Source organism: Paenibacillus xinjiangensis (assembly GCF_059686975.1).
On record NZ_JCAALS010000003.1, the window covers coordinates 171,714 to 229,384 of the forward strand.

At 49.7% G+C, this 57,671-nt stretch carries 48 protein-coding genes, 1 tRNA gene, 1 pseudogene and 1 riboswitch (2 of these 51 cut by a window edge); of the genes and pseudogenes, 46 read left to right on the forward strand and 4 right to left on the reverse strand.

Translation table 11 applies throughout. The features are described from left to right. Positions 1 to 707, reverse strand: the 5' portion of a protein-coding gene (locus tag AC6ESP_RS04795) for an MFS transporter (protein WP_497095541.1). The gene continues 496 nt to the left of window position 1, outside the view; 707 of the gene's 1,203 nt are visible here — the first part of the coding sequence; its start codon is at positions 705 to 707; the stop codon falls past the left edge of the window. Between the two features lie 150 nt (positions 708 to 857). Here AC6ESP_RS04795 and lepB point away from each other — a divergent pair, with 150 nt between their 5' ends. The 38 genes from lepB (at position 858) to AC6ESP_RS04985 (ending at position 44,310) form a co-directional block, all read left to right on the forward strand. After that, positions 858 to 1,397, forward strand: a complete 540-nt coding sequence (gene lepB / locus AC6ESP_RS04800) for a signal peptidase I (protein WP_497095542.1) — start codon at positions 858 to 860, stop codon at positions 1,395 to 1,397. A 300-nt stretch (positions 1,398 to 1,697) separates the two neighbouring features. Next, complete coding sequence (locus AC6ESP_RS04805) at positions 1,698 to 3,188, forward strand: sensor histidine kinase (RefSeq protein ID WP_497095543.1); 1,491 nt, start codon at positions 1,698 to 1,700, stop codon at positions 3,186 to 3,188. Next, positions 3,166 to 3,855: a response regulator transcription factor gene (locus tag AC6ESP_RS04810; RefSeq protein WP_497095544.1), complete on the forward strand. Its 690-nt coding sequence runs from the start codon at positions 3,166 to 3,168 to the stop codon at positions 3,853 to 3,855. The genes AC6ESP_RS04805 and AC6ESP_RS04810 overlap by 23 nt, the downstream gene beginning before the upstream one ends. Positions 3,856 to 3,948: 93 nt before the next feature. Beyond that, complete coding sequence (locus tag AC6ESP_RS04815) at positions 3,949 to 7,086, forward strand: efflux RND transporter permease subunit (protein WP_497095545.1); 3,138 nt, start codon at positions 3,949 to 3,951, stop codon at positions 7,084 to 7,086. A gap of 142 nt (positions 7,087 to 7,228) precedes the next feature. Then, on the forward strand, positions 7,229 to 8,053 hold the full coding sequence (locus AC6ESP_RS04820) for a VanW family protein (protein WP_497095546.1): 825 nt from the start codon (positions 7,229 to 7,231) through the stop codon (positions 8,051 to 8,053). Positions 8,054 to 8,120: 67 nt separating this feature from the next. Beyond that, positions 8,121 to 8,459, forward strand: coding sequence for a DUF3889 domain-containing protein (locus tag AC6ESP_RS04825; protein WP_497095547.1), 339 nt, complete (start codon positions 8,121 to 8,123; stop codon positions 8,457 to 8,459). Positions 8,460 to 8,557: 98 nt separating this feature from the next. Beyond that, the gene (locus AC6ESP_RS04830) at positions 8,558 to 8,869 is read left to right on the forward strand and encodes a YbjQ family protein (protein WP_497095548.1); all 312 of its coding nucleotides are present in this window, start codon (positions 8,558 to 8,560) and stop codon (positions 8,867 to 8,869) included. A 153-nt stretch (positions 8,870 to 9,022) separates the two neighbouring features. After that, the gene (locus AC6ESP_RS04835) at positions 9,023 to 11,392 is read left to right on the forward strand and encodes a DUF8725 domain-containing protein (RefSeq protein ID WP_497095628.1); all 2,370 of its coding nucleotides are present in this window, start codon (positions 9,023 to 9,025) and stop codon (positions 11,390 to 11,392) included. Positions 11,393 to 11,436: 44 nt separating this feature from the next. After that, a complete protein-coding gene (locus AC6ESP_RS04840) occupies positions 11,437 to 12,369 on the forward strand; it encodes an ABC transporter ATP-binding protein (protein WP_497095629.1) in 933 nt (310 codons plus the stop codon). Next, positions 12,366 to 13,280, forward strand: a complete 915-nt coding sequence (locus tag AC6ESP_RS04845; protein WP_497095549.1) for an ABC transporter permease — start codon at positions 12,366 to 12,368, stop codon at positions 13,278 to 13,280. The genes AC6ESP_RS04840 and AC6ESP_RS04845 overlap by 4 nt, the downstream gene beginning before the upstream one ends. Before the next feature lie 366 nt (positions 13,281 to 13,646). Next, positions 13,647 to 14,954, forward strand: a complete 1,308-nt coding sequence (locus AC6ESP_RS04850) for an acetylornithine deacetylase (RefSeq protein ID WP_497095550.1) — start codon at positions 13,647 to 13,649, stop codon at positions 14,952 to 14,954. A 2-nt stretch (positions 14,955 to 14,956) separates the two neighbouring features. After that, a complete protein-coding gene (gene tenA, locus AC6ESP_RS04855; protein WP_497095630.1) occupies positions 14,957 to 15,637 on the forward strand; it encodes a thiaminase II in 681 nt (226 codons plus the stop codon). Next, entirely contained in the window at positions 15,634 to 16,458 is an 825-nt protein-coding gene (locus AC6ESP_RS04860) for an ABC transporter ATP-binding protein (protein WP_497095551.1), read from the forward strand. The genes tenA and AC6ESP_RS04860 overlap by 4 nt, the downstream gene beginning before the upstream one ends. Next, positions 16,455 to 17,207 carry an ABC transporter permease gene (locus AC6ESP_RS04865; RefSeq protein ID WP_497095552.1) on the forward strand — a complete coding sequence of 251 codons (753 nt, stop codon included), beginning with the start codon at positions 16,455 to 16,457 and terminating at the stop codon, positions 17,205 to 17,207. Before AC6ESP_RS04860 ends, AC6ESP_RS04865 begins: the two co-directional genes overlap by 4 nt. A 28-nt stretch (positions 17,208 to 17,235) precedes the next feature. Continuing rightward, a complete protein-coding gene (locus AC6ESP_RS04870; protein ID WP_497095553.1) occupies positions 17,236 to 18,246 on the forward strand; it encodes an ABC transporter substrate-binding protein in 1,011 nt (336 codons plus the stop codon). 78 nt (positions 18,247 to 18,324) lie between these two features. Next, positions 18,325 to 19,314, forward strand: a complete 990-nt coding sequence (locus tag AC6ESP_RS04875; RefSeq protein WP_497095554.1) for a ThiF family adenylyltransferase — start codon at positions 18,325 to 18,327, stop codon at positions 19,312 to 19,314. A gap of 20 nt (positions 19,315 to 19,334) precedes the next feature. After that, complete coding sequence (thiE, locus tag AC6ESP_RS04880) at positions 19,335 to 19,958, forward strand: thiamine phosphate synthase (RefSeq protein WP_497095555.1); 624 nt, start codon at positions 19,335 to 19,337, stop codon at positions 19,956 to 19,958. Between the two features lie 4 nt (positions 19,959 to 19,962). Further along, positions 19,963 to 20,163 carry a sulfur carrier protein ThiS gene (gene thiS, locus AC6ESP_RS04885; protein ID WP_497095556.1) on the forward strand — a complete coding sequence of 67 codons (201 nt, stop codon included), beginning with the start codon at positions 19,963 to 19,965 and terminating at the stop codon, positions 20,161 to 20,163. A gap of 3 nt (positions 20,164 to 20,166) precedes the next feature. Continuing rightward, positions 20,167 to 20,946 (forward strand): thiazole synthase, encoded by a 780-nt coding sequence (locus AC6ESP_RS04890; protein ID WP_497095557.1) that lies wholly within the window; start codon positions 20,167 to 20,169, stop codon positions 20,944 to 20,946. A 26-nt stretch (positions 20,947 to 20,972) separates the two neighbouring features. Next, positions 20,973 to 22,082 carry a glycine oxidase ThiO gene (gene thiO / locus AC6ESP_RS04895; RefSeq protein WP_497095558.1) on the forward strand — a complete coding sequence of 370 codons (1,110 nt, stop codon included), beginning with the start codon at positions 20,973 to 20,975 and terminating at the stop codon, positions 22,080 to 22,082. A 231-nt stretch (positions 22,083 to 22,313) separates the two neighbouring features. Then, positions 22,314 to 24,038 (forward strand): DUF8809 domain-containing protein, encoded by a 1,725-nt coding sequence (locus AC6ESP_RS04900; RefSeq protein WP_497095559.1) that lies wholly within the window; start codon positions 22,314 to 22,316, stop codon positions 24,036 to 24,038. 14 nt (positions 24,039 to 24,052) lie between these two features. Beyond that, entirely contained in the window at positions 24,053 to 25,042 is a 990-nt protein-coding gene (locus tag AC6ESP_RS04905; RefSeq protein WP_497095560.1) for an AAA family ATPase, read from the forward strand. Continuing rightward, positions 25,039 to 26,040 carry a DUF58 domain-containing protein gene (locus AC6ESP_RS04910; RefSeq protein WP_497095561.1) on the forward strand — a complete coding sequence of 334 codons (1,002 nt, stop codon included), beginning with the start codon at positions 25,039 to 25,041 and terminating at the stop codon, positions 26,038 to 26,040. The genes AC6ESP_RS04905 and AC6ESP_RS04910 overlap by 4 nt, the downstream gene beginning before the upstream one ends. 22 nt (positions 26,041 to 26,062) lie before the next feature. Beyond that, positions 26,063 to 28,015: a vWA domain-containing protein gene (locus AC6ESP_RS04915; protein WP_497095562.1), complete on the forward strand. Its 1,953-nt coding sequence runs from the start codon at positions 26,063 to 26,065 to the stop codon at positions 28,013 to 28,015. Further along, the gene (locus tag AC6ESP_RS04920) at positions 28,005 to 30,923 is read left to right on the forward strand and encodes a VWA domain-containing protein (protein ID WP_497095631.1); all 2,919 of its coding nucleotides are present in this window, start codon (positions 28,005 to 28,007) and stop codon (positions 30,921 to 30,923) included. Before AC6ESP_RS04915 ends, AC6ESP_RS04920 begins: the two co-directional genes overlap by 11 nt. A gap of 117 nt (positions 30,924 to 31,040) precedes the next feature. Continuing rightward, a complete protein-coding gene (locus AC6ESP_RS04925; protein ID WP_497095632.1) occupies positions 31,041 to 31,436 on the forward strand; it encodes a DnaJ family domain-containing protein in 396 nt (131 codons plus the stop codon). Then, positions 31,414 to 31,722 (forward strand): rhodanese-like domain-containing protein, encoded by a 309-nt coding sequence (locus tag AC6ESP_RS04930; protein ID WP_497095563.1) that lies wholly within the window; start codon positions 31,414 to 31,416, stop codon positions 31,720 to 31,722. The genes AC6ESP_RS04925 and AC6ESP_RS04930 overlap by 23 nt, the downstream gene beginning before the upstream one ends. Before the next feature lie 212 nt (positions 31,723 to 31,934). Next, positions 31,935 to 34,169: a heavy metal translocating P-type ATPase gene (locus AC6ESP_RS04935; protein WP_497095564.1), complete on the forward strand. Its 2,235-nt coding sequence runs from the start codon at positions 31,935 to 31,937 to the stop codon at positions 34,167 to 34,169. 61 nt (positions 34,170 to 34,230) lie between these two features. Further along, positions 34,231 to 34,463: riboswitch (cobalamin riboswitch) on the forward strand. 129 nt (positions 34,464 to 34,592) lie between these two features. Then, positions 34,593 to 35,582 carry an ABC transporter substrate-binding protein gene (locus AC6ESP_RS04940; RefSeq protein ID WP_497095565.1) on the forward strand — a complete coding sequence of 330 codons (990 nt, stop codon included), beginning with the start codon at positions 34,593 to 34,595 and terminating at the stop codon, positions 35,580 to 35,582. Positions 35,583 to 35,584: 2 nt separating this feature from the next. Continuing rightward, entirely contained in the window at positions 35,585 to 36,622 is a 1,038-nt protein-coding gene (locus tag AC6ESP_RS04945; protein WP_497095566.1) for a FecCD family ABC transporter permease, read from the forward strand. Next, the gene (locus tag AC6ESP_RS04950; protein ID WP_497095567.1) at positions 36,619 to 37,398 is read left to right on the forward strand and encodes a heme ABC transporter ATP-binding protein; all 780 of its coding nucleotides are present in this window, start codon (positions 36,619 to 36,621) and stop codon (positions 37,396 to 37,398) included. The genes AC6ESP_RS04945 and AC6ESP_RS04950 overlap by 4 nt, the downstream gene beginning before the upstream one ends. A 47-nt stretch (positions 37,399 to 37,445) precedes the next feature. Further along, entirely contained in the window at positions 37,446 to 38,510 is a 1,065-nt protein-coding gene (cobT, locus tag AC6ESP_RS04955) for a nicotinate-nucleotide--dimethylbenzimidazole phosphoribosyltransferase (RefSeq protein ID WP_497095568.1), read from the forward strand. 8 nt (positions 38,511 to 38,518) lie between these two features. Beyond that, positions 38,519 to 39,127 (forward strand): bifunctional adenosylcobinamide kinase/adenosylcobinamide-phosphate guanylyltransferase, encoded by a 609-nt coding sequence (cobU, locus tag AC6ESP_RS04960; protein ID WP_497095569.1) that lies wholly within the window; start codon positions 38,519 to 38,521, stop codon positions 39,125 to 39,127. Continuing rightward, a complete protein-coding gene (gene cbiB, locus AC6ESP_RS04965) occupies positions 39,127 to 40,107 on the forward strand; it encodes an adenosylcobinamide-phosphate synthase CbiB (protein WP_497095633.1) in 981 nt (326 codons plus the stop codon). Before cobU ends, cbiB begins: the two co-directional genes overlap by 1 nt. After that, entirely contained in the window at positions 40,089 to 40,898 is an 810-nt protein-coding gene (gene cobS, locus AC6ESP_RS04970) for an adenosylcobinamide-GDP ribazoletransferase (RefSeq protein WP_497095570.1), read from the forward strand. The genes cbiB and cobS overlap by 19 nt, the downstream gene beginning before the upstream one ends. 14 nt (positions 40,899 to 40,912) lie before the next feature. Further along, complete coding sequence (gene cobD / locus AC6ESP_RS04975) at positions 40,913 to 42,013, forward strand: threonine-phosphate decarboxylase CobD (protein ID WP_497095571.1); 1,101 nt, start codon at positions 40,913 to 40,915, stop codon at positions 42,011 to 42,013. Between the two features lie 3 nt (positions 42,014 to 42,016). Further along, on the forward strand, positions 42,017 to 43,603 hold the full coding sequence (locus tag AC6ESP_RS04980; RefSeq protein WP_497095572.1) for a cobyric acid synthase: 1,587 nt from the start codon (positions 42,017 to 42,019) through the stop codon (positions 43,601 to 43,603). Then, the gene (locus tag AC6ESP_RS04985) at positions 43,600 to 44,310 is read left to right on the forward strand and encodes an adenosylcobinamide amidohydrolase (protein ID WP_497095573.1); all 711 of its coding nucleotides are present in this window, start codon (positions 43,600 to 43,602) and stop codon (positions 44,308 to 44,310) included. The genes AC6ESP_RS04980 and AC6ESP_RS04985 overlap by 4 nt, the downstream gene beginning before the upstream one ends. Before the next feature lie 90 nt (positions 44,311 to 44,400). Here AC6ESP_RS04985 and AC6ESP_RS04990 read toward each other — a convergent pair whose 3' ends face one another. Then, positions 44,401 to 45,633, reverse strand: a complete 1,233-nt coding sequence (locus tag AC6ESP_RS04990) for a nitrate/nitrite transporter (protein WP_497095634.1) — start codon at positions 45,631 to 45,633, stop codon at positions 44,401 to 44,403. A gap of 464 nt (positions 45,634 to 46,097) precedes the next feature. Between AC6ESP_RS04990 and AC6ESP_RS04995 the strand changes: the two genes are divergently transcribed. Genes AC6ESP_RS04995 through mobB form a run of 5 tightly spaced genes read left to right on the forward strand, consistent with a single transcriptional unit; the run spans position 46,098 to position 52,855 of the window. Then, a complete protein-coding gene (locus AC6ESP_RS04995; RefSeq protein ID WP_497095574.1) occupies positions 46,098 to 47,381 on the forward strand; it encodes a molybdopterin molybdotransferase MoeA in 1,284 nt (427 codons plus the stop codon). 31 nt (positions 47,382 to 47,412) lie between these two features. Further along, the gene (gene nirB, locus AC6ESP_RS05000; protein WP_497095575.1) at positions 47,413 to 49,548 is read left to right on the forward strand and encodes a nitrite reductase large subunit NirB; all 2,136 of its coding nucleotides are present in this window, start codon (positions 47,413 to 47,415) and stop codon (positions 49,546 to 49,548) included. Continuing rightward, entirely contained in the window at positions 49,524 to 51,662 is a 2,139-nt protein-coding gene (gene nasC / locus AC6ESP_RS05005; RefSeq protein WP_497095576.1) for an assimilatory nitrate reductase catalytic subunit NasC, read from the forward strand. The genes nirB and nasC overlap by 25 nt, the downstream gene beginning before the upstream one ends. Continuing rightward, positions 51,619 to 52,302 (forward strand): molybdenum cofactor guanylyltransferase, encoded by a 684-nt coding sequence (gene mobA, locus AC6ESP_RS05010; RefSeq protein ID WP_497095577.1) that lies wholly within the window; start codon positions 51,619 to 51,621, stop codon positions 52,300 to 52,302. The genes nasC and mobA overlap by 44 nt, the downstream gene beginning before the upstream one ends. 22 nt (positions 52,303 to 52,324) lie before the next feature. Further along, a complete protein-coding gene (gene mobB / locus AC6ESP_RS05015; RefSeq protein ID WP_497095635.1) occupies positions 52,325 to 52,855 on the forward strand; it encodes a molybdopterin-guanine dinucleotide biosynthesis protein B in 531 nt (176 codons plus the stop codon). Here the strand turns inward: mobB and AC6ESP_RS05020 are convergent. Beyond that, a pseudogene (locus AC6ESP_RS05020) lies at positions 52,821 to 53,419 on the reverse strand (glutamate--tRNA ligase family protein); the annotation flags it as partial. The gene mobB and the pseudogene AC6ESP_RS05020 sit on opposite strands and share 35 nt — an antisense overlap. A 57-nt stretch (positions 53,420 to 53,476) precedes the next feature. Then, positions 53,477 to 53,553, reverse strand: a tRNA-Asp gene (locus AC6ESP_RS05025). Between the two features lie 352 nt (positions 53,554 to 53,905). Here AC6ESP_RS05025 and corA point away from each other — a divergent pair. The 3 genes from corA to hrpB all read left to right on the forward strand — a co-directional run. Beyond that, a complete protein-coding gene (gene corA / locus AC6ESP_RS05030; RefSeq protein ID WP_497095578.1) occupies positions 53,906 to 54,856 on the forward strand; it encodes a magnesium/cobalt transporter CorA in 951 nt (316 codons plus the stop codon). Positions 54,857 to 54,886: 30 nt separating this feature from the next. Then, on the forward strand, positions 54,887 to 55,714 hold the full coding sequence (locus tag AC6ESP_RS05035; RefSeq protein ID WP_497095579.1) for a hypothetical protein: 828 nt from the start codon (positions 54,887 to 54,889) through the stop codon (positions 55,712 to 55,714). 67 nt (positions 55,715 to 55,781) lie between these two features. Beyond that, positions 55,782 to 57,671, forward strand: the 5' portion of a protein-coding gene (gene hrpB / locus AC6ESP_RS05040) for an ATP-dependent helicase HrpB (RefSeq protein ID WP_497095580.1). It continues 612 nt past the right edge of the window; the window shows 1,890 of its 2,502 coding nt (coding positions 1-1,890); it begins with the start codon at positions 55,782 to 55,784; the stop codon falls past the right edge of the window.

Consider the following 57,671-nt stretch of genomic DNA (forward strand, 5'->3'; position numbering starts at 1 on the left):
GCTTCTGCCTTAAGAGGTGTGAAGCCGAACATCGTAATGAATAGAATGCCATGCGCCAGCACAGATAGCAGTGATACTCGAAGCAGCAGCCGCGTCCGGAGAACATCCCTAATTCGGGCAAAAGAAATGCCGCTGCGTTCCTGTCCTGCTCCAGTCGATTCCTTTAGCAGCAATGAGAGCAGGAAGCCCGAGGCAGCAATAACAGCGCCCAGCACGAATGGTGCGGATGCTCCTAACGTTTCAACAGCCCAGCCGCTGATCAGCATGCCGAGCATTTGCCCAGTAACGATCATTACGCTTATATTGCCCATCGCCTTCGGTGCATCCTCAGCTTCAAAAAATTGCGCATACATCACCGTAAAAGCAACCCATGTCGATGCGCATATGCCTGCCATCGCCCTTCCTCCGAGCGGCCAGAACCAATGTCCTGGCATGAGGAAGAGAAGGCAGCTGATACAAGCGCTTACCATACCTATCATAATAAAAAGCTTCCGTTTGCCGAGGCGATCGGACAGCATGCCGATGGGGAAGCGAATTAGCATTTGTACGAAGCCGTAGCTGCCGAGCACGATTCCTATAAGCTGCAAAGACAGTCCGCTCGCGCTCAAGTGCTGCGGCAGAATCGGCACATATACATACATGGAAACCCAGAACATAATTGTGATCCATACAAATAACATTCGCTGAAGATGAGATCTTGCCGTCATGTATAAGCCCCCTTTCCAATATACTTTATACAACGTATTCCACCGTGTCACTCCTTAATTGATAAGCGGAAGAAACCTTTTACAGGCTCGACACGTATATAGGGATGGAATTGTTAAAGATTTCTATTTCAGTGCTAGGGGTGCTGCTTGTTGAGCGGACAAAATTCCAGGCCAAGAACATGGAAGAAGGAACTGCGCGAATGGGTATTATCCCTGCTAACTGCCATCATCATTGCGATGCTGTTCCAGAATTACGTGTACGCACAATCTGAAGTTCAGAACATCTCGATGCAAAATACGCTTGTTGCTGGACAAAGGCTGATCGAGGACAAATGGTCGTATCGCTTCACTCAGCCAGAGCATGGAGATGTTGTCATTATTAATGGACCGGAAAGTGCAGTCAGGCTGGTGAAACGAGTCATCGGCGTGCCGGGTGATGTCATTGATGTGCGAGAGGGAGATGTTTATCTGAACGATCAGCTCCTGATTGAGCCTTATGCCAAAGGTGATACCTACTCGTCAGGGACAGCATTCCCGCTTACTGTGCAAGAAGGACAGCTGTTCGTGATGGGAGACAATCGCGAGCATAGTCAGGATAGCCGGGCTTTAGGGCCGATTTCCATGAAAAGCATCGAAGGCAAGGTTGTATTCCGCATCTGGCCACTTACGAAGATTGGAACCATACATTAATCTTACTTACATACAAGAGTACGGAAATGCCGTGTACAATAATGAAATGTGCTATGGGAATAAATCATTTGCTTGCCGCTTCGCCAAGCTTATCAGGCTGGAGCTGCAAATCGTTCAACGGCCGGCCGCCCTATGGCCGGCTTTTTTTATAAGGAATAGAGGTTCCGCGAACACAATAGTAAATTTAAGACTTTTTGCATCTGTTAATATATTTGTAAGAATTGGTTTAATCTCCGTTTATATTTACCGTTTATGATAAAACCTAGAGTAAATGAATTATAGGATTAAGGCGTGATGCTGTTGTCCATTAGAAGAAAGCTGTATTTATCTTTTCTTACGATGGTAGTCGTCCCTTTCATTGCGATAAGTGCACTTATGCTCCTCATTATTCATTCAGTGGGTACAGAGGATGTAAGAAAGTATTTCGATGAGGAAGGCAACATCGGGTATCGTCAGGCTTTTGTCGCTGGGGGATTAGATTATGTGCTTCACAACGATCCAGCACAAATCGAGCAGCCTGAGTATCTGGAGAAGATTGAAACGGAAATGTCCAAGGCGAATGCAGGCTTTGTTTTGATCAAGAATGGTCAGATTCAGGTAGTTTCCTCCTATCTGGAGCACATTTCGAATGATGAGGATTGGCTTGAGATGTTGGGAACAGCGCCTACAAAGGTAACTTATAACCAGTATAGGTTCCAGACGAATGTGATGGTGTTCAAGTATGCTGACGGGACCGAGGGCCAAGCGCTGCTGCTTCTCCGTATAGATGTTATACCAGTGTATTGGAAGCCCATATTCCTGCTAGGTGTGCTGGTTATCATTGGCTTAACGAGTCTACTGCTGTCCTACTTCGTTTCTAGAAGTATTATTTCTCCTATACAATCGTTGAAGAAAGCGGCTTTGTATATGAAGGAAGGCGATTTGACACATCCCGTCAAGGTCAAGGCGACAGGGGAGCTGAGCCAATTAAGTGTCGCTTTTGAAGAGATGAGGGTCAGGCTGAAGCAGTCCATTGATCAGAGCTTGCAGTATGAAGACAATCGCAAAATGCTGCTGTCCCACATCTCTCATGACTTGAAAACACCGATCTCCGCGATCAAAGGCTATGTAGAAGGCATTATTGACGGTATTGCCAATACAGAAGAAAAGCGGGAGAGGTATATGAGTACGATTTATCGCAAGGCAACGGATATGGACAGATTAATCGATGAACTGTTCTTATTCTCCAAGCTGGATTTGCATAAAGTGGCATTTGACTTCAAGGTCATTGACTTGCGAAGATACGTGCATCATTTCATGGAGGAACAGATATTTGAGATGGAAAAAGAGGGGATCACCTTGGTGATTCCGGAGTGGGAGGCTTCTCAGACACCTTTGCTTGTTGCTGCGGATTCCGAGAAGATAAGCAGGGTGTTGACGAATATTTTGAACAATAGTGTCAAGTATATGGGCCAACATCGCAGTAGCGAAGGCAACAAGATCACCATCACGATAGCCGAGCAGAAGCAACAAGCCATTGTCATCTTAGAGGATACTGGACCCGGTATTGAAGAGGTTGACCTGCCGTATATATTCGATGGATTCTACAGAGCAGAGCAGTCTCGGAATTCCGAAACAGGAGGCAGCGGCTTAGGCCTAGCTATTGTGAAGCAAATAATAGAAGGGCACGGCGGCCGAGTGTGGGCAGAGAACCGGGGAACGATTGGACTGAGATTCTTCCTTACATTACCGGTATCGGTTCCAGTGCCGTCAAAGATGGTGAGTGAGCATGAAGAAGATATTCATAATTGAAGATGAACGAGCTATTGCAGAGCTAGAACGTGATTATCTCGAGAGTCACGGCTTCTCAGTTCAGATTGAAGGGAGGGGAGACATCGGTCTTCAGAAAGCGCTGGAAGAACCATTTGACCTTATTATTCTAGATTTGATGCTGCCACGAATGGATGGATTCGAGATATGCCGGCAAATCAGACAAGTGAAGGACATTCCTATTCTCATGGTAACAGCCAAGAAGGAAGATATTGATAAGATTAGGGGACTGGGACTTGGAGCAGATGATTATATGACCAAGCCCTTTAGTCCAAGTGAGCTAGTCGCGAGAGTCAAGGCTCACTTGTCCCGTTATGATAGATTGACCGGTGATAAAGACAAACACCAGGATCAAGTTCATATTCGTGGTCTGATCATAGACAAGCCTTCCCGGCGGGTCACCATTAATGAGCAGGAGGCGATGCTAACAGCGAAGGAATTCGATGTGCTGCTGCTGCTCGCATCTCATCCCAATCGAGTGTTTGAGAAGGAAGAGCTGTTCGAGCGTGTCTGGGGCTACGACTCCGTTGGCGATATCGCTACCGTTACCGTCCATATTCGAAGGCTTCGGGAGAAGATTGAGCATGACCCTTCCAACCCTCAGTACATTGAGACAATATGGGGCGTAGGCTACAGATTTAAAGTGTAAAAAAAGGCTTAAAAAGTGGTTTTGCTGAGCAAAACCTTATAGAGAATGCTTACGATGCTGGTTTTGCTACGCAAAACCTTAAGGAGTGGAACAATGAAAAGTATTATAAAGTTTTCTTTGAATAACAAATTTGCTCTATGGATACTTACGCTTCTCGTTTTATTTGCGGGTCTTTATTCCGGCTTGAACATGAAAATGGAAACATTGCCTGACATTACGGTACCAATTGTAAGTGTAACGACGGTTTATCCAGGTGCTGCGCCTGAAGAGGTGATGGAGAAGGTGTCGAAGCCTATCGAGCAGCGGACACGTAACCTCAATGGCGTGAATTCCGTTACTTCAACCTCTTACGAGAATGCTTCATCCATCGTTATTGAATATAGCTATGAGACAGATATGGAGGCTGCAGCTGCAGAAGTGAAGGAGATTCTGTCCGATCTGTCCCTGCCAGAAGGCGTGCAGGACCCTTCCGTATCACGAATCAGCTTGAACGCTTTCCCAGTCATGTCGCTTAGTGTATCCAACGACAATCTGGACCTCGAGCAGTTAACGAAAGAAGTTGAAATGAATATTCTTCCTATGTTCGAAGGAGTAGAGGGTGTAGCCAGCGTTCAGATTTCGGGGCAGAATGTGAAGGAAGCACAGCTTACTTTCAATCCGGAAGAAATGGCTAAATACGGGCTTACTGAAGATACGGTCAAAGGTATTATTCAGGGTTCAGCTCTAAACGTTCCACTTGGAGTATTTGAATTCGGCGATTCCGAGAAGACACTTCTCGTTGACGGAAACATAACAACCGAAGAAGATTTGAACAACATTGAAATCCCTTATACTCCCGTAGGTGTAGGTGCAGGTGCAGGTGCAGGTGCAGGTGCAGCGGGTCAGCAAGCTGCAGGCGGAGCAGCAGCACCTAGTGCTGGTGTAGGCGCCAATATTGGGCTTCCTACGGTTAAGCTTAGTGAAGTAGCAAGTCTTGAAGTCATCGGCAAAGCCGATTCCGTATCCCGTACGAATGGTAAAGATTCCATTGGTATTTCGATCGTAAAAGCAGCTGATGCGAATACGGTTGACGTGGTTAATTCCGTGAAGGATGAGATGAAGCAGCTGGAGGAGGACAACGATGGACTTAGCATCGTAACGACTCTGGACCAAGGTAAACCCATTGAAGAATCGGTAGAAACGATGATTAGCAAAGCGGTTATCGGTGCTATCTTCGCCGTATTCATTATCTTAATCTTCCTGCGCAATATTCGTTCCACAATTATTGCTGTCGTATCGATTCCGCTCTCAATCTTGATGGCACTGCTTGCCTTAAGTCAATTCGATGTAACGCTGAACGTTATGACACTAGGGGCCATGACAGTTGCGATCGGTCGGGTAATTGATGACTCGATTGTCGTTATCGAGAATATATACAGACGTATGGCGCTTCCGGGCGAGAAGCTCAAAGGCAAAGAGCTGATGCTGGATGCAACACGCGAGATGTTCGTTCCGATTCTGGCATCTACCATCGTTACGATTGCTGTATTCTTGCCGCTTGGTCTTGTATCAGGTATGATCGGGGAAATCTTCCTGCCGTTCGCATTGACGATTGTCTTCGCACTGCTTGCATCACTTCTTGTTGCGATTACAGTCGTACCAATGCTTGCGCACATGATGTTCCGTAACGGGATCAAAGCTGGCAAACAGCATGAAGAGAAGCCAAGCAGATTGGCGAAATGGTACCAAGGCGTGCTTAATTGGTCATTGGGCCATAAAGCAGTTGCCCTAGGCATCTCTGTTGTTCTGCTCGTAGGAAGCTTATTCCTAGTACCGGTTATTGGTGTCAGCTTCATCGACAGCGGTGAAGAGAAGTCTATGATTGTTACTTATAACCCTACTCCAGGCGAGACTTTGGAGCAGGTAGAAGCAATGGCACTGGAAGCAGAGAAAGCAGTTATGTCTCGTGAAGGTATAAGCATTGTTCAATATTCAGTTGGCGGTTCCAATCCAATGAGCCCCGGAGCTTCTAAGCAAGCGTTGTTCAATATCGTCTATGAAGAGGATTACAAAGGCTTCACAGAAGAGAAGGATAAGGTTGTTGAAACCCTGCAAGGACTTGGTGGTACTGGTGAATGGAAGCAGCAGGACTTCACAGGCGGAGGCTTGGGCGGATCAGGAGTATCTCTGCTCGTCTACGGCCCTGATATGCAAGCTCTTCAGCCAGTAGTAGAGGATCTTAAAAACAGATTGGTAGAGAACAAAAACCTATCTAACGTAGATACAAGCTTATCTACTACGTATGAGCAATACAAAATCGTTGCTGATCAAGAGAAGCTCAGCAAGCTGGGACTTACAGCCGGACAGGTTGCGATGGCACTGAGCCCCGTTCGCGAGAATCCTGTGTTAACGACGATTGAGAAAGATGGCGAAGAGCTTAATGTGTACGTGAAGGTAGAACAGACCACATACACAACCAAAGCGGATCTGGAGAATGTGAAGCTCATGTCTCCACTTGGCGCTGAAGTATCACTGAAGGATGTAGTTACGATTGAAGAAGGAGAATCCCCGAATACGATCACGAGAAATAATGACCGTATCTATGCGGAGGTTTCCGCTGATGTAACATCCTCCGATGTAGGAACCGTATCTGCGGACCTGCAGACGATGATCGATGGAATGGATCTTCCCGCAGGTATCTCGATTGATATGGGCGGCGTAACAGAGCAAATTAATGAGTCCTTCACACAGCTTGGATTAGCGATACTTGCAGCTATTGCAGTTGTATATCTAGTACTTGTTATTACATTCGGTGGAGCATGGACACCATTCGCAATTCTGTTCTCACTTCCGTTCACCATTATCGGAGCGCTAGTAGGCCTATGGATCGCAGGCGAGACGATAAGTGTGACTGCATTGATCGGAGCATTGATGCTGATAGGTATCGTGGTTACGAATGCGATCGTATTGGTCGACAGGGTTATTCACAAAGAGAGAGAAGGTCTCTCTGTACGTGAGGCGCTTCTTGAAGCAGCCGGAACAAGGCTTCGTCCAATTCTGATGACGGCAATTGCAACTGTCGGCGCACTTCTGCCGCTTGCACTTGGCTTCGAGTCAGGTGGACTAATCTCCAAAGGTATGGCGATTACCGTAATTGGCGGTCTGATCAGCTCGACGCTGCTGACGCTTATTATTGTTCCAGTCGTCTATGAGTTCTTGAATCGCAAGAAAAAGCCTCGTGTTGCTGAATAACACAAGGATATAGAAGAATGGGTGGAGCAAGTGGTGCAAACCATTAGTTCCACCCTTTTTTTGTCGTTAGGAAGGCTAGCAACATTGCGCGGATCGGAATCGTTATTGTATTCAGAAGGATGATAAAAGGGAGGTTATGTGTATGGGAATGCTGCAGCAACGTCCGATTAAACGATCAAGAGCTAGATTGACGGTGGGCAGATGGTGGTTTAAGACTAAAAGGTATGTCCAATGGATATCAGCAAATAAACGTATGGCGAAGGCAAAATCTGAAGAATTGCTTCCGCATACAGCCTTCCAGCACAGTACGCCTTTACTGAGACAGCTGCGCAATGTAGACATGTGGCTGCAGACGAATAAAATAGTTAATTTGCGTATTGCTGCAAGTCAATTAGATGGCCTGCTGCTTCAGCCTGGAGAGACGTTCTCTTATTGGCAAACAATCGGTAAGCCGACACGGGGAAAGGGCTATGTAGATGGCATGGTGCTGTTCTATGGCGCTTACAAGACTGGAGTCGGAGGAGGGTTATGTCAGATGTCTAATCTGATTTATTGGATGACGCTGCACACGCCGCTAGTTGTGACTGAGCGTCATCGCCACAGCTACGATGTTTTTCCCGATTCAGGCCGCACTCAGCCATTCGGGAGCGGGGCTACCTGTGCGTATAATTATCTGGATCTGCAAATTCACAATTCAACCACAGCAACCTATCAACTGTCGATCCAATTGACAGATGAGCACCTGGTAGGCCAGTGGCGCTGTTCCCATCCTCCTCTACATCAATATGAGGTGTACGAGAAGGATCATCGAATAACCTTGGGGCACTGGGGAGGCTATGTGCGCAATAATACGATACATAGACGCAAGCTGAATTCCGCTAGAGAATGTGTGATGGATGAATACATAACCAGCAACGAGGCGTTGATGATGTATTCTCCACTGCTGAAACCTGTAGGCAATGAATAATGAATAGCTATTGCATCATGAGGCCAACCTATTGGTAATGACTGATAGGAAGGTGGCGTATGTAGGGATGCGCATAGGAATAATAGGGATGGTATTAACAGCTTTAATCGTATTCGGAAGCCTGACAGGCTTTCATACAGCTCAAGCTGCTCAAGCGCAGGAGCCGGCCTATGCCAAATATGGCAAGCTGGCTATGCAGGAGACTGCTAAGAAATATAAAGCGGATATTGTGGATTACAAATACGAGGGTCATTTTCCGCAAAAGGGTCACGTCGTAGAGGAGCGCTTTGTGCTATGGCTTCGCGAGGGCAAGGAGCAGTTCGGGGTGAGGGTATCTATTCAAGTTGATCAGAGCTCTGATCAGGTTCAGCGGATACAATTCGATAAGCTCGGAGGCAAACGCTGACGGTTCCAAATAAAATGAAACATAGAAGCGAATCAAAGCGTACTACCTGTTAATACCAAATTATTGTTTCTGCTTAAGAAGCGAGGGGGAGCTCTTATATGTTAATTACGACTACACCAACCATTGAAGGACGTCCAATTATGGATTACGTAGGAATCGTGACAGGGGAAGCGATAATGGGAGCGAACGTCGTTCGTGATTTCTTCGCATCCATCACTGATATTGTCGGAGGTCGCTCAGGCGCCTATGAGAGCAAGCTGAAGGAAGCGCGCGACGTTGCATTTGAGGAGATGAAGCAGCAGGCGTCTAGAATTGGCGCAAACGCAGTTGTTGCAATAGATATTGATTATGAAGTGATTCGTGATGGCATGCTGATGGTAGCGGTAAGCGGTACGGCTGTTCGTATATAAAATAAATCAAATAGAGCGGATTGCCTTGGAGCTCATTCCAATGCAATCCGTTTTTTTGATGGTTGCAACATAATTCGCAACCTTTCTATTGGAATATCCGTTAAAATAAGGATAAGTATATCAGATAGAGAGGGGCTAGAAGTGGTGAGCCGAATGCTGTTGAATATGAAGCGTGTAGTCGTATTAATGTTATTGTCCGGCTTAGTTGGAGCTCTGATCTTCAGTGACGGGACAGCTCAAGCAGATACCAAGCAGGGGATAGAGCTGCAGACGAGCGTTGGCTACCAAGGAACGGTGAAGGAAGGCGAATGGACTCCAGTCCGATTGACGCTAACGAACACGACGAACGAGGATCTGATAGGGGAAGCCTTCTTATCGGTGGTATCGTCTTATGGCGGACATACGACGGATTATGTCGTTCCAGCGGAGCTGCCAAAAGGGACAGCTGTTGAATTGACGATAGCCATTCCAGGTGTTCCATTGAACAAGAATAACAATCGAATTGGCTTCTACAAGGGCACGTTCAAAGATGGCGAGCTGATCGATATCGTGAAGGGAAGCTCCTATATTGACAATGCAACAACGACTCAGAGCTATACGATTGGCGTCGTTGCCAGTGATCCTGATACATTGAATTTCATGCCAGCGCTTAATTTGCGCGGCTATAATCTTACTGTGGTTCCTGTTAAGCCAGAGATGCTGCCGAATGAAGCAGAATTGCTGGATAGTTTCAATGCGTTGGTTATTAATGATATAGCTACTTCGGATTGGAGCGAGCAGCGCGTAGATGCGATTGGGAATTGGGTTCGAAAAGGAGGTACGCTACTGCTGTCAGGCGGTGCAGGCTATAGCAAGACTGCAGCGGCCTTCGAAGGGATAGCTCCAGTCAAGGCTAACGGCACAGCAAGCATTGCAAATGCTGAAGAGCTTGAGGCTGTCGGAGGTGTTTCTCTGGAGACACAACAGCCTATCACCGTTTCTACAGGAAGTGTTGTAGAAGGAAGTACGGGATTGTCGGCAGACAATGTTCCGCTTACCGTGACTCGTCAGATTGGTCTCGGGAACGTTGTATATGTTGCATTCGATCCTTCCTTAGAACCATTTGCTTCATGGAAAGGAAGCGAAGCGATATTCGCACGGCTGCTGCAGAATAGCTTGATTCCGCTGCAGCCAGGATTAATCTTGAATGCTGATACATCATTCTGGAACATGGATTATCTGGTCGATAGATTTCCATCCATTAAACCGCCTAATTTCACTTTATTATTAGTGATATTCATCTGTTATATGGTGGTCGCAGCGCCAATTCTCTATTTGGTCCTGCGCAAAACCGATCGCAGGGAATGGACATGGTGGCTCGTACCCGTATTGTCTATCGTGACAGGAATTGCGATCTTTTATTTCGGGGCGGCAGATAAAAGGACCGTATCTACACATACCCTGCAGACCGTTGAGCTCTCCTCACAAGGCGGCGGCTTCAAAACAGGTGCATTCGCTATATTCGTACCGAATGGAGGTACATTGAAAGCGCAATTCGAGGATAGGATGCCCTTGAAAACCTATGCAACGGATGGCGGCAGCGGTGCGGTTAATCTTGATGGCAGCAATCAAGTCATATCGGACAATGACAAATCGACTATACAATGGCGTTCTGTTCCTTATTGGTCTACTCGCAAAGCGTGGTTCGATGATGTGCCAGTTCCACAGGATACTGGGAGCTTTGAAGTGGTGTATAACAACAGCAGTGATGGCAAGATTGAGCTGTCCGTCACCAATGCAACGAATACAGATATGACAAGCGTTGCTGTATTAATGAACGGTAACGCTTATCGGCTCAATGATCTGAAGCAAGGTGAGAGCGATTCGGTATCCGTACCTGTGAATCAGCAGAGTACAGGCTACTATTCCTACTCAAGCTCGCTATTTCCCAACTTCCAGGGCGGGAATAATGAGGATTACAGCAGACACAGTGGATTGCTGGACGCTTATACGAACAAAGACAATGGGCTCACGATGCAGCGAGCACCCCTTGTCGTAGGCTTCAGTACAGATCATGCATCCTTGTTCCAAGTGAACGGTGATGAGGTAAGGGCAGACAACTTAACGATGTGGATACAGCGGCTTGGCGCCATGTATTCAGAGAATGATAACGATTATGCGATAGCTCCAGGACTCGTTAAACCTGTCGTTAAGGAAAATACGATGCAGAATTTGAATTATTATGGCGATAGTACAATGAATGTACAGCAAGGTGAGCTCATCTTTGAGTACGTGCTGCCTAACGACAAACAGATTGAGTATGAGACATTGAATATTTTCTATGATAGCAACTATAACAATAGCAATTATTCATGGTTCATTCGAAGTGCTGTCAGCGGTGATTGGGTGCAGGCTACGGACAAGCTCGAACAGGCTAATCAATATGTGAAAAGTACCCATACGATCGAAATGAAGCTGGTATCCACAATGGATGGAGATATCAGGCTGCCTCAGATCGCGCTGGAAGGAAAGGTGAAGCCCTAATGAGCACGTTGATCGCTGAAGAGACCGTTCCTCAAGAGGTCCCTATGATTGAAATTAAAGGATTGACGAAGACATTCGGTACCTTCCATGCTCTGAAGTCTATCGATCTGACGATTCCGAAAGGAACGGTGTTCGGCTTCGTCGGTCCTAATGGAGCGGGGAAGTCAACTACGATGTCGATATTAGCAACACTTATGGCTCCAACCTCCGGTTATGCGAAGGTAGATGGCTTCGATGTTACGCAATTTCCGGCTGAGGTGCGCAAAAGAATCGGTTACATGCCCGATTTCTTCGGGGTCTATGATCAATTCAAGACGATCGAATATATGCATTTCTACGGTGCGAGCTACGGAATATCCAAGCAAGAGCGTGAGCAGCTTATTCCTCAGCTGCTGGAGCTCGTTAATTTGAGTGACAAGCGTGATGCCTACGTGGATACGTTGTCGCGGGGAATGAAGCAGCGTCTCTGTCTGGCCAGATGTCTCGTCCATGATCCGGAGCTGCTTATTCTGGATGAGCCTGCATCCGGCCTCGATCCGCGTGCCCGAATCGAGATGCGCGAAATATTGCGAGAGCTTAAGGCAATGGGGAAGACCATCATCATCTCCTCTCACATTCTGCCTGAGCTGGCGGAGATGGTTGACGAGATTGGCGTCATTGAACATGGTCAAATGATAGCGCAGGGCAATGTAGCGGATATTCAGAGCAGAATGAGAGTGAAGCGGATTTTGTATGTGAGGCTATTGGAGCGCGAGGATGAGGTAGAGCAATTCCTGCAGGATCATCCCTATGTGAATCGAATCATGCGTGATGAGCATGGGATTCATATTCATTTTGGCGGGCAGGACGAGGAGCAGGCAGAGCTTCTGCAGCAGCTGTTAGCGGCAGGCTTCAAGCTGATCTCCTTCAGTGAAGCTCAGACCAATCTAGAGGATGTCTTCTTGGAAATTACGAAAGGAGGCGACGGACTCGCATGAGAAACACTGCGGAGGCAAGAGGAATCGGCAGTTGGAAGAACAAGCTGATTAATCCAGTACTGGATAAGGAATTCAGGCTTCGGATGCGGACACCACGTTCCATGTGGACGTTATTCTTTTATTTATTTGCGATTGGTCTGCTGGCTCTCTGCTCTATCTATCTGACACAAGTCATTTCGGGAAACGCACAGGCTTTCAATCCTGACCAGAGCCGGATTCTATTCTATTTCTTGAGCTTTGCCCAGCTTGGCCTTATTTCCTTCATGGCTCCCGGCTTAACAGCTGGCGTTATTAGCGGGGAGAGGGAGAAGCAGACCTTGAATTTGCTGCTAACGACTCAGCAGAGCTCAACTACCATTATTATTAGCAAGCTGGTCTCATCGCTTGGGTTCATGGTATTGATCGTTATTAGCACCATACCGGTATACAGCATGGTGTTCTTGTATGGAGGTATATCACCTAAGCAGCTGCTGCTCGTCTTTTTGTTCTATCTATTCATGATGATTGTGCTAGGGTCCTTCGGTATATTGTTCTCCACGCTGCTGAAGCGTACGATGATCTCTGTAATCGTTACGTATGGCGTTACGCTGTTTTTATTCGTAGGTACAGTGCTTATCTTCTATGTTGTGTATGCCATTATGGACAATAATATGACGTCAACGTCGAATAGCTCTTATGGCTGGGTAGGTCATATTCTGGCATGGAACCCAGCAGTAGCGTTATACAGCATTCTAGATCCTTCTGTTACAAATGAATTGTATAATCTTGGGGTATACAACGGTGGTAATACACCGAAGGAGCCATGGCTGAAGCTGTGGCAGGAATTCATGATTATATATGGACTGTTGGCAATTGGAGCGACTTGGTTAAGTATTAGTCGACTTCGTCCTCGTTTGAAACGCGGCAAATAGTGCAATGGATGGCTGGGATGAAGCAATGAAGATGAATGAGGCAGCGGCTCAAGATAATTGTCAATGTCGCACTCATCTTCACCGGCATCTCATTGATAGACTGCTGTGAACGAATGTTCCATCTATACTTCACTCCAGAATCATGTTGCCAATTCCATAGGCTTACGCTATAGTTAATTTTAACTTTATATGGAGTACGGGTGCTGGATGTAGTCCGGCTGAGATAGGGGCCTTTTGTCCCTGACCGTTAATCTGAACCAGGTAATGCTGGCGTAGAGAACGTATCGAATCGTAACCATTCGTGTATTCTCGAATGGTTTTTTCTATTGTCTGCACCTGTGTTTCCATAATTAGGAGGAAACCGAGATGACGCAAGATGCGCGGATAACGAAGCTGCAGCAGGAGGCTGATGAGCGGCAGGGGGAGCTGGTCGACCTGCTTCATCAGCTGGTCTCTTACCCGACTGTCAGTCCACCAGCTCGCAATACTCTGGAGGCGCAGCGCTTCACCCAGGAGCTGCTGAAGGCTAATGGCTTCGAGACAGAGCTGTGGGAGGTTTACCCTGGCGATCCGAACGTAACAGGCATGAAGCTGGGTACACAGAGAGATTCCTATCGGAGCTTGCTGCTCAATGGGCATATAGATGTTGCCGAGGTGGGCGATGACTCCCAGTGGCAGTACGATCCTTTTAAGCTAACGCTTGAGAATGGTCGATTGTATGGCCGGGGAACGGCGGATATGAAAGGTGGACTCGCGGCTGTACTCTTCGCAATTAAGCTGCTCACTGAAGCAGGCGTTGAGCTGAAGGGTGATCTGCTGTTCCAATCCGTTATTGGCGAGGAAGCCGGCGAGGCGGGAACTAGAGCTTGTACAGAGAGAGGCTGCATGGCCGACTTCGCAATCGTCGCAGATACAAGCCATTCAGAGATTCAAGGACAAGGTGGAGTTATAACAGGCTGGGTAACGGTACAGAGCCCTGTCACTTATCATGATGGTCTCAGATCCCGGATGATTCATGCTGGCGGCGGCATTAAGGGAGCAAGCGCAATTGAGAAGATGGTTAAGCTCATCGAAGGACTGCAGGTGCTGGAACGTCATTGGGCAGTAACGAAGTGCTATCCGGGATTTCCCGCGGGCTCGAACACCATTAACCCAGCAGTCATTGAGGGAGGGCGGCATGCGGCATTTGTCGCCGACCAATGCGCGCTGTGGATTACCGTTCACTTTTATCCTGATGAGGATTATGAATCGGTCGCTGCCGAAATCGAGAGCCATTTGCTCAAGGTTGCCGAGGCTGATCCATGGCTGCGTGAGCACCCGCCTACCTTCCGCTGGGGTGGTCGTTCAATGCTGGAGGAACGCGGTGAGATCTTCCCTTCTCTTACAATCGATGAGAATGGAGATGGACTGAGGTCGCTTGCTGCCGCTCATGCGGGTCAGCACGGCGCAGCGCCGGCAGTGGGGATGAGCGCTACGGTGACCGATGCTGGTTGGCTGGGCAGAGCTGGAATACCTACTGTTATCTATGGACCGGGAGAGCTTCACAACGCTCATGCAGTAGATGAAAGCATCGAGCTGCGTGAGCTTGTTGATTACGTGAAGGTAATGATTGCCTTTATTGCTGATTGGTGCAATCAGCCCAAGACCAAGAAGGAGAGAGGGAGCAGCACATGAGTATGGAAGCGACGAAAGTGCTTTTTAGTGAGCGGCTATATCAAGCGGTGGAGCCGGTATGGAGGAAGTGCCATACGCATCCTTTCCTCACTGGCCTTAGGGACGGTACGCTTGAGCCGGAACGGTTCATTTATTATATGAAACAGGACTATGTCTATTTAATAGATTATGCCAAAATGTTCGCTCTCGGCAGTATCAAATCTCGCGACCTAGAGACGATGGGCAAATTCGCGGAGCTTCTGCATTCAACATTAAATGTCGAGATGGAGCTGCATCGCCAGTATGCTGAGCGATTTGCTATTACTCGAGATGAGCTGGAGGCAACGGTACCGGCACCGACAACGATTGCTTATACCAAATATATGCTTGATGCGGCACAGGGATCGCTTGCTGAGGTAGTAGCTGCCTTGCTGCCTTGCATGTGGAGCTATCGGGAGATTGGAACGACCTTCGCACAGGTGGATGGCGCACTTGAACATCCGTTATATCGCGATTGGATTCTCATGTATAGCTCAGAAGAGTTCCGTGAGCTTACAGAGTGGACCATTAGTCTGATGAACAGATTGGCCGTGAACCTGCCGGAGCGGGAGCTTGCCCGTCTGGAGGAGCTGTTCGTCGTAACGTCCAGATTCGAATATATGTTCTGGGATATGGCTTATCATCAAGAGGAGTGGCCGGTGTGAGCACAGCGTTAACGGATCATAGCGGTAAGCACTCGCTTGCTTTAGCGGTCAAAGGCTTGAATTATGCTTTTTCTGAGGGAGATTCGCTATTCAGCGGACTAAGCTTCGATATCCGCGAAGGGGAGTTCGTGTCTCTGCTTGCGCCGAGTGGCATTGGTAAGACTACACTATTCCGACTGTTGGCGGGCCTGCTAACTCCGCAATCGGGAACGATCCAGCTGAACCATACCAACAGACAGGCAGGTGTGAATGGCGGTCAATTGGGACGCATCGGATATATGCCGCAGAGAGATAGCCTGATGCCATGGAGAAGTGTGCTCGATAACGCGGCACTTGGCCTTGAACTGGCAGGAACCCCGAGGCGGGAAGCAAGGAAGCGGGTGCTGGACCTGCTGCCATCCTTCGGACTGGAAGGAACGCAGGATAAGCGTCCTCATGAGCTATCGGGCGGGATGCGGCAGCGTGTATCCTTTCTGCGCTCCGTGCTTGGCGGGAGCAATCTGCTGCTGCTGGATGAGCCATTCAGCGCACTCGATGCGATGACACGAGTAAGCATGCAGGAATGGCTGCTGCAGGTGTGGGAGCAGAACCGCCATACGATATTATTCATAACACATGACATTGATGAAGCGCTGCTTCTGTCCGATCGGGTTCTTATAGCGCCGAGTTCGCCAGTATCTGCTTTGCATGAGCTGGAAGTAGTACTGCCTAGACCAAGAAGCTATGAAACGGTGCTTGATGGTTCTTTTGCCGAGCTGAAGCGGCAGGCTCTAGTGCTGCTAGGTAAAAATAAAGCCGAGTGGAGGGGGACACACAGATGAGGCAGCGTATTCGCTCGGGAATGCCTCTGCTGCTGTTTCTCTTGCTGCTCGCTATGCTGTGGGAGGGAGCGGCGACCGTGCTGGACATTCCCCATTACATCATTCCGAAGCTGTCTGATGTGCTGATATCTACTTGGGACAATCGTTCGCTGCTCACCAAGCATTTTCTCGTAACCTTGGGAGAGTCGCTGCTGGGACTTAGTATTTCGATAGTGTTCGGGGCACTTGCAGCTGTCTGCATTGAGGGCTCGAGCTTAGCGAAGAAGACGTTATATCCACTAATCGTCGCTTCTCAGACGGTTCCGATTATTGCATTATCTCCAATTATGGTGATGTGGTTCGGCTATGAGATTTGGAGCAAAGCAGCGGTCGTTATTTTATTTACCTTCTTTCCGATTGCGGTCAACACCGCAGATGGCTTCCGCTCGGCCGATTCTGGCATTGGTGAGGTCATGCGCTCGATGGGCGCGAGGAAACGAGATCTGTTCCTGAAGTGGAAGCTGCCGTCGGCGCTGCCTGGTTTTTATACGGGGCTCAAAATGGCGGCGACGATCAGTGTAGGCGGGGCAACGCTAGGAGAATGGCTGGGTGGAGAGGCGGGCCTTGGCATGTACACGAAGCGGGCATCAAGCCTCCTGCGGGGAGATGCTGTTTTTTCAGGCGTACTGCTGCTGTCGTTGATGGGGATTATGTTGTTCATGGCCGCACAGGCGATTGAGAGGGCTAGCCTGTCGAAGCGTCCATCCTAAATGAAGATGAGAGAGGGATTATTAACAAATGAGCATATTGAACTGGAAAAAAATAATGAAGTCTACAGCAGCAGTCGTGCTGCTAACGACAACGCTGTCGGCCTGTGGTTCGAACAATGATGGAGAAGCATCGACAACTAGTGAAACCGAGCTTACCGTTCTGCTTGATTGGTATCCGAATGCGGTTCATTCCTTCCTCTATGCGGCGGAGGAGCAGGGTTACTTCAAGGAAGCAGGCCTTAAGGTCAACTTACAGACACCAGCAGATACGAATGACGCGCTGAAGCTGGTAGCGACAGGCAAGGCTGACCTAGCGCTTAGCTACCAGATGCAGGTGGCAATTGCCCGTGCCGAGGATATCCCGATTGTTTCAGTAGCAGCAGTCGTAAGACATCCGCTTAATCGCCTGTTTGCCCTAGAATCGGCTGGTGTACAAAGTCCTAAGGATCTAGTTGGCAAAAAAATCGGCTATCCGTCTATTCCGCTGGATCAGATGATTGTAGATACGATGGTTGAATCGGACGGGGGCGATGCCTCGAAGCTGAATTATGTCGATATTGGCTGGGACCTGATTCCAGCGATGACGACTCAGAAAGTTGACGCAATCATCGGCGGTTATGTCAACCATGAGAAGCCGCTTCTAGAGAAGGAAGGCATCACGCTTGCCACGTTTGATCCTTCGGAATACGGTGTTCCTGACTATTATGAGCTGGTGCTTACGGCAAGCGAAGATGGACTTGCGACCAAGAGCGAGACATTCAAGAAGTTTATCGAGGCAGCGGCCAAAGGACAGCAGTATACCGTTGATCATCCAGAGGAATCGCTGCAGAACCTGCTGAATTCACAAAATGAAAGCTTTCCGCTAGATGCTGAGATAGAGAAGCAGAGTCTGGCAATTCTGCTGCCGCTGATGGATGCTGGCTCTGAGCCTTTCGGCTCGCAGTCGGAGGAGTCATGGAATGCAGTCATCACCTGGCTGAACGAGCATGGCCAATTAAAGAAATCGATTAAGGCCGAGGATGCCTTCCGTCAACTATAATGAGATAATAGCAGATATATGATGCAGCAAGGGGACGCAGAAAGGGGCAGCTTGATGGAGGAGCGATATTCAAGACAAATGCTGTTTGCGCCGATCGGTGAGGCAGGACAACGCAAGCTGATGGATAGCGCGGTTTGTATTGTAGGGATGGGAGCGCTCGGAACAGTGCTGGCGAATCACATGGTTCGAGCAGGTGTCGGGCATGTGCGGCTCGTGGATCGTGATTATGTCGAGCAGAGCAACTTGCAGAGACAGATGCTGTTCGACGAGGAGGATGTGGACAACGTCTATCCGAAGGTCATTGCCGCGGAGAACAAACTTCGTAAAATCAATTCATCTATAAAGCTGGAAGCGATAGTTGCAGATGCAACTGCGCTTAATATTGATTCTCTATTAGACGGGATGGATCTGGTACTGGATGGAACGGATAATTTCCATACGCGCTTTCTGCTGAATGACGCATGCTTCAAGCGAGGCATTCCCTTTACATACGGTGGAGCGGTCAGCTCTCGCGGGATGAGCTCGATATTCGTGCCGGGGCAGACACCCTGCCTTCGCTGTTTGATCCAATCAGGGGATTCCGGCGGCCAGACCTGCGATATGATTGGGGTAATTGGCCCGGTAGTCGATATGGTCGCCTCCTATCAAGCTGTCGAAGCTATGAAATACTTGGTAGGAGACGATAAGAAGAGAAGAAATAGCCTAGTGACTTTTGATATTTGGCATAACCAATATTACGAGATGAAGCTAGGTGAGCCGGACAGTAATTGTCCTTGCTGCGGGCGGAAGGAATACCCGGCGCTTGAGCAGAATGCGGAGGATGCCTTCTTGTCCTTGTGTGGACGGGAGACGATCCAAATCACTGGCAGTGGAGCACTCGATCTACCGGTGTGGCGCGATCGGCTGGAGCAAGCTGCATTGAAGGTAAGCCTTAATCCATTCCTGCTGAAGGCAGAGCTGCCAGAAGGAGAACGGCTTGTGTTGTTCGAGGATGGCCGTGTGCTAGTACAGGGCACGGATGATAAGGTACGAGCGAAGAGCTTATATGCCCGTTATATCGGGCTCTAAGGCAGAGGAGTGAGGAACCGATGAAGGATTTCAGATTATATGCCATTACGGGTGAGCAATTCCATCCCGGCCGCGAGCTGGTTGAGGTTATGGAGCAGGCGATACTTGGCGGTGTAGATATTATTCAGCTGCGTGACAAATCGGGAGATAAAGCGGCGATCATGGACAAGGCTAAGGCGCTTCGGCTGCTGACTCGACAATATGGCGTGACCTTTATTGTCAACGATCATACTGACATCGCGATGGAGGTGGATGCGGATGGCATTCATCTTGGACAAGGTGATGTACCGCTCTTGGAAGCTAGACAAATCGTCGGCAATAAAATAATAGGCATCTCCACTCACGCAATCGGGGAAGCGCTTCTTGCAGAGCAGCAGGGTGCAGATTATATCGGTGTAGGCCCTATTTATAGAACAGCTACCAAAGAGGATGTTGTTGATCCGGTTCCCATTGCTTATATTCGTGAAGTCGTCAAGGAAGTGAAGATTCCGTTCGTTGCCATTGGCGGAATTAAGCTGCATAACGTGGATGAGGTCATTGCAGCTGGTGCTAAGCGGATATGTGCAGTAAGTGAAATCGTTGGAAGCACGGACGTGAAGGGCACCTGCGAGGCGTTTGTTCAGAAGCTGGAGAGAGGACGATGACGCTATGGAGCTCATAATTAACGGCAGTATTCAGCAATTGGAGCAAGTCATTACGATGCAGGATGTAATTGAACGGCTGGGCCTGGTCGGCAAGCCAGTCGTTGCCGAAGCGGATGGCAAGGTGCTGACAGCGGAGCAATGGGCGGCGACATCTGTTCATCCGGGTATGCGGATTGAACTGGTTCATTTTGTAGGAGGAGGCTGACGTATGCAGGCAGATGGTTTGACGATTGGCGGTCGCACGCTGTCCTCTCGTTTTTTTATCGGGACGGGACTTTTTCCGAATCCATATGTACAAAAGGAAGCGATCAAAGCTTCTGGGGCAGAGGTACTGACCTTCGCAATTAGGCGAATTAATCTGGCATCGACGGAGGATGATTCTATTCTTCAGCATCTGGAGGATTCGAATTATGTGTATTTGCCGAACACTTCGGGAGCTCGGACAGCTGACGAAGCCGTTCGTATTGCTAGGCTCGCTAGAGCCTCCGGCCTCAGTGATTGGATCAAAGTAGAGATTAGCGTCAACGAACGGACGCTGCTGCCTGATCCTATTGAAACACTCAAGGCGACCGAGATTCTAGTGAAGGAAGGCTTCACCGTGCTGCCGTACACCTCCGATGATCCGGTTATATGCAAGCGTCTGGAGGAAGCGGGAGCTGCTGCCGTTATGCCTGGAGCTGCTCCAATCGGAACAGGACTTGGCATACTCAATCCCTATAATCTGGGGTTGATTGTCGAGGAGGCTGGCGTACCGATTATTGTAGATGCGGGGCTTGGCTCGGCTAGCGATGTGACACAGGCGATGGAGCTAGGGGTGAGCGGCGTGCTGATGAATACGCCGGTCGCGAAGGCGAAGGACCCGGTAAGGATGGCTAGAGCAATGAGTCTTGCTATTGAGGCCGGACGACTCTCTTATCTAGCAGGCCGGATCGGGAAGAAGAAATATGCCTCAGCAAGCAGCGGGCTTGATGCTTTTAAGTTGACATAACGGATTCGTAGGAGCGATGGATGTTGGTGAAAGAACAAATAATCGTCATGGGCGGAGGCATCATCGGATTATCCTGCGCCCTTGAATTGCAACGACGCGGTTATCAGGCGGTTCTGCTAGAACGGAAGAAGTGCGGGGGGCAGGCCTCCGGCGCTGCAGCTGGCATGCTGGCTCCATACTCGGAGAATGTAGAAGGCCCGGATTCATTTTTTCAATTGTGCTTGGAGAGCTTGCAGCTGTATCCTGAGTGGCAGAAGAACGTTAGGGAAATATCCGGGCAGACATTCGAATATACGGAATCGGGAAGTCTCTATGTAGCGTATCATGATGCAGATCTGCTGGCGCTTGAGGGCAGGCTGCTGTGGCAGCGGCAATACGGCTCAACGGGAGCAATTATCGAAGGAGAGGCGCTCCGCCGCATGGAGCCCATGCTTACAGGTGAGGCGAGAGCAGCGCTCTATACACCGGAAGAAAGTCATATCTATGCGCCTCATTACGTACGTGCGCTGGAACTCGCCTGTAGGAAGCTGGGTGTTCAAATCTATGAAGAGCTGGAGCAGCTGGACATTATAGAATGGCAGAACAATGTGGTGGTGCGCTCCGCAGACGAACGGAATTTCGAAGGGGGTCAACTGTTAATCTGCTCTGGCGCATGGGCACAGCATCTCGCAGAAACCTTCCATATGTCGATTCCGGTGTATCCGATTCGTGGTCAAATATGCGCTTATGAGGCTGAGGCGAAGCCTGTCTCGCATATGGTATTCTGCAATCAGGGTTATCTGGTAGGTAAAGCGAATGGCACGTTAGTCTGTGGAGCCTCAGAGGATGTTGCAGGCTACGATACAGCTGTAACAGCCAAAGGAATTGGCAGACTACAGAACTGGAATAAGCTGCTGTTTCCTTTTCTAACGGATCAGACGCCATTTCATAGTTGGGCAGGTCTGCGTCCCGCAACGCAGGATGGGTTCCCGTTAATCGGCCTTGTGCCTGAGACGAGTCGTGTGGTGCTGGCTGTGGGGCATTACCGCAACGGGATTCTGCTAAGCCCGGCTACGGCTCTCATGGCTGCGGATTTCATCGCGAATAAAGAGTTTTCTGCCTATGATGGAGCTTTTTCGCCAGATCGGTTCAGCTAGTAATGAGGTTAGTATGACGGGAGAATGGAGTGTCGAGAAAGTCCAATGGGCTTTATCGGCGCTTTTTTTTGTTAGGGGACTACATATGGCGAGAGGCCTTATCGATTATGGTAAATTCGCAACCTTTCTATTGGGATTTCCGTTAAAATAAGGATAAGTAGTAATAGGGCTGGGGCAATGCATGCTGAGTTCCTATGAAAGCGGACAAGTAAGGCAGAAGGAGGGGCAATGATGAAGGAGGAACGGTCACTGGATGAATGGATGAAGCCTGTCAGAACAAGGCTGACGCTATTCGGAATATGCCGGTATATGCTGTATGGATTGCTCGTTGGCAGTGCTGCTGGCGTCATCGTTCTGGTCATTAGCAGAGTATGGCCTATGCTGCATGCAAGATCTGCTGCTGCCGTACTGATGGGCTGCGGATTAGCAATAGGCCTCATAATTGGAATTGGAAGAAGGGCTTCGCTGCGTGATGCGGCGAAGGTGATGGATCGCAATGATACGGATGATGCGATCTCAACGGCATTAGACGGGCTTGATCTGCCTGCGGGCAGCGAACCGGTAATCGTGAGGCTGCAACGGGCTGAAGCGGTGGAGGCAGCTCGAAGCTACGCAGCTTCGCTGCGTGAGCGGCTGCCTTGGCCAGCCTGGCGAAGCTGGCGGTGGAGCGTGCTTGGGGTTGGTGCCGCTGCGTTGTTAGCGGCACTGCTGTTCGTGTGGCCGAATCCGCTGGATGAGAAGGCACAGGCGATGGCGGCAGCGGAGCGAGAGCTCGAGCAGCTCCAACGTGAGGCGGCGGAGCTTGCCGAGGAGCTGGAGGAGGCGAAGCTGCCGGAGGAGGCTAAGCGGCTGCTGGCGGAGTCGCTGGAGGAGCTGCGCAGCAAGCTTAAGGCTGCTGGTGACGATACACAGGAGGCGCTGGAGGAGTTAGCTGAAGCGATGCAAGAGCTAGAGAAGACTGCGGATGAGGCGAGAGCCGCGGCTGAGCGATTGGGTGATGTTGCTGAGGCGATGAATAGTGAGCCAGCTCTAAGACAGCTTGGTCAAGCGCTGCAGGACCGTGCTGCGGCTGCGGTCGAACAGGCGATCAGCGATATGCGCTCGGAGCTGCAGCAGCTTACTCCGGAGCAGAAGGAAGCACTCGCGCAGGCCCTTGAGAAGCTGGCCGCTGAGCTGCCAGAAGAGAGCCAGAGCCTTGCCGAAGCATTGGAGCAGACTGCAGAGGATACACGCAGCAGTGAAGAAGGAAGTCATGAGGATGCATTTGCAGCTCTGGAGGATGCACTCGCCCAAGAGCTGTCACAGGAGCAGTTGGAAGCATTGGCTAGATCGATGGCGGAGCAGCTGGGACAAAGCGGACAATCGCTAGCTCAGCAGCAGACGGCACAAGGAGGAGCAGTGCCTCCTGCTTGGTCGGGAGCAACGGCTTCTGGCAGCGGTGCTTCAGGGACAGGCGGGAGCGGCTCGGGAACAGCTGGACAAGGCAGCTCAAGCGAAGGGAATCAAGGCGAACAAGGCGCTGGCGGCACACCATCTGATAACGGGACTGGAGACGGACAAGGCAGCGCCGGTACAGGAGCTGGATCAGGAGCTGGAGCGGTTGCAGGGGCTGGTGCAGGTAATGGATCAGGTGCAGGCAGCGGCGAATCTGGGGGTCCAAGCGGTGTTGGCGGACTTCAAGGAGGCTATGGTGTTGGCGGGCGCAGTATGATTACGACTCCGCGTAGTATGGAGGGCTCAGGCAATGTTCAGCAGGACGGTGGACCATCTACAGGAGGACAGACACAGACGACTGGAGAGTCATCGCCCATGATAGACGGAACGACGCGTCCCTATGAAGAAGTGTACAGTGAATATGCAACAGAAGCGAAAAAAACACTCAATCGTTCCCAGCTGCCTCAGAGCATGCAGGATAAAGTCAAACAATATTTCGACCAAATACAGCCAAACCGATGAATGGAGAGGAACGGATGATAGAATCGAAAGCACAAATAGAACAGGCAGCAGAGCGAATCGCTGCATTAAGAGAAGAGATTGGTAAAGTTATCGTTGGACAGCACACCGTTGTGGAGCAGCTTCTATGGTGCTTGCTGGCCGGCGGTCACGCGCTGCTCGAGGGGATACCGGGTCTTGGCAAGACGATGCTGGTGCGGACGATTGCAGATACCATCGATCTTCAATTCTCAAGAATCCAATTCACCCCAGATTTAATGCCATCTGACATAACGGGCACGACCTTAATCGATTTCGGAGCACAGGGTACTGCGGCACAACGCTTTCAACCAGGTCCCATATTCGGCAATTTAGTATTGGCCGATGAGATTAATCGTGCCACTCCAAAGACTCAAAGCGCACTCCTTGAGGCGATGCAGGAAGGTACAGTTACAGCTGGCGGTGAGACACATGAGCTTCCACGGCCGTTCTTCGTGTTAGCGACCCAGAATCCAATTGAGCAGGAAGGTACGTATCCTCTTCCCGAAGCGCAGCTTGATCGATTCTTACTGAAGATTGGGGTAACCTACCCAACGCGCGAAGAGCTGAAGCAGATTGTGCTGCGAACGACTGCTGCTGAGCAGTCGAAGGTATCCGTAGTGATGACAGGGGCTGAGCTTAGAGAGCTTCAGCTCATTGCGAAGCACATCCTTATCGCTGATGAGGTTCTCGATCTTGCCGTTCGTCTTGTTATGATGACACATCCGGGTGAGGCAGATGCTCCTGATGAGGTTAAGCGTTATGCCCGTTATGGAGCGGGCCCGCGTGCATTGCAGGCGATTATTGCAGTAAGTAAAGTAAGGGCTTTATGTGCAGGCAAGCTGCATGTGTCATGGAATGATATACGCTTGGCGGCTATTCCAGCTCTGCGCCATAGAATCGTGCTTGGTTATGAAGCCCAAGCGATGTCTATACCAACGGATCAAATAACCGGTGCTATTATTCAGATGATCGAGGCTGAGAGATGAGCAAGAAGGATGGCTGGTTCGGCGATCAAATGGATTCAAGTGAAGCGCTCGCTCTGTTATTTCCAGATCTGACTCTGCTTGCAAGGCTGGAGGCGCTAAGCGTATCGGCAGGAAGCAGAATCAAAGGCACGCTCGCAGGCAAAAGAAGATCGAGCTCCCTTGGCGGGTCACAGGAATTTGCTGATTATCGGCCTTATGCTCCAGGTGATGATATTCGCCGGCTCGATTGGAACGTATATGGACGAACAGGACGTGCCTATATGCGCCAATATTGGGATGAACAAGAGCTGAATGTCAGTCTATACATCGATGTATCCCGTTCCATGTCCTTCGGACAAGGGCAGGGTAATAAGCTTCACCATGCGCTCCGTCTAGCCGCAAGTATAGGCTATGCGGCGTTAACAGGCGAAGATCGAATAGCCGTTAAGCTCTTTGGTGGAGACAGCGGTGGGAAGGAGCTGCAGCCGCTTCGTGGGAGAGCAGCTGTTCCGCAGCTGTTTCGATTTCTGGCGGAGGCTATCAACCACTACGGCAGGGTGGAGCAAGCCCAAGCTGCTGATGCTGTCCTGGAGAAAGTCGTCAGCTCGTCTATATCTGATGCGCTGGAGTGGGATCGGGGACGACTAAGAAGGTCAGGCACGACGTTGCTTATGACTGATGCCATGTATGAGCAAGGAATGGAAGAGACGCTGCTTGCTTTGCTGGCGGCCAGGCAGCAGGTTGTGTTCATTCACCTATTAAGTTCAGAGGAGCTTAATCCATCAATGACCGGAGAGCTTAAGCTAATTGACAGCGAGCTTGGCACGGGCAAAGAAGTTGCACTCAGCTATCCGGTTCTAAGCAAGTACCGAGAGGCTGTGCAAGAGTTTCAACAAGAGCTGAAGAAGATTTGCGGCGAGCGGGGTGTTGCTTACATATTCGTGGATACGGCAGCTCCTATGACAGAAACGGTTCAGAATACGCTGCTGCAGGCGGGTGTCCTGCGAAGCAAAGCTTGAGCCTGCGAAAGGGGAGACACGGATGTCATTGTTATCGCCTATATCGGCATTATTCGCCATCACATTACCAGCTATCATTCTCATGTATATATTAAAAAGAACATATAGGGATAAGGAAATTTCAAGTCACCTCCTATGGAACCGTGTTCTTCGTGAACAGGAAGCGAATCGCCCTTGGCAGAGGCTGCGCAGTCGTCCACTTATGCTGCTGCAGCTGCTCGCAGCAGCAATATTGGTAGTGGCCCTCATGCAGCCTTATATGAATCAAGCGGCCTCCTCTGAGGGACAAGCAGTCCTTATTATTGACCGTTCTGCCAGTATGACAGCAGATGGGAACAACGAAGGGACTCTATTCGACCAAGTGCTTGAGGAGGCGGGGCGATGGGTGGAGGAGCTTCCTAGGCAATCGCCAGTTACGATTATCGCAACAGGGGAACAGCCGCAAATTATAGTGAACAAGGAGCTCAATCGAGGGATGGTTCAGGAGGCTCTGAACAGCCTGCAGCCTGACTTCGGCCCTCAGGACAATGTCGCTGCGGTTTCTTTGGCCGATGCATTGATTGATTCTCAGAGCGGCGGACAGATCCGGTTATTCACCGATGGCTTGTGGTCTGATGCGCCCAATGTCAATGAACTGCAGCTTCATGCGCCTCTGGAGATCGTAGCTGCTGCTGGTATGACGAAGAAGAATGAAGCAATAGTCCACTTCGGAGTGAAACCTGCTGGAGATGGAAGCGGAAGTAATGAAGGGGTCATTACGGTGCGCAACGACTCAGCGGCAGAGAGACAATTGAAGGTTGAGGTGTATGTAGATGATGCTGAGAAAGCGACAGCCACGCAGTCGGTTGCGGTCACTCCTCAAGGCTGGGCTAGTGTGAAGCTATCCGATCTGCCTGCTGACGCCGCTTATTACAAAGCACAGCTAAGCAGTGCATCAGATGCCTTCCCACTAGACAATACGGCTTATCAGTTCCCCGAGTCTCCTGAGTCGCAACAGGTGCTGCTTGTGAGTACGGGCAACTTATTTCTAGAAAAGGCGCTTCAATTAGCAGGAGTAAGAACCTTGAAGGTAAATCCGAATGACTATACACCAAATGATGAATATTTGGACAATATGGATTGGATTATTGTAGATGGCCATGTCGCTAAGCTGAAAGAGGATAAGAATTGGTCTGCCATGCTGTCCTCCAAGCCGGTATGGTATATCGATCATCCTGATGATCGCCATGAGGAAGCAGCTGTTCCAGCGAATAATCGAATTGCGATCACAGAGCATCCTGTGACAGCTTACTTATCTTTTGATGATATTCACATTGGACGGATGTCGACACCCACAGACATCCTCTTGTGGGGCGAGCCATTGGTCAAATATGGGGATATTCCAGCTATTGTTGCCGGTATGGTCGAAGGCAAGCCGCAGCTTTATTTTACTTTTGATATGCAGGATACCGATTTGCCGCTGCGCCCTGAATTTCCCGTATTGATCGTACAGGCAGCGGATTGGATGAGTGGAGGTGCAAGGCAGGAGCTCGGTACGTCGATCGCGAATGCTCCGCTTGCTATAACCTTGAATGGAAATACATCTGAAGCTAAGTGGCAGGTAGTAGAGCAGATGGCTGGCTACAGGTCACTGACACAGGCAGTACAGCAGCTAACGACTACAGCTGACCACACTTACCAGTCGCCTTCCATTCCTGGCTTATATCGCTTAGTGGAACGAAATACAGCAGGAGAGGTCGTAGGCAATCGCCTGCTCGAGGTTACGCTTGATCCGGCAGAGAGCTCAGCGATGTCAAGCAATACCTTGATTGCTCCCGGTTATGTAGAATCGGACACGGGTGAAACGGCCCAATCGGATTGGCAGCTGTTGAATGCCCTTCAATCATCTGCGGTACTAGCTTCAGGGCTTGCGCTTCTACTATTCGTTCTGATGCTCAGTGAATGGGAGGTGTATCGTCGTGGGAATGCAAGCTAACGCTCCTTGGGCATTGCTGCTGCTCCTGCCATGGGGCGTGTGCATCTGGTGGATGATTCGCAGTACGGTTCGGCTTGAAGGAAATCGTAAAGCCGCTGCCATTGCAGTGCGTTCCCTCATTCTGCTGCTGCTGATCGCACTCGTTGCTCAGTTGCAGCCTTACTGGCGGATGGAACAACGGAATATAATGTTCGTTGCCGATCGTTCAGCCAGTGTGAATGCGGATGCGCAGCTCGAAGAGTGGATCGCCCAAGCCGTTGCAGCTAAGGAACAGGATGATCGTAGTGGTATCGTTACGGTTGGGTTAGATGCAGCAGTAGAACGAACGCTATCAGAGAGCAGCTTGGAATCGTATGCTTTCCGTGCCAAGGTGAATGAGCAATTCACTGATTTGTCGCAAGGCTTGCGAGCAGCATCTGGAATTATACAACAAGCAGGCGGAGGACGGATTGTGTTAATGTCGGACGGTGCGGAGAATGCAGGCCAGATGCTGAAGCAAGCTTCCATTTTGAAAAATGCGGGTATTGCTGTTGATGTTGTGCCAATCGCTCCTCCTGCTAGGACGGATGCCGCAATTGAATCATTTGAAGTGCCTCAATCCCTGAATCAAGGTGAGAAATTCACCTTTGAATTTATGATCAACAGCACCTCAGCAGGCAGCGCTGAGTTGCGGCTATATGCGGATCAAGCGGAGCTGTCGAGCAGTATTGTTCAGCTAGAGCCTGGGGAAAACCGATTTGCACTGCAAAGCACAGCGCTTGAACCGGGCTTCCATCGATTCCGTGCAGAGCTCTACGCAAATGGAGATGAGAGGGAGCAAAATAATGCAGCCTATGCCTTCAGCCGAGTTAGTGGACCACCGTCTGTCTTGATAGTGGAAGGCATCCCAGGCTCCTCTAGCAACATTGAAGCAGCAATGAGTGCCTCGCTTATCGGGCATGAGACGATTGCTCCCGAGCGGCTGTCTGTTCAGCTTGCTTCATATGCAGCTTATGACAGTATCATCTTAAATAATGTGCCTGCTACTAGAATAGCCGAGAAGCCAATGGAATGGATTGCGAAGGCTGTTAGTGATTATGGTATAGGCTTGGTTATGATCGGTGGTGACAACAGCTTCGGCTTAGGTGGATATTTCAAGACGCCAATTGAGCAGGCATTGCCAGTCTACATGGATTTGAAAGGAAAACGACAAATTCCATCGCTTGGCCTCATTCTTGTCATTGACCGTTCTGGCAGCATGAGTGATGGCAAGCTGGAGCTGGCTAAGGAAGCGGCAATGCGTACCGTTGAGCTTCTGCGCGAGCAGGACAGCGTAGGTGTTGTAGCCTTTGACTCGGCTCCTTGGTGGGTTGTAGAGCCGGCTAAGCTGACGGATCGGGAACAGGTATTGGAGCAGATCCAAGGCATACAGCCAGAGGGCGGAACTGAGATTTACACGGCGCTGGATTCAGCTTATAACAAGCTGCTGGACCTGCAAGCGGAGCGCAAGCATATCATCCTGCTGACAGATGGACAATCGGCTTCGAATCCAGGCTACGGGGTATTGACAGCGTCGATGAATGAGAATCAAATTACGTTGTCTACTGTAGCAGTCGGGGATGGGGCTGATCAAAGGCTGCTCAGTCAATTGGCTGAGGAGGCAAAAGGACGGTTTTATTTTACGAAGGATCAGAGCACATTGCCTGCAATATTCAGCAGAGAGACGGTGCTCATGTCTCGTACTTATGTTGTGGATCAGACCTTCGTTCCTATTATCGGACAAGCAGGCGGCTGGTCGACATTGTGGATGAATGGCCTGCCACAGCTTAATGCCTACATAGCAACAACTGCTAAGGAAACAGCAGAGGTAGCGCTGCTTGCGCCAGAAGGTGATCCTGTGCTTGCACGATGGGCTTACGGTTCGGGTCGAACAGCAGCTTGGACGAGTGATCTTACTGGCAAATGGTCGAAGGACTGGGTGCAGTGGGAAGCACTTCCGAATGTGCTGGCAGAATGGATCAAATGGACGTTTCCTCAATTCGATACTATGCCTTACAAGGTTTCTACTGAGCTGGCTGGACGGGAGGCGAAGCTGCGTATTCAATCCGATGGCGATGATAATGCAGCAGAAAGACTTCTTGCAGTTGTGAACAATGATGCGGGCGAGACAGATACTCTTCAGCCGCTGCCGATAGCCCCTGGTGAATATGAAGCAAGTCTGCCTTTGACGGAGCCTGGTGTGTACTTAATGCAGATAGGAGAGCAGTCTTCAGAAGGTGCATCGGAGTCAGGCTTGCAAGGAGGAACGACCACAGGCTTCGTAATCCCGTACTCCCCAGAATACAGGCTGTCAAATGAAGATGGAGCGGCTGCGCTAGAGCTGCTTGCAGAGGCAACGGGAGGACGCATTCTATCTCTCGATTATCCGAAGGAAGCCTTCCGCTTCGAGCCTGTTCTGCAGCGTCAATTGTATGATTGGTCTAGGCTGCTGCTTGTGGTCATTCTGCTATTATGGTTATGTGATATTGCAATTCGCAGACTGTCCCTTCCATATGGGAGGATAGCTGATTGGCTAAGAAGGCGTATGGCTGTATTGCGAGGAGCAGGAGGCTCAGCTGGAACGCCCTCTGTTACACAGCAGTCCGGCATTACTAGATTGCAGGAGCGTAAAAACAGGTCGGCTAGCTTTTATGATAGAAGTATGGGAAAGGCGGGCTCTCATTCAGATCAGGGGGCAAGTCAATCCGCTCATAATATTCCTCCTGTACTATCTAGTCCGAATCTGAATATGAGCGTAACTAAGGGCACACCTGCCAAGGAATCTCAGGTTACTGCAGCAGTTAACAATACGGTGAACGATAGCACGCAAGGGCATGCTGCTGATACCGTTAATCGGCTGCTTGCAGCTAAGAATAGGAAGAGAAGGTAGCTTGCGGGAGAATCACAGCGTTAATGGACAGGGTGGCTGGACATCAGGGAGGCGAAAAGGCTACAATTCATAGAGATGTATGCCCATATAGAAGGAGGTCTTCGAGCTGTGGATATCATGTCTTCCCTTGTAGAACAAAGGATTAAGGAAGCGATGGCTCGTGGTGACTTCGATAATCTGCCAGGGAAGGGAAAGCCTCTAGAGCTTGAAGACTTGTCGAACATTCCTGAAGAGCTGCGTGTTGGGTACAAGCTGCTCCGCAATGCGGGCATGATCCCAGAGGAAATGCTCGTCTCCAAAGAACTCATAGGTCTGCAGGATCTGCTGGAACTGTGTAAGGACGATGAAGAGCGGCGGGCGATTCATAAGAAGCTTACCGAGAAGCGTCTTCGTTACAGGATGCTAATGGAAGCACGCGGGTGGCAGCAGTCATCAGTCTATAAGCAATACGAACCTCAAATGATGAATCAGATAGAAGGAGCTGAATCAGATGTACCCCGAAATAACCCCTGAAGAAGTGGCAAAGAGCCTGAATAATGGTGAGAAATTAAATTTAGTGGATGTACGTGAAATCGATGAGTGGGAATCCGGCCACATTAAGGAAGCAAGGCATATCGCCCTATCGGAGCTTCAAGCACGGATTGAGGAACTATCGAAGGATGAGCCGCTCATTATTGTATGCCGCAGCGGTGGACGCAGCGGCAAAGCCTGTGATTTCTTGCAGGCTCATGGTTATGACGTTACGAATATGAAGGGCGGCATGCTCGAATGGCCTGCTGAGGTAGCTTACGGACAATAGATTGAACCTCGGTCATTACCAATTCGAATAAGCAATGGAGAACAATGCATCGTTATATAAACAAAGTAAGTCCTGCGGGTCTTATGACGTTTATAGGCGATGCATTTTTGTTTTACATAACGATGACTTTAAGATCATATAGTTGAACGAAGGCTTGTTCACGAACGGGGGAAGCTTGCTTCGTAATTGGGATGGAAAGCAGGTGAAGATAGGTGGAGCATGTGGATACTGGTGTGACAGTGGATTTTTCTGTACAAGGTATGAGCTGTACGGCCTGCGCCGGCAGAATCGAGAAATCGGTAGGTAAAATGAACGGTATTCAAGCCGTAGCGGTAAGTTATCCTGCTAGAACGGCTTGGGTGAAATATGAGCCAGACATCACTTCGCCTATTCAAATAATAGACAAAATCGGCAAGCTCGGCTTTGAAGCGAGTGTACCTGAACGTGTAAAGGAAGGCTTAGATAAAGAGCTGCGTGTATTGAAGCTGAGGTTAATCGTGTCTATGCTGCTGACTCTGCCTTTAATGGCGGTCATGCTGCAGCATGTAAGCTGGCTCGGGAGCGTCCAGGTCCCATTATGGATCAGCAATCCTTGGCTCCAGCTATCGCTCGCTACGGTAGTTCAGTTCGTTATCGGACTTCCCTTCTATATTGGGGCCTATCATGCGCTTCGTGCCCGCTCAGGCAATATGGACGTTCTTGTGGCGGTAGGTACTTCAGCTGCTTATTTATATAGCCACTATGTGGTATTCACAGCTGATAAAGGGCTCCTCTCCTCCCACGAGCTTCCTTTATATTTTGAGACGTCGGCGGTTGTCATTACGGCTGTGCTGCTAGGCAAATATATTGAGGCTAATGCGACAGCAAATGCACAGAGCGATGCATCCGGCTATGGAAATCTTAAGCAAGCATTCGTGACGGTCGAGCGTGGGGGCGAATTGCTCGCTATTGAAACAGAGTTCGTGCGTGTTGATGACTATGTTCAGGTTGTTCCAGGCGGAATTATTCCCGTAGATGGGATTGTGACCAGTGGTCACTCCGAGGTTAATGAAGCACTTCTTACGGGAGAGAGTCTACCAGTTGCCAAGCAAGCAGGAGATCGTGTATGGGCGGGTACCCGCAATGAGAGCAGCGAGCTCCGTATTCGTACAGAGGCGGCGGGACATGCGACAATGCTGCATCGGATCAGCGAGCTGGTGCGTCTTGCACAACGCTCGAAGTCAGCTATACAACGGCAAGTAGATGCTGTATCGGGCTGGTTCGTGCCAACCATGCTGCTGTTGTCGATAGGCACATTCGCCGTATGGATATTATTCGTGGAGCCAGGCAATCTGGAGCAAGCATTCCGCTGCTCGATTGCTGTTGTATTAGCTGCATGTCCATGCGCTTTAGGTCTGGCAACGCCTATTTCACTCGTTGTGGCATCAGGTCGTCTTGCCAAACGAGGCATAGTTGTCAAAGAAGCGGGCGCACTTGAACGATTGGCTCAGCTGGACATGATTGTATTGGACAAAACAGGTACGCTGACGGAAGGCCGTCCGCGGGTCAGTCAGCTGCATGCTGCACGGGGCAGCCGTGCAGGAGTATTGAAGATAGCAGCAGCTGCTGAAGCGGAATCGACACACCCGCTTGCTGTTGCAATTATAGAGGAAGCGAAGCGTGCAGGCCTTGTCGTGCCGAAGAAGGAACAATCCAGCTACATAGCTGGGCAGGGTGTGGAGGCCAAGCTTGGGAATAGGGTAGTCGGCGTGGGCAATGCAGCATTTGCAGCTGCAAGGCATTGGTCACAGCCAGATGAAGCGAGCCGCGCTTTCGCGACAGAGCGTGAAGCTGCTGGAGAGACAGTGCTATATGTGGCTGAACATGCTCAGCTTGTCGGTGTCATCTCACTTGTTGATACGGTTAAGCCCAATGCTAAGGAGGCGGTTAGCCGTCTGAAGCACGCGGGGATTACGGTGCTTCTTGCAACAGGAGATCACTCGGCTCCTGCCTTGAGTGCAGCGAGAACAGCTGGTATTACGAAGGTCTATGCTTCAATGCTGCCGGAAGACAAGCTGGCATTGATTCATAGGCTGAAGGAAATGGGGCATCGGATTGGCATGGTCGGAGATGGTTGGAATGATGCTCCCGCTCTTGCCGCCTCTGATGTCGGACTGGCAATGGGGGACGGTACGGATGCTGCGCTGACCGCTGGTCATATGACACTTTTGCAGCCGCGGATGTTCGCTATACCGGAGGCTGTATGGATTAGCCGATTAACGATACGCAATATTCGTCAGAATTTAACGTTCGCTTTTATCTATAATGCACTTATTATTCCTTTTGCAGCTTGTGGATTATTGCAGCCTTGGATGGCAGGAACAGCAATGGCACTAAGCTCATTGTCAGTAGTTGGCAATGCTCTTCGGTTGAACGTTCAGCTTCGCCGTGCTTCGCTTATCAAATGAGTGTCAAGGTTGGACAAAAGAAGAAAAACGATGGTATAGTTACTACATCTTACCTCACAATTCCATAGTACAACGAATAGGTGCCGCAGCTTATACTTCTGTACAAGCTGCGGCTTAATAGGGAAGTCGGTGAAATTCCGACGCGGACCCGCCACTGTGAAGAGTGAACCTGCCAAGCCCGACGCTTGAGCAAGGAGAAGGCATCCGGCAGTAAGTCACTGGGTATGCAACACCTGGGAAGACGCCGTTATGCTAGCTCTAAGTCAGGAGACCTGCCTGTTTAACGATTACAACAACCTACGTGGAATTAGGATGCTGTTGGGATAGATTGTTTTTTGCATGAGCAAAAGACATCGGCATTTCCGGCACACTGCCTGAAATGTTTTTTTTGTTTTTATCACACATAAGGAGTGCACAAATCAAATGAATGACAAGAAACAGAAACAGAAACAGGTCTACAAGTTAATCTTAACTCTGATGTTAACAGCAATGCTGCTGCTTGTTGCAGCTTGTGGTAATAAGGAAGAGGTTAACCCTGCTTCTCCGAACTCAGCAGCTAATGAGAACCAGGCAGGCGGCCAAGCAGAGACCGCTGGTGAGTATCCTTTAACGATTAAAGATGATACGGGAACAGAGGTGACCTTCGAGCAGGCGCCAGCTAAAGTCGTAACGCTAGTGCCAAGCGAGACAGAAATTATGTTCGCTATCGGAGCTGGAGAGCAAGTTGTTGGAGTAGATGAATACAGCAATTATCCGGAGGAAGCGGCATCTAAGCAGAAGGTAGGAGATATGACTACCAATATTGAGGCGGTGGCGGCACTTGAGCCTGACCTCGTGCTTGCATCTTCAAGCATGAATACAGATGCGATTACGCAGCTTCGTGAGCTCGATATTACAGTATTCGCTTCTGAGCCTACAACCTATGATGCAACGGTTGCCAAAATAGAATTAATTGGTAAAATAATGAATAAAGGAACCGAAGCTGCGGAAGTGGCTGATCATATGCGAGAGGTGAAGCAGCAGGTAGCTGATGCTGTAAAGGACGCTCCTGAGAAAACAGTCTACCTCGAGTTTTCAGCAGGATGGACAGTAGGCTCAGGGACTTTCCTTGATGAGCTGCTAACTCTTGCTGGAGGCAAGAATATTGCTGGCAGTCAAGAAGGCTGGTATGAAGTAAGTGCGGAGGAAGTTGTGAAGCAGAACCCGGATGTCATTATTTATCCTGATCTGCAAGTAGACCCTAATCCGATCTTGGCAGCTATTGAGAGCCGTCCAGGCTGGGAAGCAATGGATGCTATTAGCAACAAGCAGCTATTCGCAGTTACAGAAGACCCGCTTGTTCGAGTAGGACCAAGATTGGCTGATGGTCTGCTGGAGCTTGCTCAGAAGATCCATCCGGATCTCGTGAAATAATAATGAAACGTCAATTGTTAGGCTATGGAGGAGCAGCATTGCTCCTTCTTGCTGTTTCTATCGTACTTAGTCTGTCGATTGGCACAGCCGGAATTGCTATTCGGGATGTATGGGGTATTCTTGTACATCAGCTGCCAGGGATGAGTGATGGTTTGTCACAATGGACAAAAAGCGAAATAGCGATAGTTACGCAAGTCCGTTTGTCCAGAGTGCTGTTAAGTGTTCTAGTTGGGACTTGCCTAGCGTTAGCAGGCGCCGGATTTCAAGGCGTGCTTCGTAATCCGCTCGCGGATCCTTACACGCTTGGTGTTGCTTCGGGCTGTTCGGTTGGAGCGGCCTTTTTAATTCTATTCGGTTATCAGGCATTGATCGGCGTATGGACAATTCCGATTGTTGCTTTTGCTACAGGAACGATCACGTTATTGGCTGTGTTCTGGCTGGCGAGAAGCAGGGGCGGCATGCAGACAGAGACGCTTATTCTATCAGGCGTTATTATTCAAGCCTTCTTAGGTGCGTTTGTTTCCTTCATGGTGTCGTTGTCTGATAATGTAGTCAACCAGATTTTGTTCTGGCTAATGGGTTCTCTTGCTATGAGAAGCTGGTCGCATGTGTATATCGTACTGCCATTCATTATTATCGGGCTGCCACTGCTGCTGTCTTATGCGCAAGCGCTTAATTTATTCGTGCTCGGTGAACGGCATGCCGCACATATGGGCATAAGGGTCGAGAGAACGAAGCTTATCGTACTCATTGGCTCGACTCTCTTAACAGCTGCTGCTGTATCTGTGTCTGGTGTGATTGGCTTCGTCGGTCTTGTTATTCCTCATCTGGTAAGACTTCTCGTTGGACCGGATTATCGTCTGCTTATTCCGTTATCAGCCATTGGCGGTGGGATATTCATGATGTGGGCGGACACACTCGCTCGGATGGCCCTAAGTCCGAAGGAAATTCCGCTCGGTATCGTGACAGCGCTTGTCGGTGCACCGTTCTTCGCTTATTTGCTGTATCGGAGCAAACGAAGACAGGAGGGGGCGTTATGATAGAGGCGAAGCAGTTGACTAAGAGCATACAAGGGCAGCCAATTCTAAGTGGTATTTCCTTCGATCTGCCGGCTGGCCGGATGTACGGAATTATTGGGCCTAACGGAGTTGGCAAATCCACCTTGTTAAACTTGTTGTCAGGTGTAACAAAGCCGACAGCTGGACATGTGAAGCTAGATGGCAGACATGTGTCAGACTACCCGCGCAAGCAGCTTGCGCGCAGGCTCGCTGTTCTGCAGCAGGGCGGCTTGCCTCGTGTAGGCTTTACCGTCCGTCAAGTGGTTGCAATGGGCAGGTTTCCTTTTCAGAACTGGTTCGGAGATGAACAACAGGATGCAACAATCCTCATTGACCGTGCAATTGCAGCTATGGGGTTGTCACAGCTGCAGCACCGGACGATGGATCAGCTAAGCGGCGGTGAGAGACAGCGTGCAGCGCTGGCGAAGGTAATGGTTCAGGAGCCCGATGTAATTCTACTTGATGAGCCAACGACATATCTCGACATTGGCTATCAGGTGCAATTGCTCGATACCGTTCGTGAATGGCAGAAAGAGCGTGAAATTACCGTAATCGCAGTGCTGCATGATCTGAATCTAGCAGCCTTATATTGCGAGCAAATGATGGTGCTGCATAATGGCGGAATTGCGGCATTCGGTCCTCCGAAGCAGGTGCTGACAGAAGAACTGATTGGGAAGGTCTACGGTACGGAGGCTATGATCATTATGCATCCCGTATCCGGTGTACCGCAGCTGCTGCTGCAGCCAGCTCACAAATAAAGGATTTAGGAATGACATTCACATATGGCAAGGGAGGTTAACAATGAATGAATGATAATAATTGTGCAAAAGTGGCGAATACGATTGGTCGTATTGTGCCATTTGATGAGAGTGAGGCAGAAGCTGCAATGCGGCATTCGGACCAACTGACGAAGCCCCCTGGCAGCCTAGGCAAGCTGGAGACGATTGCCGCTCAGCTTGCTGGCATTACTGGGGAGCTGTGGCCAGATCTTAGTAAGAAGGCTGTAATTGTCATGGCAGCGGATCATGGTGTGTGCGAGGAAGGTGTCAGTGCGTTCCCACAGGAAGTAACCCAGCAGATGATGTTTAACTTCTTGAATGGTGGAGCAGCTGTCAACGTATTGGCTAAGCAGGCGAACGCGGATGTCTACTGTGTGGATATTGGCGTCGCGGGTCATGTGGAGCATCCACAGTTGATTGACCTGAAGATCAGGCCCGGCACAGAGAATATGACGAAGCAGCAGGCGATGGATCGGGAAGAAGCTGTTGCTGCGGTTACAGCGGGCGTTCATCTAGTAGACAAGTTGGTGAAGCAGGGCTATCGGCTGTTCGCTACTGGAGAGATGGGGATCGGCAATACAACGGCCAGCGCTGCAATTACAACTGTACTAACCGGTATGCCGGCAGAGGAGTCAGTTGGACGTGGAACGGGAATTAATGATAGCGTATGGCTCCACAAAGTGGAGGTAGTGAAACGGGCGATTGCCTTCAATGAGCCTGAAGTCATGGATCCATTAGATGTATTGGCCAAAGTTGGAGGACTCGAAATTGCAGGACTTGTAGGCGTTATTCTCGGCGCTGCTGCGAATCGCTGTCCAGTCGTAATAGATGGGTACATTTCATCAGTGGCTGCACTTATAGCGGTAAGATTGGCCGAGCAAGTGAAGCCGTATATACTTGCGTCACATTTGTCACAGGAGCAGGGACACTATAAGCTGCTTGAATCGATCGGACTATCGCCGATGATTCAACTGGAGATGCGGCTCGGAGAAGGGACTGGCGCTGTGCTATGCTTCCACTTCATTGATGCAGCATTGAAGCTTATGCAGGAGATGGCTACATTCGAAAGTGCTGGCGTATCAAGAGAGTAGGTGAAAGGATGTCAATGCTAGTAACAGGCGGTGCTCGCAGCGGAAAAAGTGTATTCGCGGAGAAACTTGCTGCTCGTCTTGGGAATGAAGGCATTTATCTGGCGACAGGGCAGGTATGGGACGATGAAATGGCCGAGCGGATCGGTAAGCATCAGCTGGATCGGACCGAATCTGGCTTCCAATGGCAGACGATCGAGGAGCCGCTGGAGATTGCCAAGCAGCTGGAGCGTGTAGAGAGGTCAATTGCTGCGACAGCTGCTGAAGGAGCTCAGCCGCCAGTCATACTGCTTGATTGCCTGACGCTCTGGTTAACGAATTGGCTTATGCAGGCGGAACAGTACAAGCTGGAGCAGCCTGAGCTGATCATGAGTGAATATGTAGCGCGACAAACGGCTATATTGGCGGAAGCCATTGCTAATTACAGCTATCCGCTGGTTATCGTTACGAATGAGGTTGGTGACGGGATTGTACCCGCTTATCCGCTTGGACGGCTATTTCGTGATGAGGCGGGAAGGCTTAATCAATTAATCGCTTCTATCTGTGAGAGGGTCTTTCTCGTTACAGCGGGTATTCCTGTCGAGCTTAAATCGCAAGCCTTTCAGTGGGACAGCTTATGATATTCTTCTATTCACTAGAGGAAGCGTTGCTGCTTGCAGCTGCAGCTATCGCTATCGATTGGATCGTTGGCGATCCGAAATGGCCGACCCATCCTGTTATTTGGATCGGTCGGCTTATTCGTGTGCTAGAGAGACGGCTGCGTACAGGCTGGGCCGAGAGAACGCCGAGCAGGCTTCGAATGGCTGGCATGCTATTAACGATTGCAACTTTATTGGTTTCATTCGGTGTGATGTGGCTAATAGTGGCAGCTGCTGCCTGGATTCATCCTTGGCTTGGTTATACCGTTAGTGCCTGGTTCATATCGACCACTATTGCCGTGAAGGGGCTGAAGGAAGCAGCGATGCTGGTCTATCAGCCACTAACGAAGGGTGCTATAGATGAAGCGCGCAAGTATGTGGGCTACATTGTTGGTCGTGATACATCACAGCTCAGCGAAGCAGAAGCATCACGAGCGGCTATTGAGACGGTAGCAGAGAATACAGTGGATGCGCTAGTATCTCCAATTATATTTGCTCTATTGGGCGGCGCTCCGCTAGCCATGCTCTATCGGGCAACGAATACGCTGGATTCAATGGTGGGGTATCGCAATGAGAAGTATATGTATTTCGGCTGGTGCTCGGCCCGGGTAGATGATGTGCTGAATTATATTCCCGCACGGGTAACGGGTCTGCTCTTATCGTTATCGGCATTGGTGCAGCCGGGCATGTCGTCACGGCGAGCATGGCTTGCAATCGGCAAGTTCGCTAGTCTGCATCCAAGCCCGAATAGCGGTATTCCTGAATCTGCTGTTGCTGGCGCTATTGGCATTGAGCTTGGGGGGCTGAACTATTATTTCGGCCAGCCAAGTGAACGTGCGAGAATGGGGTGGCCGCTTCGCATGCTGGAAGCAAGTGATATCCTTAAGACGATTCGCTTATTATACGCGGTAAGCATTCTAATAATGGCTGGAGTGTTGGCATTATGGTTATTCGTTCGTTGAAGCTGCACGGACAAGCACTGATTGCAGCATTGCAGTTTTTGACAAGACTGCCGATACCGCTGCAAGTGCCTTTTGAGGAACGTGTTCTGACACGCAGCGTTATTTATTTTCCAATTGCGGGGACTGTAATAGGGACGCTGCTATATGCCGCTTATGGCATTCTCTTATTGGTCATGCCAAGCTTAACCGCTGTGGTTATTCTCTTAGCACTGTGGATTTCCCTTAGCGGGGGATTGCATCTGGACGGCTGGATGGATACAGCAGATGGGGTGCTTAGTCATCGATCCAGAGAGCGCATGCTTGAGATAATGAAGGATAGCCGGGTTGGGGCAATGGGTGTCATTGCTGCTGTATTGCTGATCCTGTTCAAGTTCGCTGCACTGGCGGAGCTTGCAGCAGTCGAACTGCCCTTGCGCCAGCTCGCCCTGCTTGCCGTTATTCCGATATGGAGTCGCTGGTGGATGTCTGCAGCCATTGCTGGCTGGCCGAATGCCCGTCAAGGGGAAGGGATGGGCGCGTTATTCCAGAAAGTCTCATGGATTCAAGTTAGTGTTGGTCTCCTATGGACAGCTATACTGACCCTGTTAGTTAGCACGCTTGCAGGATTGTCAGCTGTTGAATCAAGTGTTGTACTTGCACTTGGAGCTGTATTAACTATTGGATCCGGATCTTGTGCAGCTATCTGGCTTAATCGCAAGCTAGGTGGATTAACAGGCGACACGTACGGGGCATTGAATGAGACAGTGGAGGCTGTACTTTTATTGGCGCTGTTATTAGGAATGAATAGATAAGGAGTGTTACAACTATGCTGGAACGATACGGGCATGGAGGCGATCTGCGCACAGCTGAAGAATCATTCGGTCTGTCTGCGCAGGAGTTCGTGGATTTCAGTTCGAATATGAATCCACTGGGACCGCCGGAATCTGTTAAGCAGACGCTGCAGCGATATGCTGAGCAAATTAATCAATATCCTGATCCTGCTGTGAGAGGACTTCGGGCCAAGCTTGCGAAGAAGCATCGTATTGATGAGCAAGCTATATTGGTAGGCAATGGCGCTGCTGAATTAATCGATCTCGTTGTTCGTTCAATTAATCCAGCTGTGACAGGACTAGCTATGCCTGGCTTTGCTGAATACGAAGACGCGGTCTGCAAGATTAATGGGCGTATCCTGCCAATCATGCTTCGTGCAGAGGATAATTTTGAGCTGACAACGAAATCAATTGAGCAAGCTATGGCTGCTCCAGCCCCTTTCTATATATTGGGCTCACCGAATAATCCAACAGGCCGTCTTGTTAATCCCGCTGTTATTATTCAATTATTACGCGAAGGAGCTACCGTAGTGGTGGATGAAGCGTTTATGGATTTCTTGCCTGATGAGCCCAAATACTCACTCATACAAGAAGCCTCGATAAATGAACAATTGTTCGTCATACGATCCATGACGAAATTCTACTCTATACCAGGCATCCGCCTCGGATATATCGTTGGTGCTCCCCAGCGCATTGCGGCGCTTCGACAGCTGCAGGTTCCGTGGAGCGTGAACTCGCTGGCTCAGCTTATTGGAGAAGCGGTGCTGGATGAGCAGCAATATGCAGATGACACATTAGTCTGGCTGCAGGAGGAGCGCCCTTACATGGTTAGTCACCTGGAGAAGCTTGGTATGAAGGTTGTTCCAAGCGATACGAATTATGTTCTAGTAAAGCTGCCCGAAGTACAAGGCCTGACAGCAGCAAGCCTGCAGAGGGAGATGGGACGCAAAGGCATTCTTATTCGGGATGCATCCCATTTCACCGGATTGGACCATACGTACTGCCGATTTGCAATTAAGATCCGTGACGATAATGACCGGCTCTTGTCTGCTCTATCTCAATGCCTCGCTGACTTACATGTAGAGAAGGAGGGCTAGAGCTTGCGCTTAAGTGAACAGAGTGATCACCCATTAGGGCGAACGATTATGATACAAGGAACGGCTTCTGATGTCGGTAAAAGTCTCGTGACAGCTGCGTTATGCCGGATCTTCAAGCAGGACGGCAAGCTGACGGCTCCTTTTAAATCGCAAAATATGTCCTTGAACTCCTATGTCACCTGGGATGGGAAGGAAATCGGACGCGCGCAGGGCATGCAGGCAGATGCATGCGGGGTGCTTGCAACGACAGATATGAATCCGATCCTGCTGAAGCCATCGAGAGAAATGTCATCACAGGTTGTTGTACATGGCGTGCCGCTTAGGGACTATGATGCGATGGAGTATCGTGAGAGTTATTTGCCGATAGCAGGTGACATTGTGAGGGATGCGATGCATAGGCTGCGGAAGGCGTATGAGATCATCGTGCTTGAAGGGGCTGGCAGTCCAGCTGAAATTAACTTAAAGGACCGAGATATTGTGAATATGCGAATGGCTGCATGGGCGGATGCACCTGTTCTGCTCGTCGCAGACATTGATCGGGGCGGTGTATTCGCTTCAATCGTCGGGACACTAGAGCTGCTTGAGCCTGATGAGAGAGATCGAGTGTGCGGCTTTGTCATCAATAAATTCAGAGGAGATATCGAGCTGCTTCGTCCTGGTCTTGAATGGCTGGAGGAGAGAACAGGCAAGCCTGTCATCGGAGTGCTGCCATACTTGCCAGGCTTGGAGCTGGAGGATGAGGATTCATTGTCACTGGACAACAAAGGGGATGATGAACCACAGCTGGGAGCGAATAGGCTCGATATTGTCGTTATTCGACTGCCGCGTATTTCAAACTTCACCGATATGGATCCGTTGAGGTTCGAGACTGATGTGCGCATTCGGTTCGTAGACTCAGCGGAGCAATGGGGAAATCCTGATGCAGTTATCGTTCCTGGAAGCAAAAATACGATTGAGGATTTGAACTGGCTGCGGCAGACGGGGTTGGCTGACCTTTTGTCAGCTCACGTGCGGGATGGTGGTCACACGGTTGGGCTATGTGGAGGGTATGAGATGTTCGGTGAGCGGCTGCTTGATCCTCATGCAGTAGAATCCGAATATAAGGAGTTAGCGGGTTTGGGTTATTTTCCGTTCGATGTCACCTTCCTAGAGCATAAACGTACTGTTCGAATAGCAGGGGAGGCGCGCTTTTCTTGGTCGTCTATTGCTCTGCCCGTAGAAGGCTATGAGATTCATATGGGAACCATTGATGCTGCTAGGGGAATGTCACAGCCTTTTTCAATTAGAGAGAGTCATGGCCCTGCTGATCTTGAAAAGGCTGAGGTGACTTCTCAGGAACTGGAAGGGGCAGTATCGAACGATGGCAGGCTGTGGGGGACGTTTATTCATGGGGTATTGCATAATGATGATCTTCGCCGTGCTTGGCTCAACGCTATTCGGCAGGATAAGGGATTAGAGCGGCTGCCCGCATCGATGAGGTTCCATGAACGCAGGGAGGCTGCTTTTGACCGATTGGCTGCGCATGCGCGTGAGCATCTTGATCTTCCGCATATTTACGAGCTGCTGGGGATGGAGGTGGCGGAGCGATGAGCCAGCCTTTTCGACAAGGGCATGTGTATCAATCTGGCTTATGGGAAGGTGTGAAGCTGGAATTGTTGGAGCATCGAATAGAAACCTATAGTCCGGTGCAGCTGCATACGCTTAGCAGTGCTGTTCATCTTGGGGGCTTCGCTAGAGCTAATCGAATTGTCAACTGGAAGGTGCCTCTTCCCTATGAATGTGATGATCCGGTAAGTGATGTGGACAGGCAGCTTCAGGAATGGGGATATACATCGGAACGAACCGTATGCTTGCTTACAGCAGCCAAGCTTACTCATGCTTCAATCGCTGAGCTGGAGGGGGATGGCTTCAAGCTGCTCTGCTGCACGACCTCTGGGACACGTAATGCCGCCCGAGCAGGGCTGCCACGCCAGACTTTCTCAGCCTATACGGCTGGTACAATTAATACGGTGCTGCTCATTGATGGTCAAATGACAGACTCTGCGATGGTCAATGCGATCATTACTTATGCAGAGGCAAAGGCGGCAGCCTTGCAGGATTTGAATATCAAGGATTCTGATCATGATGTCTCTGCAACAGGAACGACGACGGATGCAGTTGTGCTAGGAGTAAGCCAGAACGCCCAATATGGTGCGATACACGCCTACGCTGGAGCAGCAACAACGATTGGGAATGCAATCGGTCGTCTTGTATATGAGACCGTTCATGAGACATGCCGTACACAGCATGAGAGCTGAGGAGCAGCAGGCTAATAATAGCAAAGAGCTTTCGCCGAGGGCGAAAGCTCTTTGCTTATTAAAGGTTAAGGAGAAAGCTCCAACGTTTACTTAAGCTTTCAATGAATCAAGAGTGTCGACTTTAACTTTTCCGCCTTGACCAATCCAGGTTCTCTTCCAAGCACCTTGTACGACTAGCAGCAGAATGACACATGAGAGTGCAATAGCGCTCAAGATGAGGAAGCCTGGCGTGTAGGAGCCTGTTGATTGATACAAGCTTCCGAGGATGAGCGGCAGCAGATAACCGCCAATACCACCTGCAGCACCAACTATTCCTGTAATGAGCCCAATTTCATTTCCGAAGCGTTGAGGAACCAGCTGGAACACAGAGCCGTTGCCTGCACCTAAGCACATCATTCCGACGAACAGTAAGGCGCTGATGACATACAGAGGCGGTATGAGAGAGATCGATGCCAGCATTAGGCCAGCCCCTGCGTATAAGATTATTAGCATTCGAATGCCACCAATCTTATCGGATAAGTACCCGCCTACAGGACGGAAGAGGCTGCCAGCAATTACACATACGGTTGTGAAGTCAGCCGCCTGTACAGCGGATAGATTGTATTGGGTGTTGAAAAAAATGGTTAAGTAGTTCGTCATGCCGACAAAGCCGCCAAAGGTGACGCTGTATAGCAGACAGAACAACCAAGCATCCCTTTGCTTAAGTATATTGGCATATGAGGATAGTTTCTTAGGAGCAGGCTGATTAGGGCTCTCTTTGGCAAATATAGTAAATATAATGAATACAATAACAATAGGGATGAGGGCTAGACCGAAAACGATCTCCCAGCTGCCATAGTGCTGTGCAATTCGGTTGGCGAACAGCGTTGTGAATACGGTACCGCTATTACCTGCACCAGCTATACCCATAGCTAATCCTTGATATTGGGGTGGATACCAACGGCTCGCCAGCGGTAAAGCAACTGCAAAGGAGGCGCCAGCTACACCTAGTAGAATAGCAACGATATGCAGCTCGGCTAGAGAGTCAACGAATTTCCAACCCCAGACTAGAGGAACCATCGTAAGGAGCATGCCGAGCTGTCCTGTCCTCTTCGGCCCTATATAATCAGTCATGAATCCGAGTACAAGCCGCAGTATGGAGCCTCCGAGAATAGGAAGGGCTACAAGATTGGCTTTCTCAGTGGCGCTCATTGGATAATCACCCATAATTATGACGATAAGAGGACCGATAAGTACCCATATCATAAAGCTAATATCAAAATAAAGAAAAGCGCTGAACAAAGACGGCTTGTGACCACTCTTCCAGAATGTTGTGTTGTTCATCATTTCAAAGCCCCTCCACTTGTTTTTTTTTTTTTTTCATACTTACGCTCCCGGGGCGTAAGCATGCACTACCTATCCATCACATAAACGTCTAATAGGCCGCACTCCTGCCCTGGTGGTAGGAGTGCGGCCTCATTGCCAACGGAAGCACAGCTCTGTGCATCCGGAATTGTACGGTCACGACATTGTGAACCCAACTGAAGTATAAAGTAATGTGAATAACGTGTCAATAAACTTAACATAAAAAAATATTAGTCTCAAAATGAGGAGGCGAAACTCATTGAATGAGTGGACTGCGTTATATATATTGACATAATCACGAAGTTCTATTATGCTCTAAACAAATACTGATTTAAGGCACAATGGTGTGTCATTGAATTCCGGCAATGAAGCCCGTTCCCTTACGCAAGGGACGGGTTTTTCTTGTTTATTTAATTCTTTATGGCTTCCAGGGGGGTGCTTGAATGGCTGCTGTAGACATGAATGTATCGACCGTGGTTTCAATAGAAGAAGCACTTCGGCGCTTATGCCAAGAGATAAGTTCAGCTCTCTCTATAGAAAGAGTACCTTTACAAAGCTCGGTAGGCAGAATACTTGCGGAAGCATTCGTGACGCCTTTTCCAATGCCGCCCTTCCGCAGATCTGCCATGGATGGCTATGCTGTACGTTCATCAGTGACACGTACAGCTAATCCTGATCATCCAATCCGTCTGCGTGTTATTGATGAGTGGAGAGCAGGGGAATGCAAGAATGAAATGATGAAGCGCAGCCAGCCTGCTGAGGAGGAATTAGTTGCAGTACGAATATTTACCGGTGCGCCTGTGCCTGAAACATTCGATACAGTCATTATGCAGGAGGCGGTAAGCTGTTCGACAGACGGGATGGACTCTGCAAGCCATTATGTCCATGTGAAGCAGCCTGCTGTCGCAGGAAAGCATGTTGCTGAAGCGGGAGAGGATGTCCCTTGCGGACAGCAATTGCTAAGCGAGGGGACTGTCATAGGGGTCAAAGAAATAGCGATTCTAGCCTCATATGGTTTAACTGATCTCCCTGTATTTAAGAAGCCAGTTGTCGCGATCATTCCTGTTGGCGATGAGCTGTTGAAGCTGGGAGCATCTCTTAAGCCGTCTCATATCTATGATTCCAATAGTCTTTCGGTAGAAGCGCTCGTGCGTGTGCTAGGAGCGGAGACGATTCGTTATGATGCGATATCTGACCATTTGGATGACATAGCAGCTGCTATCAATCTAGCATGGCTTCAAGCGGATTTGATTGTAACGACTGGGGGCGTATCAGTAGGAGATTACGACTTCGTAGCGCGAGCCGCTGAGCGGATCGGATGTGAGCCATTATTTACGAAGGTCCTAATGCGTCCAGGCACGCCTACTTCGGCTTATAGAAGGGACTCCCAATTCGTTATCTGCTTATCCGGTAATCCATCGGCTTGCTACTCAGGACTTGAGCTGCTAGTCAAGCCAGCTGTGCTTAGGCTGATGGGGAAGAGATCATATGCCCATCGCTGGCTGGAAGGGAAATTGGAGGCTCCAGTCACCATCCCTTGTCCTTATCCGCGATATATTCGATCGTATGTAGCGATGGAGGGCGGACAATATACAGTCATTCCGATAGCCAACGATAAATCTGGCAATATTGCTGCATTCGCAGAGGCGAATGCAATAGCGGAAATACGAGCAGGGGGAAATGGGGCATCAGCGGGAGATAAGGTACGGTTCATCTACTTAACCTAACAATGAATACGACATAGAAAGGCGGCTTACTATGAAGAAACGGAAGCTGGTTGTAGTCGGCAATGGAATGGCAGGGATGAAATGCGTGGAGCATATTGTTGAGCTGGCTCCAGATGCATTTGACATAGCTGTTGTTGGCAGTGAGCCACATCCCAATTATAACCGGATTCTTCTGTCCAAAGTGCTGCAGGGCGATACATCCATTAATGACATTACGATTAATGATTGGGATTGGTACAAAGAGCACAATATTCGCTTGTTCGCAGGGGAGACGGTCAAATATATCGATAAAGAGAGAAAGCGTATCGAGACACTGTCCGGACTGAAGCTCGATTATGATAGTCTGATTCTGGCTACCGGCTCATCGCCCTTCCTCCCTCAGCTGCCTGGCATTGACAAAGAAGGAGTCACAGGCTTCCGTAATATGGAAGACTGCCGAACGATGATTCGTGCTTCTAGCATGTATAAGAGAGCTGCAGTCATCGGAGGGGGACTTCTCGGATTAGAGGCGGCAAGAGGTCTGCTGAACTTAGGGATGGAGGTTGATGTCGTTCATAATGCCCCCTACCTGATGAATCGACAGCTGGATGTTTTAGCCTCGGATCTATTGAAGGAGGAGCTGCTGAAGCAAGGCATGCGATTCTGGCTGGAGAAACGGACGGAGAAAATTATTGGCCGGAAAAGAGCAGAAGGCTTGCTGTTCTCTGATGGTACGAAGCTGAAGGCAGACTTAATTGTAGTAGCAGTGGGCATTAGTCCGAATATCGCGATCGCTGCTGCAAGTGGCATTGGCATTAATCGTGCTATTGTCGTGAATGATTATATGGAAACGGACTGCCCGAATATTTATGCGATTGGCGAATGTGCCGAGCATAGGGATACCGTATACGGCCTGGTTGCTCCACTATATGAGCAAGGCAAAGTGCTTGCCCAGCATTTGTGCGGAATGAAGACAGAGCCTTATGTTGGCTCAGTACCATATGCTCAGCTTAAGGTCTCTGGAGTTGAAGTATTCTCGGCAGGTGCTATCTGGGATAATCAGAGCCGTACAGCACTCCAGCATTATGACGGAGTGAAGGGAATCTATAAAAAGGTGTTAATGAAGAATGGTAAAATTATAGGAGCGGTATTGTACGGGGACAGTACAGAAGGCACTCAGCTGCTCGGGTATATCAAAAAGAAAGCTGCTGTATCTGTTCTGGAGAGGAACAGTGGAACACAGGGCAATGGAGACGGAGCTTCATCCGCAGTAGATGCACTAGCAGATAGCGATACCGTATGTGCCTGCAACGGAGTTTGCAAATCAGTGATTGTGGAGGCTGTTCTTGAAGGCGGCGCCAAGAATGTGATAGATGTTCGTGATCGCACGAAAGCTACTGGATCCTGCGGAGGCTGTAAACCGCTAGTAGCGGCCATTATCGAGAAAGCAATCGCAGGAGGGATGTCAGCTGCACCTCCAGCTGTTGCGATATGTGGATGCACAGACCTTGATCATGTCGCTCTCAAGAGTGTAATAAGCAAGAAGCACTACAAGAATATAGAGACAGTCAGACGTGAGCTTGATTGGAGAACAACGGATGGCTGCCGCCTATGTGGTCCAGCACTTATGTATTATGTGCAGCAACAAGCAGCTGCTTCCGGCTATATTAGCGAGAGGAGCAGTAAGTTGCTGACGCTGTCGACAGTTATTGTAGGGTCTTCTGGACAACAAGAGGCTAGTGGGGTCCGAGACAATAAACGAATGGGAGCAAGCATTGAATCGAAGATGAAGGATTTAGAAATGCCCCATTCTGTTACAATAGCCGTATCGGCAGGAACCGCGTATCCTGCGGGTGTGCTGGTCAGCGATTTCGGCATCATGGGCTCTCCAATAGGCTGGGAGCTATATACAGGAGGTCATTCGGAGCACCCAGTCAAGCAAGCACAGCTTATTAGTGTAGAAGCCTCGGAGCTTCAAGCGCAAGCGATTATGATGTCCTGTATCGAATGGTATAGAGAATCTGCCTTCTATGGAGAACCGGCTTGGAAGTGGCTTGAACGTGTAGGACTGCACAATATTAGAGAGATCGTGCTCGATGCTGAAGTACGGGATGAGCTGCTGATGAGGCAGAGAGTGGCTCAAGGAAATGAACTTAGTGGTGTATGTTCGACAAGGACGGTGAGCTAACGATGACGACGCTAATGAAAACCCAATGCCCGTTCTGCAGCGTGCAATGCAAAATGACGGTGGAAGAAACACAAGGACAACCGTTCAACCGATCCATGTATATGGTAACGGGAGTTCCGAATGCGGCGTCCGAGGGCAGGCTATGTATTAAAGGAATGAACGCGCATCAGCACGCAATGAGCCGTGAGCGGCTGATGCATCCACTGATGAGGAAAGATGGCCTGTTGACTCCTGTCTCTTGGGAAGAAGCGCTTCAAGCAATCGGCACGAGAATACAGACGTTGCAGCAGGATAAAGGCTCAGATGCAGTTGGCGTATATGGAGGAGGCTCCTTGACGAATGAATCAGCCTATTTATTGGGTAAATTCACTAGAGTGGCCTTGAAGAGCAAATATATCGATTATAACGGCCGCTTCTGTATGTCGGCAGCGGCATCTGCAGGGAGCCGCACGTTCGGCATCGATCGCGGCTTGACGAATCAGCTGTCCGATATTCCATTAGCAGAGTGCATCATTCTTGCCGGTACTAATATCGCTGAATGCCAGCCGACGCTCATGCCTTATTTCACAAGAGCCAAAGAAAATGGGGCTTTTCTTATCGTTATTGATCCTCGTGTTACCGCCACTGCCGAGCTTGCTGATCTTCATCTTCAAGTGAAGCCAGGTGCAGATAATGATCTCGTTAACGGCATGCTCAAAATAATTATAGACGAGGGGCTTGTTGATCAGTCGTTCGTAAATAAGCGTACAAAAGGCTTTGATGCGCTGAAAGCTCAGCTGCAATCTGTAAACCTTGCGGATATCGCTCGCTCCACCGGTGTGCCCGAGGAGAAGATACAGCGGGCGGCATTGGCCTATGGACGGGCAAAGACGGGGATGGTCTTCACGGCTAGGGGAGTCGAGCAGCATGCTGACGGACATTTGACTGTAAGGAATTTTCTTAATATGGTACTCACAACAGGGAAGATTGGAAGAGCCGGCTGCGGCTATGGCGCCGTAACAGGTCAAGGTAACGGACAAGGTGGCAGGGAGCATGGCCAGAAGGCTGATCAGCTGCCCGGCTATCGATCCATCGAGAATGCACAAGATCGGGAATATGTTGCTTCGGTCTGGGGCATTAACGAGCAGGAGCTTCCAGGCAAAGGCGTATCTGCCTACGAAATGATGGAGCGTATTCATCAGGAGGAGATTCAAGCGCTTATCGTGATGGGGTCAAACCCAATAGTCTCGAATCCGAATGCTCCACTTGTTGAAGAGGCATTGTCCAAGTTGGATTTCCTCGTGGTTGCGGACATGTTCCTTACCGAAACCGCATTATTAGCAGATATCGTATTGCCTGTAACATCTTACTTGGAGAATGAAGGAACGATGACGAATGTAGAAGGTAGAGTGCTGCTTCGTGAAGCAGGCAGACCTGCGCCGGGAGAGACTCGCCATGATTGGCAGGTGCTGTGTGCAATTGCAGAACAGCTAGGTCGTGGCTCTTATTTTCAATTTGATTCTTCTGAGGATATCTTCAATGAATTGCGCATTGCCAGTCGTGGCGGACTAGCCGATTATTATGGTATTACTTATGATAGGCTGCGCAAGGAGGAAGGGATCTATTGGCCTTGCCCTGCAACCGACCATCCGGGCACGAAAAGGCTGTTCGAGCAATCATTCCCGAATCCCGAGGGATTGGCCGTCTTTCAACCCGTAATTCAGCCTTCTCCTGCGGAAGTCACGAGTGCTGAATATCCGATGCTATTAACGAACGGTCGAGTGTTGTCGCATTACCTGACTGGTGTGCAGACAAGGAGAAGTCCAACGCTAGCTGCACGAGCAGTCGAGAATTTCATGGAAATTCATCCTAATTCCGCACAGAAGCTGCATGTTGAGGATGGGACCCTAGTGCGAGTCACATCAGCTAGAGGAACCGTTATTGTACGCTGTGTATTCTCCAAGTCTATTCGAGAGGATACGGTGTTCATCCCGATGCATTGGGGTGATGTACAAAATGTGAATAAGGTGACCAATCCTTCGTTAGATCCAATTTGCAAAATGCCTGATTTTAAAGTGAGTGCCGTACACATTGAGTCTGTCGATTCCGGATTCCCTGCCTATGCTACTCATTGATGGAGCTATCCTAGCAGGCGGATTCAGCAGACGGATGAATGGAGAAATGAAGGGACTTCTGCCAGTGGGGAAGCATTCGATGCTGGAACGGATTACGGAACGTATGAATGTCATTTGCAGTAACGTGACGGTCATTGTCGGAACCACGGAACAGGCTGATGCAGTAGAGGGGCTGTCGGTAACAAAGGTTCAGCTTGACCCCATTCCAGATGAAGGACCGCTCGCTGCTGTTCGATCAGTATTCGAATATACGGAGCAAGGAAGAGTCGTATGGGTATCCGCTTGTGACATGCCATTCGTATCCGAGATTGCTGCTGTTCACATGCTGGATAAGCTGCATCAGAGCGAGTGCATGGCGGTTGTACCCGAAATAGATGGCCGACTGCATCCGCTGCAAGCGGTGTACCGTGCAGAATGCGGAGAAGCGGCGACGAGCTGTCTGGAAGCCGGTCATAGAGGGATGAAGCATTTCTTGGCAAGTATTCCATATGTCACAATCAATGAGCGTGAGTTGTTGGCGCTTGGCCTTGACAGCCGCTTCACAGTGAACGTGAACACACGACAGCAGTATGAAGAAGCACTTCAGATGGAGGCGATGAGTGATGCGAGCTTCGGCTATCTATCAAATCGTAGGCTATAAGAACACAGGCAAGACGCATTTGATGTGCCGTCTAATTACTCATTTCCAGGGGAGCGGCACACCAGTTGCTACGATTAAGCGGGATGGACATGAATTCGATGCTGATCCTGAGGGCAGTGATACTCGGCGTCACCGTGAAGCGGGTGCAGCATGGTCAGCCATTACCTCGCAGAGTCGTACAGCTATCGTTAAGGAGTCTTCTTCGACATTGCTTGAATTAGCAGATGAAGCACCGCGATCTGCGATGCTATTGGTGGAAGGCTTCAAGCGAGAGCCCTATCCGAAACTTGTTACAATCCGCTGCCATGAGGATGAACAACTGTTAAACTCGTTGACTGGTGTAACTGCGGTTGCTGTGTGGCCAGACTATTATCATGTCCTGCGCAGAGAGCTATTGCCTCAAGGGGCAGTCGTCTTTCCTATTGATGATACTGCTAGTATTGCTCGGCATATCCAAGCTAAGCTATCTCAAGCTTCTATTGAAGCAGCTGATTCATTACAGGCTGAGAGATGGTATCGGCATCATCGATTACAACGGCCAACTGATAGCTAATCATATGGTCTGCCCGCTTAACAACGAAATCTCCGCCCGATCCGGGAGGGAAAGCTTGACTGCCTGTGAGACCATCTTCGAATGAAACAATTGTTTGATCATCCACTATAAACCTGAGCGAAGGTGCCTTGGAGGCCCTTCGCTCTTGCTGCTTGGGGGTGAGGTGTCGGCAGCTGCCAGGATATACAGGTCCCTCCGTTGAAAGACCATGCGGCGCACTAGCTACAGCAAGGAGCTCAGCACGAGAGCAGAAGCATGGGTAGAGATGCTTCGTGTAAGCCAGTCTTGCAAGAGCAGCTTCTATGGGGCAAATGGTCCACCTAGATCGGGGCCTTCATCCCAATCAAGACCGAGAAAGCGCAAATCCTCAAGTGCCTGCTGAGCGAGTTCCGGCCTGCAGCGCTGCTGATCAATGTCTTCCATGCGCAGCACGAATTGACCGCCTGCGCTGCGAGTATGAAGCCACGCAAGAATTGCGGTCCAGCCGTTGCCGATATGCATGCAGCCAGATGGAGTAGGTTCGAAGCGTCCGCGAATGACTGTCACATCGGAGCCCTCCTTCATACAATTAGAAAAAACGAGCTAGAGAATGAATTCTCTGCTCGTTAAGTATGTCGATAGTGGCGGAGCTGACGGGATTCGAACCCGCGGTCTCCTGCGTGACAGGCAGGCATGTTAGGCCTCTACACCACAGCTCCATGTATGGCACATGGACAATAATACCATGACCAACTTCCGCTATGCAACTAAAGCCGATAGCAAGAGTCTAAGCTTATTGACCACCGTTCAGATTTAACGATCGATATTAGCGGAATGGCAAAGTTCGCCGATTTTTTTTTTGAAGGATTAATTACAGATTGGGTTGTACAGGGTAAAATAAAAGCATCGCATGAACGTGTAGGGCAGCAATTGGATGAGGCACAATAACTGCATTGGCAGCTTGAGAGCGAATCAGCCAGCTCAGATCGGCTGCAAGAAGAGCTGAAGCGCAAGTGTAAGGCACTTATTGAACAGTTCGGCGAAAGTTAGCAAGAAGCGGAGGCATAGCTGTTGATTCGAGTTATAGCATTGACGAAGGAACAGGAATGGCGGCATGATCTAACACTAGATCAGCTGAGAACGATAGAGCTTGAATGGTACTGGGTAGATTTCAGTGAGCCTGATGATGAAGAATCGATGCTGCTGGAGACCTTTTTTCATTTTCACCCTCTAGCCATTGAGGATTGCTTTCATTTGCTCCAGCGGCCTAAGATGGATCATTATGACGATATGCATTTCTTCGTTCTTCATTCGATAGATCCAAGCACGCTATCGGTTCATGAGGTGAATATGTTCCTCGGCACGCGGAGTCTAGTTACGTTCCATTATCAGCCTTCTGTAGAGATAGATGATGCGTGGCTGAAGGTTCAGCGTTCGGATAAGCTGGGTGCAGACGTTCATATGTTTGCTGCTTATACGATTATAGACAAGCTTGTTGATCAGTATTTCCCTGCCGTACAGGAGCTGGAGGAGCAGCTGCTTGATATGGAGGTTGGCGGAGGCGGCGGGCCGAGTCAAACGGCGATGGATGATATATTCAACATCAGATCCAGACTGCTCAGACTTCGCAAGACGATTCTGCCTATGCGGGAGCTGCTGTACCGAATTCTGAATACGGACAAAATTGTAGGTCTTAAGAATTGCATCGCCTTCTTCCACGATATCTATGACCATTTGTTGAAGCTGTCTGAAATGACCGATTCCTGCAGAGAAATGACAGCCGATCTTAGAGATAGCTTCATCTCCTACAACTCGAACCGCATGAATTCCATCATGAAGACGCTGACCGTTATTACGACCATATTCATGCCTCTGACTTTTCTTGCCGGTATATATGGAATGAACTTTCATCATATGCCTGAGCTCGATCTCGAATGGGGGTATTTTGCATTATTAGGTATCATGCTGTTTATCGGTCTTGGCATGTTCGTATGGTTTCGCCGAAAAGGCTGGTTTAATTGATCAATAGAGAATAGGGGACAGGTCTAAACCATGGATAATCATATCAAAAAATTGATTCCAATCAGTCGCGGCAGAGTTGCAGCCATCATTGCCATTATGCTAGGCATACTAGCAGTATCCGTAGTATTGTTCATGATAATGGTCCACTCCTTGTCGAAGAGCGAAGAGATCAAGGCTGTACAGGATATTCCGAAAGCTTATACATATGAGAAAACAACAGCAGCCAATGGAATGGAGCTGCATGTGCTGAAGACGAAGCCGTCGAATGTATCGCTAACAGCTATTCATAATAATGTAACGCTGACTTCCTTCTATGGCATTAACGGCGGTTTCTTTTATGAGGATGCACTGCTTAGCATTGCGGTTGTGAACAGTCTACCGGTTAATGGGGCAATTGGTGAATATGGTTCTGGAGCTAGCAATGCCAAATACGCTCGCGGTACGCTCGTGTGGGATGGAGCCGCAGACGAGCTCTCGGTACAGATTGCTGAGGAAGCAACCGAGCTTAAAGTAAGGGATCATACTCGTTTCTGGGCGCAAGGAGGCATCAGCATGAGTATTGGCAATGAAGCGGGCTGGCTAACACAGGCTTTGGCTGAGAATGCACCTTATCCGGATGAAGATCGGCTGCGTTCAGCAGCAGTGTATGATAAGAACGGAATGCTGTATCTCGTTGTTAGCCGTACAAAAGGAACGCTGGGCTCCTTCCGAGAAGCGATTATGGAGGAGATCGGTGTTGGGAAGTTGGTAGATGGGGTTTTTCTGGATGGAGATGGCTCCTCTCAGCTTAGCAGCACAGAAGGCAAGCTGACAGGGGATAACCGACCGGTTGTGCAGATGATGAGGATTATGAAATAATTAATGAGATTAAGTATATAGATTAATGTCATTAACTAATTGGGTTGAATAGGGGATAATACAGATAATGACGCAACAATTACCGATAGATGACGTGCTGCCTGAGCTTCTAGCTGCAATGCGAGAAGGGAATAATGCGGTACTCGTTGCTGAGCCAGGAGCAGGTAAGACGACTCGGGTGCCACTCGCGCTGCTCGAAGAAGCTTGGCTGAAGGGTCGTAAGATCATCATGCTGGAGCCAAGAAGACTTGCAGCGCGCTCAGCTGCTAAATATATGGCGCGTATGCTTGGGGAACAAGTTGGCGAGACGGTCGGCTATAGGGTACGTCTGGATACGAAGGTTAGTGCGAAGACTCGTATCGAGGTTGTTACTGAAGGTGTGCTTACGAGGCTGCTGCAAGAGGATCCCGCACTGGAGCAAGTGGGGGCAGTGTTATTCGATGAATTCCATGAGCGGCATTTGCACGGTGATCTAGGGCTTGCTCTCAGTCTGCAATCGCAAGCACTGCTTAGAGAAGATCTTAGGCTGCTAGTGATGTCGGCTACTCTCGATACTCAGCCAGTGGCGGCATTGCTTGGCGATGTGCCTATTATAGCAAGCAAAGGAAAAGTGTTCCCTGTTACTACGATCTATGCGAGCAAAAGAGTAGATGGGAAAATAGAGCCAGCTGTTGCTGCTACGATTGTGGAAGCACTGCGTGAGCATGCGGGTGACATGCTCGTTTTCCTGCCTGGGGTTGGAGAAATTAGGCGCACGGCTTCGCTGCTTGCAAGAGCAGAGCTTGAAGCCTCGGTAAGAGTAGAAGAGCTGTATGGCGGGCTGCCGCTTGAGCGGCAGGATGAGGCGCTTGCCGCTTGCAAGCCAGGAGAGCGCAAAGTCGTCTTGGCGACATCCATTGCTGAATCAAGCCTTACTGTTGAGGGTATACGTATTGTCGTCGACAGTGGGTTGATGCGTGTACCGCGTTTCTCCGTACGTACAGGAATGACAAGACTCGAGACGATAGCGGTATCGCAGGCGTCCGCAGATCAACGGCGTGGTCGTGCTGGTCGACTCGCTCCGGGGGTCTGCTATCGGATGTGGCTTGAGCTGGAGCATGCTTATCTTCCTCAGCAGAGCACACCAGAGCTTCTAGAGACGGATCTGGCTCCCTTAGCACTAGAGCTAGCAATATGGGGAATCAAGCATCCGTCTGAACTATCTTGGCTGACGCTCCCACCGCAAGCCGCATTTGAGAACGCGATAGCGCTTCTCAAGCTGCTGCATGCAATTGATGAAGCAGGTGTACCTACTAAATGGGGCCAGCGAATGGCGAAGCTTGGTCTACACCCGAGACTTGGATACATGCTGCTGCAAGCTTGGCAGCTTGGAATGGCAGACAAGGCCTGTGAGCTGGCTGCGCTACTAAGTGAGCCAGACTTACTGCCCAGAGAGCGAAACGTAGATATTAAGCTGCGAATGGACGTACTCCGGCTGGGTGGTCATGACATTGATCGGGGAGCGGTTCAGCGAATGAAGACGCAGGCGAATCAATGGCGTCGGATGCTTGGTGAAGAGTATAAGAGTGGGAAGCAAGCGACAGCTCTTGATACCATGCCGCATAGTTCGGATTCATACGGCTTGCTGCTAGCGCTTGCTTATCCAGATCGTATCGCTCAGCGGCGAAGCGACGGGCGCTATTTGCTGGCTAATGGACGAGGAGCTGTTCTGTCTGAGCTTCAGCCTTTGTCACGTGCACCGTATTTGGCAGCAGCAGACATCGATGATGCGGGACAAGAAAGTCGGATCAGACTAGCGGCCAATCTGGACTATGAGGAGCTGGAGCTTGCAGCTGGCGATCAAGTGATTCAAGAGGACAATGTGGAGTGGGATGCTGCTGCCCAAGCGGTAAGAGCGCGCAGAAGAATTCGTCTTGGTGCTCTTATATTGAAGGAAGCTCCGCTTCAGCAGCCTTCC

Excerpts from the sequence above, each read along its gene's own strand:
- AC6ESP_RS04900 (WP_497095559.1), top strand. The coding sequence starts at position 22,314 with ATGAAGGAGGAACGGTCACTGGATGAATGGATGAAGCCTGTCAGAACA.
- AC6ESP_RS04995 (WP_497095574.1), top strand. The coding sequence starts at position 46,098 with ATGGCTGCTGTAGACATGAATGTATCGACCGTGGTTTCAATAGAAGAA.
- cobS (WP_497095570.1), top strand. The coding sequence starts at position 40,089 with ATGGTTATTCGTTCGTTGAAGCTGCACGGACAAGCACTGATTGCAGCA.
- nirB (WP_497095575.1), top strand. The coding sequence starts at position 47,413 with ATGAAGAAACGGAAGCTGGTTGTAGTCGGCAATGGAATGGCAGGGATG.
- AC6ESP_RS04985 (WP_497095573.1), top strand. The coding sequence starts at position 43,600 with ATGAGCCAGCCTTTTCGACAAGGGCATGTGTATCAATCTGGCTTATGG.
- thiE (WP_497095555.1), top strand. The coding sequence starts at position 19,335 with ATGAAGGATTTCAGATTATATGCCATTACGGGTGAGCAATTCCATCCC.
- AC6ESP_RS04820 (WP_497095546.1), top strand. The coding sequence starts at position 7,229 with ATGGGAATGCTGCAGCAACGTCCGATTAAACGATCAAGAGCTAGATTG.
- AC6ESP_RS04945 (WP_497095566.1), top strand. The coding sequence starts at position 35,585 with ATGAAACGTCAATTGTTAGGCTATGGAGGAGCAGCATTGCTCCTTCTT.
- cobT (WP_497095568.1), top strand. The coding sequence starts at position 37,446 with ATGAATGATAATAATTGTGCAAAAGTGGCGAATACGATTGGTCGTATT.
- AC6ESP_RS04915 (WP_497095562.1), top strand. The coding sequence starts at position 26,063 with ATGTCATTGTTATCGCCTATATCGGCATTATTCGCCATCACATTACCA.
- nasC (WP_497095576.1), top strand. The coding sequence starts at position 49,524 with ATGTTCGACAAGGACGGTGAGCTAACGATGACGACGCTAATGAAAACC.
- AC6ESP_RS04910 (WP_497095561.1), top strand. The coding sequence starts at position 25,039 with ATGAGCAAGAAGGATGGCTGGTTCGGCGATCAAATGGATTCAAGTGAA.
- AC6ESP_RS04845 (WP_497095549.1), top strand. The coding sequence starts at position 12,366 with ATGAGAAACACTGCGGAGGCAAGAGGAATCGGCAGTTGGAAGAACAAG.
- AC6ESP_RS04905 (WP_497095560.1), top strand. The coding sequence starts at position 24,053 with ATGATAGAATCGAAAGCACAAATAGAACAGGCAGCAGAGCGAATCGCT.
- AC6ESP_RS04950 (WP_497095567.1), top strand. The coding sequence starts at position 36,619 with ATGATAGAGGCGAAGCAGTTGACTAAGAGCATACAAGGGCAGCCAATT.
- AC6ESP_RS04815 (WP_497095545.1), top strand. The coding sequence starts at position 3,949 with ATGAAAAGTATTATAAAGTTTTCTTTGAATAACAAATTTGCTCTATGG.
- AC6ESP_RS04850 (WP_497095550.1), top strand. The coding sequence starts at position 13,647 with ATGACGCAAGATGCGCGGATAACGAAGCTGCAGCAGGAGGCTGATGAG.
- AC6ESP_RS04830 (WP_497095548.1), top strand. The coding sequence starts at position 8,558 with ATGTTAATTACGACTACACCAACCATTGAAGGACGTCCAATTATGGAT.
- AC6ESP_RS04890 (WP_497095557.1), top strand. The coding sequence starts at position 20,167 with ATGCAGGCAGATGGTTTGACGATTGGCGGTCGCACGCTGTCCTCTCGT.
- AC6ESP_RS04925 (WP_497095632.1), top strand. The coding sequence starts at position 31,041 with ATGTCTTCCCTTGTAGAACAAAGGATTAAGGAAGCGATGGCTCGTGGT.
- AC6ESP_RS04835 (WP_497095628.1), top strand. The coding sequence starts at position 9,023 with ATGCTGTTGAATATGAAGCGTGTAGTCGTATTAATGTTATTGTCCGGC.
- AC6ESP_RS04810 (WP_497095544.1), top strand. The coding sequence starts at position 3,166 with ATGAAGAAGATATTCATAATTGAAGATGAACGAGCTATTGCAGAGCTA.
- AC6ESP_RS04825 (WP_497095547.1), top strand. The coding sequence starts at position 8,121 with ATGCGCATAGGAATAATAGGGATGGTATTAACAGCTTTAATCGTATTC.
- AC6ESP_RS04840 (WP_497095629.1), top strand. The coding sequence starts at position 11,437 with ATGATTGAAATTAAAGGATTGACGAAGACATTCGGTACCTTCCATGCT.
- AC6ESP_RS04920 (WP_497095631.1), top strand. The coding sequence starts at position 28,005 with ATGCAAGCTAACGCTCCTTGGGCATTGCTGCTGCTCCTGCCATGGGGC.
- mobB (WP_497095635.1), top strand. The coding sequence starts at position 52,325 with ATGTGCCGTCTAATTACTCATTTCCAGGGGAGCGGCACACCAGTTGCT.
- cobD (WP_497095571.1), top strand. The coding sequence starts at position 40,913 with ATGCTGGAACGATACGGGCATGGAGGCGATCTGCGCACAGCTGAAGAA.
- AC6ESP_RS04865 (WP_497095552.1), top strand. The coding sequence starts at position 16,455 with ATGAGGCAGCGTATTCGCTCGGGAATGCCTCTGCTGCTGTTTCTCTTG.
- AC6ESP_RS04870 (WP_497095553.1), top strand. The coding sequence starts at position 17,236 with ATGAGCATATTGAACTGGAAAAAAATAATGAAGTCTACAGCAGCAGTC.
- AC6ESP_RS04940 (WP_497095565.1), top strand. The coding sequence starts at position 34,593 with ATGAATGACAAGAAACAGAAACAGAAACAGGTCTACAAGTTAATCTTA.
- thiS (WP_497095556.1), top strand. The coding sequence starts at position 19,963 with ATGGAGCTCATAATTAACGGCAGTATTCAGCAATTGGAGCAAGTCATT.
- AC6ESP_RS05035 (WP_497095579.1), top strand. The coding sequence starts at position 54,887 with ATGGATAATCATATCAAAAAATTGATTCCAATCAGTCGCGGCAGAGTT.
- AC6ESP_RS04990 (WP_497095634.1), bottom strand. The coding sequence starts at position 45,633 with ATGAACAACACAACATTCTGGAAGAGTGGTCACAAGCCGTCTTTGTTC.
- AC6ESP_RS04875 (WP_497095554.1), top strand. The coding sequence starts at position 18,325 with ATGCTGTTTGCGCCGATCGGTGAGGCAGGACAACGCAAGCTGATGGAT.
- cobU (WP_497095569.1), top strand. The coding sequence starts at position 38,519 with ATGTCAATGCTAGTAACAGGCGGTGCTCGCAGCGGAAAAAGTGTATTC.
- AC6ESP_RS04930 (WP_497095563.1), top strand. The coding sequence starts at position 31,414 with ATGTACCCCGAAATAACCCCTGAAGAAGTGGCAAAGAGCCTGAATAAT.
- tenA (WP_497095630.1), top strand. The coding sequence starts at position 14,957 with ATGGAAGCGACGAAAGTGCTTTTTAGTGAGCGGCTATATCAAGCGGTG.